This window comes from Parendozoicomonas sp. 209JJ7-1 (assembly GCF_058147085.1).
On the sequence record NZ_JBYVJU010000020.1, the window covers coordinates 1 to 57,671 of the forward strand.

Below are 57,671 nucleotides of genomic sequence, written 5' to 3' on the forward strand. Positions count from 1 at the left end.
AGGATGTTGTTAGTTGCACTAACAGTGGCAGGTGTTTCCACCAAAACCACCGCCAGCTGTGAGCAGCGTGTTGATAATATAGAATCTCATTACATCAACGGTATGTTTACTGACTTCAGTGAATATCAAGCCAATAAAATAGTCATCCAACAATTTCTGAATACCCATCTGGCCAGTGATGGTTTTTCAACAAGGGTGGATGGATCGTATAACGATGATGAATTCTTTTTGTTTCAGGTTTTCGAAGTCGCCCGCCAAAAAGCGGAAGATGGCGCAAGCGAGGCGATCATCCAGTTCCTGAACAACGACCCGGGATATCTGGGGTCCGTCACCACCGAAGCCCAGGTGAAGGATTTTTTAAACGCTGTCAATACAGTTTATACAGTTACCCTGGCCGAACAGGATACAAAGAAGGCCATCGCCAATGTGAAAGACCTTCTGGACACCTGCAGCCGGGCTATTTTGATCACCCATTCCCAGGGAAACTTTTATGGTAATACTGTGATCAACGCCATCTACGCGAGTTACACCTTCCCTAACGGCTACAGTATCGCAAGTTACCCTATACTGGGGATGATGCAGATTGCCTCCCCTGTCTATACCCCGGGAGGTGCCATTGGCCATCTGCACCCCGGTATCATAGGCCATCTGACCAATAATAATGACCTTATTATGTCGATGGTACGTGGGGTATTGGGATCCGTGCCCGCAAACTATTCCGGCCCCGGTAATCCAGAAGATTCCACCGGTCATGGACTGGAAGCGTCCTACTTGGCACCAGGCGGTCAGGGCGCGGAAATAGCGTCACAGATGCGGAGTATCGCACAAAACCTGACCCCCTATCTCATGCATGCACAACATCAAGCCTCATCATCTGCTCTCAATGGTTTTGGTTACTCCGCCATCAACCAGCTCCTGGATATTGAGTTTTCCAGCGGCAGCGTGTATCGCTACAGCAACGTCAGCCTGCCAACCCGAAACGGGCTGGAAAGCGCAGAATCTTAAGGCCGTTATTTTAATACTTACATCAGGAACAATTATGCTTTTGAACGCATTCAGTAGTCGAACATGGGCAGCTCTGCTCTGCCTGTTAACCCTGCTGGCCATACCTTTACCCGCCTTAGCGCTTCTAAACCCCTCTATGGCGAAGATCAAAGAGTGCCATAAACCCTTCACCCTGCGGGTTTCAGAGCTGCGAACCATCTCCCCTGAGGAGCTGGGCAGGAAGTTTTTTATCATTATCTTTGACCCAAGCTCCGACTCCGTGGACGCCTGGATGCTCAAAAAGAACGAACTGACGGGCTTTATTTCCATAGGCCCGCTCGACAGAACATCACCTCAGCTGTCAGACAATGGGGTTTTGAGGTTTACCGGGGATATGTACAAACGGCACTCCAGTGTGCCTGAACGTTTTTTCGCCGGTTCCCGGGATAAACTCTTTTATGACGTGATCTTCGAGGGACAGCATTACCTGATTTACCAGGGATATCTGAAAGCTCCTGTAGACAACCGTTGCCATTGAGCCCTCTAACGGCCATTAAACCCACAGGAATCACTCTGATAAAGAAGAGTTCCGCCCTGCCGAACAGCTTTCACCTGAATGGCGATGATATTCCCCGTGATGGACACTCTTGACGTTCGGCTAATTGTTCCCCTTGTTTTATTTTGCTCTTGGTGACGGAGCAGTTTTTGTTTTCTCAGTAAATGAGGGTGTTTTGGATGGGACCAATCAATGGGTGTCCTTTATTTTTTCACAACCGTTGCCATTGAGTTCTTTAGCGGCCATCAAACCCACAGGAATCACTTCGGCAAAGAAGAGCTCCGCCCTACCGAACAGCTTTCACCTGAATGGCGATGATATTCCCCGTGATGGACACTCTGACTAATCAATGGGTGTCCTTTATTTTTTTGAGCCCTCTAACGGCCATCAAACCCACAGGAATCACTTCGGCAAAAAAGAGCTCCGCCCTGCCGAACAGCTTTCACCTGAATGGCGATGATATTCCCCGTTGTGGACACTCTTGACGTTCGGCTAATTGTTCCCCTTGTTTTATTTTGCTCTTGGTGACGGAGCAGTTTTTGTTTTCTCAGTAAATGAGGGTGTTTTGGATGGGACTAATCAATGGGTGTCCTTTATTTTTTAATCTGAAAGCTCCTGTAGACAACCGTTGCCATTGAGCCCTCTAACGGCCATCAAACCCACAGGAATCACTTCGGCAAAAAAGAACTCCGCCCTGCCGAACAGCTTTCACCTGAATGGCGATGATATTCTCCGTGATGGACACTCTGACTAATCAATGGGTGTCCTTTATTTCCTCGGCAAAGAAGAGCTCCGCCCTGCCGAACAGCTTTCACCTGAATGGCGATGATATTCCTCGTGATGGACACTCTGACTAATCAATGGGTGTCCTTTATTTTCATTATCCCATGCATGCACAACAGAGCGTCTCATCATCCGCTCTTAATGGTTTTGGTTACTCTGCGATCAACCATCTTCTTGATATTGAGTTTGCCAGCGGCAGTGTATATCGCTATAGCAACGTCAGCCTGTCAACCCGAAACGGGTTGGAAAGCGCCGAATCACAGGGCCGTTATTTTAATACTTACATCAGGAACAATTATGCTTTTGAACGCATTCAGTAGTCGAACATGGGCAGCTCTGCTCTGCCTGTTAACCCTGCTGGCCATACCTTTACCCGCCTTAGCGCTTCTAAACCCCTCTATGGCGAAGATCAAAGAGTGCCATAAACCCTTCACCCTGCGGGTTTCAGAGCTGCGAACCATCTCCCCTGAGGAGCTGGGCAGGAAGTTTTTTATCATTATCTTTGACCCAGGCTCCGACTCCGTGGACGCCTGGATGCTCAAAAAGAACGAACTGACGGGCTTTATTTCCATAGGCCCGCTCGACAGAACATCACCTCAGCTGTCAGACAATGGGGTTCTGAGGTTTACCGGGGATATGTACAAACGGCACTCCAGTGTGCCTGAACGTTTTTTCGCCGGTTCCCGGGATAAACTCTTTTATGACGTGATCTTCGAGGGACAGCATTACCTGATTTACCAGGGATATCTGAAAGCTCCTGTAGACAACCGTTGCCATTGAGCCCTCTAACGGCCATCAAACCCACAGGAATCACTTCGGCAAAAAAGAGCTCCGCCCTGCCGAACAGCTTTCACCTGAATGGCGATGATATTCCCCGTTGTGGACACTCTTGCCGTTCGGCTAATTGTTCCCCTTGTTTTATTTTGCTCTTGGTGACGGAGCAGTTCTTGTTTTCTCAGTAAATGAGGGTGTTTTGGATGGGACTAATCAATGGGTGTCCTTTATTTTTTATTATGGACACTCTGACTAATCAATGGGTGTCCTTTATTTTCACCCACAGATATCCCTGAAGAGCCTTATTTTTTTATTCTTTTAGCGGCAATATCTTCTTACATAGGCATCGGTTACTGATGTTGTGCAGCTCCATCCTAATAGGTTCCAGGTCAGGGTAATTGTTCCACGAGCCTTATAAGGGGCAGATAGAATGGAACATATCATACTATTGCTGTTTGCGCTGAAAGCGCAGTGTGATGTTGGATTTCTATTCATTGCTCTGGTAATGGCTAGGGTGGTGGTTTCTCCATGGGCTATATCCGTATCAACACGGAGGCTATGCTGGGATAGGTCAGTCAATGCAGCATTAAATTTGGTGTAGGCCATATAGTTTTGGTAGCTGGGGATTGCAATCGCAGCCAGCAAACCAACAATAGCAATTGTTATTATTAACTCTATCAGGGTAAATCCCGCGCCTTGAGGCTTTGTCATTATTATTCGATCCTTTTAAAGCCAAGTGCATCGTCAAGCGAATGAAACCACTTTTCTTCAGGTGATAAAAAAGCCGGCAAGCCGGCTTTTTTATCACCTGAACTTTTACCCTTAATAAGAGCTTACAGGCGAGCAACCTTGGCCGACAAAATCAGAGTCAATATTGGTTTGGCAAGTCCAGTTACCATTCTCGGCACGAATGAGACGAACACTGTTATTGATGACAGCCGCGTTGCCTGTGGTGAAGGTAAACTCAACATAGCCTGCACCATTATTACTATCTGTGAAGGCAATAGTGCCATTTGAAGGCTGAACTACTCCCAAATCCTGGGGACGTTCGCCACGAAGGAAAAGGACAGGCGGAGTGGCAGAGGGGTCCGCGGCTCGCTCGGCGGTACTTCCATCAGGAAACTCTCCGAAGTTAAGCACATAATCTTCTAAAGACGTTCTGTTAGCAGTCAGACTGGCAACAGCAGATGCTACATTGGAGCGCCCTACATAATTCTGATACTGCGGAATAGCCACTGCCGCCAAAATACCAATAATCGCCACTACGATCATCAATTCAATAAGGGTAAAACCACCCTGGTTACGCTTTTCCATATTCATACCTTTCTGTCTGTTATTAATTTATTAATGGAATCTGTCCGCCTTATACCAATCAAGTACCATGCCAGTTTCGTGAAGTTCACTACAAATACCTGAATATGGGAACCACAGGGGCGGGGATACCCGTTCAACGACAATGAGCGTGTAATTTAGTAACACTTTTTTCGCAGAACATGCCCTGCTGCGTCACACCACACGTTCAAATAAACCCGTCCCACTTAACTTGCCATATAAAAAACAACCCCAACACGCTCTATATGCTCTGTTAGGTTGGAGTTATCAATCTCGGAAAGAATGGCCAGGTCGAAAGAGTAAGGCAGCAGCAAATCATCAAGAGCCTCATCGATCTGACGCAAAATCTCAAGATCCAGTTGTTCACCTTCTGCATGCAAAAGGGCAAGATCAATATCCGACCCTTTACGATAATTCCCCCTGGCACGGGAGCCATAAAGAATCGCTTGCCCCACCTCAGGAAATGCCCTGAAAACACCACGAATCTTCTGAATGGTTTCATGCTTCAGCCCCCACTGCTGAGGCATTTGGGAATCAGTCACCGGACTGTTCCGCCCAGTTCTGCAACACGCCCCTTAAGGCAACAAAAGCCGGGTAATATCTTTCCAGAATATGACCAGCGATCTCTCGTACAACCTCTTCGCGATAGGTATGGGATGTCAGATTCCGGCTTTTTATCATCTCCATCCACACTTCACCATCGTCCAGTATATCGGCCTTAAACGCTGCACGAGTCGCGTCCCTGGAACCTATAATTTGGCCAACCCCACGATAAACAAGAAAATCTTTTAAGGTATTCCAGGCCAGTTCATGGGTAAATTCAAACCCCTGAATTAACCCCTGCATTTCCAGATCAGACAAAGGCCGGGTCTGAGCCAAATCAACAGCTTCTGTCAGCCTGCTTAATGCACGCTTATAGTTATCAAACCTCTGCAACCAGCGGATATCATCCTGATAGGACATAGAATTGGGAACCTGATCTTTCAATGGCAATGCATTCATTATAAATACGGAAAGGGCTGAAGCCATCAAACAATAGCCACAGCCCTTTCTCAACAACCTTGAGCTGAGAATACGTCAGCTCAAGCATTCACACCACATTCAACGCCCTGCCCGGCGCAATGCCCCCGGCGTAAAGTCACGGCTTCTGGAGCTCACAGAGAAGTCCAGAGGCTTGGTTTCTTCGTTCAGCAGGCCATCTACCAGGTAACGACGGGAGGTCAGGTCATACAGCGTGGTAATGGCGTAGAAAGTCATCTGCGGGTTGCTGTAATACACAGTATGGCCTTCACCCACACGCCACAGGTTACCACGGTTATCGTAGTGATCCGCGTGTACGATCTGCCAGGTGTCCTCATCTATATAGAGAGTGCGCTTGCCATATACATGGCGGCTGCCTTCTTTTACAGTGGCTTCCACAACCCAGACCCGGTGCAGTTCGTAGCGGGTCTGATCCTGATCAATATGGTTCTTCTTGATAAAGTCCTTGTACTTCAGGTTACGGTCGGCCAGTTGATAGCTGTTGTAAGGCACCAGCATCTCTCTCTTGCCAATCAGCTTCCAGTCGTAGCGGTCGGGAGCGCCGTTGAAGATATCCACGTTATCGGAAGTCCGCATACCTTCCGCCGCAAACGCCGGGCCGTCGTAGGCAATGGTGGGGGCACGGCGCACACGACGCTGACCAGCGTTATAACTCCATGCACGACGGGGTTCTTTTACCTGATCGAGAGGTTCGTGAACCAGCAGTACGTTACCGGTCATACGGGCCGGAGCCAGTACTTTGCGGGTAAAATAGAACAGGATGTTATCAGTATCGGCCTTATCGGAATCCACCATATAGTCAGAGAATACCAACTGATCCTGGAAGCGCACCAGGGTGAAATCACCATTAGTCTGAACAGGAGCAGCAGCGGTTATCGCCTGCAGGGAACCGCCCTTGTAGCGGTTCACATGGTTCCAGTACACCTCAACACCACTCTTGGGAATGGGGAAAGGCACACTGCCCACCATACCGGAAAGGCCGTTGCCGTTATTGATCAGGGTTACACCAGTGGCATCCTGTTTAGCACGGTCATAGATAAACTCCGGGTAAGCTGTCGCACGACGGGTTTTGTAAACCGGCATTTTGTAGGTATCCGGAAAGTCCTTCAGCATGCGCTTCTGGCCTTCCGTCAGCAGATCAGCATACTGATCCATGTTTGCTGCTGTTACTGTGAACAGGGGCTTATCATCTTTAAAAGGATTAATTAAAAAGCCATCTTCGCCCTGGGTTACCACAGCCTCGCCATCCCAGGCGGGTATGGTGCCGGCAGCATTACCGGCTTTTTCCGCGCCTACTGGCGTTAAGCTTTTGCCCAGTTCGGCAGCCTCTTCCGGGCTAACCTTGGCCATTGCAAGGCCGGCGCTCAATGTAAGAGCAACAGCGGCGGCCAGTTGTGTTTTTATTTTCATTATTAACAACTCCCTTAGAAGCTCATACCGAAACTGACGGAAGCAAAGTCACGGTCTTTGGCTGTGTTGTATTTACCACCCCAGAACTTGGTGGCGGAAATACTGGCGGTGTATTTGTTCAGATATTCCGCGTTCAGGCCAATATTCAGCGCCTGACGGCCTTCCAGGAAAGTGCCTGTGGCCGATGTACCGTTTACATCATGGGAATAAACGACTTTGGGTGACAGGTTTATACCCGCGATGACATTGGGATAATCCAGCTTGCCGAGGATTTTGTAGCCCCAGGAATCTGTGGTTACAAAACCCTCTTTGGTGCAAACATTCGCAGCAGCCGGATTACAGCCTCCGGGTCTGTCTGAGCCAGCACCATAGGCAAAGGCTCTTCCATAGCGGTTTTTACTCAGGGAAGGCAGTGAGCCGACATGGGAGTAACCAATCTCACCCACAAGCGTCAGACGACTGGCACCAAGCACCTGCTCAATAAAGCGTGTCGCTGTAACCTGTGCCTGAGTCACCTCCAGGCGATCATAACCATTCAGTTCACCCCCTATACCGGCCGCATTGGCTCTTGCCTGCTCAATACCTCCAAACCCAAGGCCTGCCAGCAGATTCTCCACGGAGTTCACCTGTACCGGCTGGTTGGGCCGATAGCTTATCTCCCCTGAAACAGAATAATCCCCAACCTGAGTCGCAAAACTCAAGCCATAGAGACGGATATTCTCAGGATATTCAAAAAAGTAGGTTCCACGAAAACCACTGGGACCTGGAATCTGCGGGTTAATCGGGTTGTAAAAACCACTCAGTATTGGTGTGCGGCTATGGTAGTTAATAAAATAGAAACCAAATTCTGTATCATTCAGTTCGGACGCATAGTAACGGGCTGAAATACCAAACTGGCCGCTGTCTTTTGCATCTTTATCCCTGAGTCGCTGAAGCCTGAACAACCCGGAGCCTATAGGAGAACTTGAGGCAAACTCATCTGAGGGAGTGAAAGCGCCGAATCTCGGCAAACCACCGAATATAGTTGCATAATTACAACCTTTATCCAGAAGGTCTCCACTCGAGAAAAAGGTTCCACAACCATCAACAACGGTTTTTTTCCACTCAAGCTGATAAAAAGCTTCCAGGCTGAGGTTATCGGTAAGTGCCAGATTGGCAAATACCATATTCACCGGCAGCAAACCTTCTTTAATCTCCGCACCAGGGCGACGGAATGCACTCACATCAACAGGGTTAACAACATTAATACCATTGCGGATAAAGGTGCTTTCACCCCAGCTGACGACCTGGCGCCCCAAACGCAGATCAAGCAGTTTGTCACCCAGTTCAAAAGAGCCATAAACATAAGCATCAAGAATTTCCGCGCCAGAGAACTTGGCGGAATCATCAAAATCAGAATCATCCAGACGCTTTGACGTGCGGGAATCACCATAGCCCGTCGGACCATGGCCGTGTTTTACATTCTTTTTCTTCAGGCGGTAGTCATACCAGTATTTACCACGCACAAATGCGCCATAATTCCGGTAATTCAGGTTCAGCTCGTGAACACCTTTGAAAATCTCGGAGAAGGTTTCCCCTTTTTTGAAGTTCAGCTTGCCATCATCGGATGCGCTGCTGTAGCCCTTACCACCGTTAGAAACGGCAATAGTCTTGGAACTGGCATCTTCCAGTGCCCAGCTGGCACCGACAGAGAGTTGGGAATTGAAGGTTCCTTCGAGTTCACCATGGCTGAACTCAATCGCCCCCGCATGTTGAGAAACGGCAAGAGCCACCGTGCCGGCCAGCAATAATGGCCGGACCCCCTTGTGTGTGTTAGGCATGGGTTACCCCTTGTCTTTATTATTTTTATTATTCCGGCGGGTTCCCGGTTATGGTCTGGTACTGCAACCAGCCAGAATTGTTTTGTGAATTTCCCGTACAGTCTGGGAAATTCTGTCAATATCATCCATAAGCAAACGGCACAGGTCAAACATTTACTGACATAAATGCCCTATTAGTTACACAATTCTGGCCAATAGCCCTTTTTTTCTGTTTATGCCTGTTAAATTCCACCGGAAAAGCCCACCTGCCGCCAGGCTTCATAGCTGACAATTGCCACCGCATTGGAAAGGTTCAGGCTGCGGGATGTTTTCACCATGGGAATACGCAGCCGATGCTCTTCCGGGAAACTATTGCGCAGATCATCGGGCAGGCCACTGGTTTCTGAGCCAAACAGCAGAACATCTCCTTCACGGTATTCCAGCTGGTCATGGGGGCGGCTGCCTTTTGTGGTACAGGCAAAAATGCGACGACCTGCCATGGCCTTTTCAAAGGCCAGATAATCCGGATGAACTGTGACATTGGCCAGATCATGATAATCAAGCCCCGCCCTGCGCACCTTTTTTTCATCCAGGTCAAACCCCAATGGCTCTATCAAATGCAGGGCACAGCCGTTATTGGCCACAAGCCTGATGATATTGCCTGTATTTTGAGCGATCCGGGGTTCATAGAGGGCGATATGAAACATAAAGCATCCAGTAGTCATGGCCGTAGCAGTGGAGTTCAACACCAGAGTACGCGATGAGAAGCTGTCTGAAAAATAACGGAAGGATTTTTCTTAATTACAGAAACCACAGGTCGATAGCCCTGCTATCAATGGTTTGCCCTGGATATAACCATGCGTATCACCAGACTTCTTTTCTTTCTGCTTATTTCAGCCCCACTGGGGGCACAGGCGGCGGTTCAGGGCAGCCTTGGCAAAACGTCTACCGGCTCATTCACTATTCGGCTGGTTATTCCACCAAAACTTTCCCTGCAAACCACTGCAACCCCAGACAGCAGAAACGATGGTACAGTCTGCATCTCCAGCCTGGGGGTAAATCATTTCTCCACCTCAGAGCTTCCCCCCCGCAACTCCACGGCCAAACCAGGCAACCGACAGATTCTTACCCTCAACAGTGCAAATAAGAGCAGTCACTGCTTTAAAGACACTGCACCAGTTCTTCCCGCAGGCTCCACCGGCAATTCTTCCCGTTATCCACAAACCATTCTGATTGCTCCTGAGTAATCAACTCTCCTTGAGTCAACGACTGAATCCGGTTATAACCACTGGAGAATTCAGCAGAACAAAAACCAGCATTATGACTGCATCACTTATCAAAAGGCTTTGCCAATTTATTATTTTTACAACCTCACTCATAATTGCACCCTTTGCGACTGCCGGTGTTGCTCTGGACAGGGTGATCGTCTATTTCGATGCGGATAAACTGCCACGGCAGGATATTCTGGTTACCAACCCCGATAAAGAGCCGCTCTATCTGGAAACAGAAATCTTCAAGGTAGAAAAACCCGGAGCCCCCAACGAAGAACGGATAAGAATTACCGATCCGGACAAAATGCAGCTACTGGCTACGCCGGGTAAAAGTATCATCGCCCCCGGCGGTCGGAAAGCCGTTCGCCTGGTAAGCCTTAACCCTGCACCCAGGGTGGAAGAGGTTTATCGCGTTACTTTCCGCCCCGTGGTTGGCGAGCTGGAAGCAACCCAGACGGCGGTCAAAATCCTTGTCGCCTATCAGGTTCTAGCATTTATCCGCCCGGACAACCCATTTTTTGATGTTTCCTCCAAAGTGGAAGGCAAAGAAATCACCTTTACCAACAGCGGCAATATAAATGTGGTTCTTCGCAATGGCCGCTACTGCCTGAATAAAGAAGAAGAAAGCTGCACCAAGCTTAACGACGGCAACCGGATTTACGCAGGCCAGAGCTGGACGCTTAACCTGCCGGAGCAGGCTCTACAGAATAAAGGAAAAGGATTTATCCGCTACGGGCTGTTTAATGGCCGGGATGAAGTTGCCCAGGATTTTGCCCTGAACTGAGATCCAAAAAGCGTGAAAGCGGGGTAAAAGGGGTCCGGGGTAAAAGGGGTCGGAGCCGAATGGCACTTACTTAAGCTTTTTCGGGTGCCCATGCACTCTGATTTTCATCTGCGCCACAAACCTGGGTGTCATGAGTAGCGGGTAAGGTTTTTGCCTTCGCTTTAGCGCCCTGGGCTCAAATCGCCCAGGGCGCTGCCCCACACGACATTGGCCCATAAGCCTAAACACAACTTCGTCTTCTACTCTGCGCTCACTGAGCATCTGGCACACATTCCAAAGCTGCCAGAGTTGGAGTGTGTGTTTAAAGCTGATCTGACGAGGCAGGATATCAGCCATTAATGCAGACTGCTGCATCAATAGACGTATCAGGTTATAAGCCAGAAAGTAAACCTGAATTTCCTTTCTTATCATGTCTGGAGACTTGCAGCTCAAGGGCTCCATGTCCATGGTCGTTTTCATATCCCTGAAATCGACCTCAATCGGCACCACAACCATCAGCGCCACCATGGCGATCATACCAGCGGGTTAGACCCGCCATCTCCAGATTGTGGCAGCGCAACAAAACAGACGGCGCCGTTAATGGGAGTTGCCCCATACTCCGCCCGCATCAGCTGCCTGCCCCGGTACACACAGACAGTCGGCCTGACGTTCAGACGCTCGATACCGCCGTTTTCATCCAGCCACTGCTGGATAGTCTGGCCCTGTCTGGGCTTTGACCGTTCGCAGTCTGAAATGTCATAGGGATTGTTCAGCCACAGCACTCCGCGACGCTGGCTATCCATAGAATGTGATTGCATTTTTTGGGTTATCTTTGAGGAGTTATGCTTGGAAACGAACACCATGAAAACAAGATGGCTGCTGATCTGTGCCATAGCGTTTGCGCCCGCGTCAAAGGCAACTCTTCAAGACACAATCGCTTATATAGAGCAGCTTTTGGCCCAGAAGCGCAAGGTCGCCATATTAGTAATTGATATGCAAAAGGAATTTAAAGGAGATTTTCTTTTGTTTGGAAACAATAAAACTGTAAGAATGCAACGCAGGTTACTGGCACACTTCTGCGACAACCCGTCGATCACATTTGTTGATGTACGATACTCAAGTTCGACAGGAAACCCAGAAGAAGAGGAAGGTATCCAGGAGCTATCTTATATTCTTCAAAGAAACAAAAACTATACATTTTTTTTGAAACGAACAGATGGTGCGTTCAATGCAGACGCTGCCGTATCAGCTCAAAAAGGTCTTCAGGATAATATAGAAGGCCGTCTTGGTGCTTACTTGAGAAAACAAAACATAAAAGATGTCGCAATGATTGGTTGCTATGATCAATATTGTATAAAAGAATCGGCCGAAGGTGCGTCAGCAGAAGGGTTCGAAGTACACGTAGACGAAGACCTCAATATATATTACAGCCTCGAAGATAAAGAAGCAGGTTTGACACCATATGATGTTAAAACGAAATTTGCAGATTCATGGACGGAACTGAACAGAAAATACCCAAACCTTCACCTTGTAAAAAAGGATTCATCGTTTCTTCCTCCTGAATGCACTCAGTAACCTACTGCTTTTGTGATTTTAAAAGGTACCGATAATATTTCGACTTCGTCCAGCCATTGCGCTCAGCATCCACCAGCAATTCACACACGCAGCCAGCCTTCTTTATCGTGAATATGTCGTGAAGCAATCTGCTCCGGCAATGCCGCTGTTTCCGGGTGCTCAGTTTTTCTGACCCAGTTTTTCAAAAACACACAGGCCTCCTCCGGAGAAGAAAACATTCTGCTCTTCAGATAAAAAACGCCGTGCTGTGACCCTATATTCATGGCCATAAAACAGCTCTGATCCTCATTCTCCCATAACTCTTCAGCGGCTTCTGCAAACAGATATCCCTGCTTACACAGGTTCTTGATCAACCTGTGACAATCAAAGGACGTTTCCTGAATGGATCTGCCGTCAAGATACGACTTTGAAATCCTTGCCACATCAAGCCTGATGCCACCTCTTTTTATAAAGGTTTTTAAGCTCATGCTTGGGCGTGGTCTTGGGACATAATACTCGACCCCTTTTACGCGCTTTTACGTTTTTACTCCTTCTGCCCCACGGCCAGCTGCCCTTCAAAAACAGGCTGACAGTCGGCATCAGAAAGATTCACCGTTCCCAACCGCAGAATATTATCCACCCGCTCTTCCGGCAGTGGTACTTCACATAGCCAGCCATTATCCAGTTCTACCCGGATAGATTCCGTATTCACCGGCATTTCCACCTGGAACAGGCCATATTCATCTGTTGAAACCGGAGTAATACCACCGGTTATACGTGCTTTGTCGCCGGTCGCACCGTTAAAAATTATGCGTCCAAAGGCCAGCTGCAGGGCCACAGCTTCAACATCAAAGCGCACAACATTCCCGGGATAAAGCGTCACTGTCTGATTTTTCTCATCAAACCGGTAAATCGCTGTACCCGCCGGACGCAGGCCAATGCGGTACTGACGATAAGGGGAAAGGGGAACAAGCGTCGGCTGCCCGACAACGGCATAAGCTACCCGCTGGCCATCCACCAGCACATCAAACCTGTCGCCTTTTCTGCCATCAATGGAAATAACCACCGCACTGTCTGCCCTGTCTTTACCTCCTACAGAGACATAACTGCCATCTGTTATAAGGCTGGTGCTTAGGTTGAGGCTGTAGCTGGTAACCTGGGAACTGTCCGTACGGGTATGACCCAGATAGATATTGGCCGAGCCCCGGTGATCACTGTAACGTAACTGCCCGTCAATACGCTCCTCGCCGGAACCCAGGCTTAACCCGCCGCTCAAGCGCATATCACCATCCAGCAGGTCACCATCGGTCCAGTCAGTAAAAAATCTGGCTTTCTGTTTACGCTGTGTACGCTGTTGTGTCGTCTGGTTTTTCCGCCATTCTACCGTGGGTGAAGCCCGGAAATTCCAACGCTCCTGCCTGTAACGCAGATTCAATGAAAACAATGCCACCTGATTATCACCCGACTGACTCCAGGAAATCTCCGTATCCAGATCATAATCATTGGTACGCCATAGCTGTCTGCGCCAGCTAACAGTGTGGTTCTCAGTATTATTTTCTTGTCGTTTATTAGAGCTGTATCGGTAGCTGGCACTGCCGCCAATAAACGGGAAATTCAGGGAGCTGCTGAACTGCTCAAAATCCTCTCCCAGCAGCGCCAGGTTATTACTGTTGTCTGGCTGGGATTCTGACGGAAGTGGCTGTGAACTCTTCTTCCATAACCTTCGGTAATTTCCATTAAGGGAAATACCCCAAAACCGGCTGCCAATATCAAAACCAGCGCCATGGGCTCCATTCTTATCAATCATGGCATAGGGTGATATATCCCAATTTTCCCCCAGATAGAATAAATCAGCCTCCAGCAAGGCTTCATCATTATCCGCCGCCATCGCTAAAGTACCAGACAGAGTATCCGCTAACCTGCGGCCCACACCCGCACGGACAAGATTATGGTCAGTTGTCCGTGGCAATGGTCTGCCGGCGGTACGTTCAAGAATATTGCCGGCCTCGGCAAACCACTCCCACTCACCGGGAGCAGGCAGATTATTCTGTTTGGCGAAAAAACGGGTCTCATTGCTGATCTGGTTGCCCAGGTCATCGATTACACGGATTTCCAGATCATATGCGCCATCAGGCAGGCCTGATGTGTTCAGCTGATGATTACCAGCCTCAAAAAACTCCGAACCCAGCAGTTTTCCATCCCGCCGCAGTTCAACACGACCACGGACCGGCAAAAACACATCCAGGGGAGTACCACCGGTAAACGCAGTGTCCAGACGGGTGCTATCGGATGTTGCTACACGAGCACCCAGCAGGGTACGGTCAGGGCTGAAATTAAAACCAAACCCTCTGCTGGAAACAATACCTCCCTGCCAGGCCAAGCCTTCAAATTCCCGCTGAGCGTAGAGCCTGTCGATGGTAAACTTCTTTTTCTTTGTGTAATCCCAGCGAGCATAGAGGTTGTTTTCTTTCCACGACAGAAGACTTGTGCCGTTAATTGTATAATCGGAGTTTGAGTTCCGATTACTGCCGCCACCGCTGCGGGTTGTTCCGGTATTGCCGCTGGCAGCAACTGAGAAATTCTGCAGAAATGCGATATCGCCATCTGAAGGCGGCAAATAACGTTGAATACTTACCTGCTGTGTTTTCAGATAATTGCGATTAATAAAAATATCCAACCGGAAACGGCTTTCATCAAAGATAACTCCGATAACTTCCGGGTTTAATCGACCACAGTTCCGGGTTTGCCTGGGCGGACATATATCCTGGGGATGACTATCCAGCTCTCCGGTCATTAAACGGGTAAGCAATTCCGGGTCGGTAATATCGGAGACACGGCGGATGATCTGCCCGGGGTTACTGAGTTTTACAGAGGCAGGGGTATAGATCACCATCTGGGAGGTAATATAGCGATCCCCGTAGTATATATCTGCCAGGGATCGCTGAGGACGGGATATTGACTCAAAGCCTGACGGCACTTTGTTGTTTGCAATAAACACCTGTGCAAAAACAACAGGCACTTTTAGCAACAGCAATACCGGGATAATCCTTAGCCAAAGTACCGCAGCCATAAAAACGTTTGAAAACTGCTTCAGTTTGGTGTGACAGTCAAGGTAACTACATCTTTATATGTACCCTGAATCACATTAGTTGCATTAACCCCCGCAGTATTCACAACAATTTCAAGGTTCTCACCTGAACTACAGGCAGCCGTAGGAGCCTTCATCGTACCCAGCTCAGCCCTTGTAGCCGTAACAGCTCCCGTTACACTCACAGACTTGGTTACCGGAGAGCCAGTACCAAGCTTTAGTTTCAGGTCGTATGGAATGACATTAGTTCCGGATTTGAGGTTGAAACTACCACCCGCGTCATTAGAGCCTGCGACATTAATACTTACACCTGTGGAACCGCTCGTATAAAGGCAGCCTTCCACAACTTCAGTAGCATCCGCACCCAGAGTGGTTATTGTTACATTCTCTAAACCCCATACCCGTGCTTCCAGGGGCTTAATATACTGAATGTCAAATTTACCTTTAGACGGATTGCCAAGGCTCCCCTGCTCCAGTGCAGCTGAAGCTGCATAAGAAACACCCATCATGGCTACAAACGCTACTGTTTTACAGGACAGTTTTCTCATTTTCTTATCTCTTCCATTTATGGTCTTTGTTATTTAATAATCCACACACCTTATTCAGGTGTAACAGTCAGATACAGCGCCCCCGTATACACCCCGGTCATTTTGTCAGCTACACTCGCCCCGCTGATTCCAACCCTTGCGTACGCATTCTTTCTACCTCCGCACGCCAGATCACTACTGCCTGACAGGTTACTGATCCTCCCCCCCGGAGACACTGGAGACGGAGATCCATTGATAGTACCCGACAGCTTTACTGTGTACGGTATAGTGGTACCAGCGTTACTCAGGAGAAATGGATCAGCGCCACCCGTTCCCCCACTGACAGAAATACTGTATTTCCCTCCGCCACTGACAAAAATGCAAAAGGTGCTGTTCTGTTCAACATCGGGAACAAGAGGGTCCAACTGGCTTATCTGACTTATCCGTGCCAGTTTTGGAATATTCATCGTTACATCAATACTCTTTCTATCCCGGGGCAGCCTAGGAGACTCAAAAGTCAGCGTGGTTCGGTAGTCCCCAGGAGGCACAGCTAAAATATCACTGCTCTGAGCCCTGACTCTTATAGCCGACTCAGCCCCTGGCTCATTGCACTCGACAGCACCGGAAAATCTTCTTGTTTCATTAGGCCTGAATGCTGAAAAGCCGCTGTTTCTTGCAACTTTCCATTCAAACGTAACATCAAGATAATCATTGCTCCCTTGTCGTTTAAGTCTGTACTGATTGGGATTACTGTCAGCACTGATCATTTCTGCCCGGTAAGCTGACGCAGACCGTCTAAGCAGGAAACCCAAAAAATACCGTTCTTGATAGGAGATATTGCAAAAATCTTCTGGGCGACTAATAAACTCCGGTGTCATCAGATCACTGGCAGTTAAAGACAGAGCAAGGTCATCAAAATTCAAGAGATCATAACAAAACCTGTCTCCAAAAAAAGCATCTCCAGAAAAACGGCACTGGGTATCAGGAAGCAATGCTGATACATCAAACGACACCAACAGTAAGAAAGATATTGTCAGTCTCGCCCACATTCCCGGATATCTCCTATACCTTACATCTACAGTCAACAACTACTACCTGAATTAAAGGCAGATACTGTGCCATTAATCAAAAAAAGCAGCCAATCCATGAAAAAAGGCGACTGCGTCACATTATATACATTAAATTTTACACAAGGCCATTGATATTCCATGCTAATAAAGATGACGAATATAGTCACCCTGGTTACCTTTCACGTCACACATAGTCACACATAAGAGAGTCAGTATTTTTTGTACAGGGCTCCTTTTTGTACTTTTTGTATAAAGCTCAGCCCACAAAGTCTGCCTGCGATCATATTTGCACATCCCTGTAAAGCAGACTTCAACTTATAAGAGTCTGTTCACAATCTGATCCCAGGCTACAAACCCAGGCTGTAAATGCCGGATAAAAACTACATTTTCGCTTTCCACGAAAGATCATGAACAGGCTCTAAAAGAATCTTCTATTCTCTAGTAAATACTCACAACAACACATGCCGGATAACTCTCATGCGCTATATCACTTTATTAGCGGCCTGCTTAATAGCTATGTGGATTCCTGTATCTCAGGCCAATATCACCATTGACCGGGCCATAGTCGAATTCCGCCCGGACAGCGAATACTTCACTGATATCACCATCTACAACAGTGACAGGCACAAAGCCTTTATCGCGGTATCCGTAAAGGAAGTCATTAACCCCGGCCTGTCCAGCGAAACACTCCTGCCTTTAACTGATCCGGACAAAGCCTCCCTGGTGGCTACCCCTACCCGTATGGTTCTGGCGGGGGAACAGTCGGGCAAGGTGCGGATTCTTAACCTGGATGAGGAGCAGAAACGGGAACGTATTTACCGGGTTCTGGTGGAACCGGTGCCTGGCCGATTGAAAGAGGGTCAGAAAGGGGTCAGGCTGCTAATTTCCTACGAAATACTGGTAGTGGTCCGGCCGGACAGCCCAAAGTTCAACCTGGCTGACCAGCGCAAGGGTAAACTCCTTACTGTCCATAACGCTGGTAACAGTAATGTCTATCTGGAGAATGGCCGTCAGTGCAATCCCGACAAGAAAGATGAATGCCGGGACATTACCGGAACCAGAGTCTATGCCGGAGCCAGTGTCAGGTTTGAATTACCCTGGGCTGCTGATGTGTCATTTCAAGTGAATAACGGCCAGCAATCTGTACCAACGGTCTTTACCGGTAAAGGCAGGCTGCCGGATGATGCTCCGCCCCCACCGGCATCTGCACCTTGAGCATGACCAGAAAGAATCTTTTAACGCACGCACACCCGGTCGGCAGCTCTGCACTTTAACCCGGCTGGCAAACCAGTTTCCCAATCAGAACCACCCCCCGCCGCTTTCGCCTTGTCTCCGGCAGTGGCACTATACAGGTATGACCCTCACGGGTTTTCACTGTCAGGCTTTTAAGATCAGGGCGTATACGGGCCTGGAACAGCCCGCCTGTATCTGTCTGGGCCTGATCTTCGCTGTTTTCCAGCAGAGCCCCTTCCAGCCCATGACCGTTTTCATCCACAATCCGCCCGATAACCGGGTCAACCTGAATAATCGGGAAATTTACTTCAGCCACACTGCCGGGATAGAGAGTGACGGTTTTAACCTGGTCTTCATAATCCGAGAAATTATCCGCTGCCGGGGTTATGGAAATGTCATACTCCCGAAACGGCTCAAGCACTACAGGAACAGTGTCTCCCACCCTTCCCAGGGCAAAGCTCCGGCCATCCACCTGAATCTCGAACAGGCTGTTGCCTTCACCAGTTAATTCAACCATCACTGCGCTGTCATTCAGTCGGCCGCCCCCCACGCTCACAGTATTTTTCCGGGCAAGAAAACTGGTATTGAGGCTGGCAATATAATTTGTGGTGCCCGGGCCTTTATCTGGTACAGATCGACTGACAGACACCATACCTTCAAGCCAGCGGCCAGATAACTGAGCATTGGCACCAACAGTGCGCTTCTGTCGTTTTTTTTCAGCGAAACCACCCACAGAAATATTCTGGTCATAAACCTCTATATTCTGCCTGTTTGCACTGACGCGGCTGATCAGGGCAATATCCCGCTGCTTTTTATTAAAGCTGCGACTACGACTCTCCTGTCGGGACTGGCTCAGGGTAAAGTCACTGTTTTCCATCACCCGGGTTAACGACAGTGTTGCCATAACCTGCTTCTGCTCCTTTCCACCGCCACCGCCACCGGAAACCTTTGAAGCATCCACAGAAAAGCGCAGGTCATAATCGCTGCCATTGAACAACGCCCAGCTCAGGCGGGCATAGTCTGTTATGCGGGTGACTTCGTCTTTATCACTGCGCTGCCAGTCCCGGCCAATACCAACTGTAGCCGTGCCGATCGGGCGGGACAGGCTGAACTGCCCTGTACGACTGCCATCCCCCAGCAGAGAACCGGTTTTGTCTGCTTTATTGGATGCCTTGCGGGGAGAAAGCTTTCTGTAGCCAGCCTGCAGCTGAAAGTCATTCCAGAACAGGGAAACATCACCATACATGCCCCAGCGTTTATATCTTGAGGCCATAACACCAGCAGAGACATCTATATTATTTCCCAGGTAGAGCAGGCTGCCTTCTATCAGGCCATCGCTGTTATCCATAACCCCTGACAGAGTGAGAGCTGTACTTTCCAGCAGGAGGTGGCTGTAACCTCCCCGCAGGAGCCAGCCATTTCCGGTTTCCGGCCACCACTTATCCTTAACATTCTCCATTGGCCGGCCCACTTCCAGAAAGTAAATGGGATCATTCTTTCCCGGCAGCCGGTTACTCTTCACGTACAGAATACGCTTCTCCTCCAGCAAACGTGTACCGTCGTAAATCTTCAGGGTCAGATTATAGGCTCCGTGGGGAAACCCCCGGGTATCCAACTGCTGTCGGCCAGCATCAAGAAAACGGGCTTCCAGAAGTTTGCCGTCCCGGTATATATCCACCCGGCCACGAATCGGCAAAAACACGACAACTGGCGTACTATTTACAGAAGCATCATCATGTAACGTATCGGAAGAATGAGCCAGCCTGGCTCCCAGCAGAAAAGGATCAGCAGAAAAGGTCAATCCAAAACTCCGGCCGGCAAACAGGCCGCCCATTATCTCCTGCCCCTGCCAGTCCCTCTCTATAAAAAGAGAGGAGATATTGAAATGCCCGGTTTTGTCATAACTCCAGTCAGAAAAAACGTGTTTCTCCTTTATGGCCATCACCGACCGGCCATACCAGGAGTAGTGATCTGCTGAATCTTTTGAACGCGCGCCAGACATACTCAGGCTTAACCCCTGAACAGCGGAAAAGCCGCTGCTGGGCTCACTGAGATACTTGTCCGTACGGAATGTTTTAAGCTTCAGCTCTGCGGGGCTTACAAAGATCTCCGCCCGGAAACGGCTTTCATCAAAAATCACCCCGGCCACATCCGGTCGCAGTAACGTACACTCCTGGCTTAGCCGAGCGTTACATACAAGGTTCCGGTGGGTGTCCAGATGTCCGGTCAGGGCTTTCTCAACCCGGGCCGTGTTCAGTAGCCCCGGCAATAGCCGCACAACAGATGCAGGTTGTTGTAACTCTATCCAGTCCCAGGTAAACCGGGCCATAACAGCCCCCTGCCTGCGACCGGCAAACCAGATTTCCACCAGGGTTTCCCTGGGCACGTCCAGGTGTTCAAAACCTTCGGGAATATCCTCAGGATCTGCTTCCATATCAACAGCTGCCCCAGCCACAGCACTAGCCGTCAGCAGCGAAGCACTGACGAGAACAGGTAAAACAAACTGATAAATAATAGATAGACAGAGCTGTATCATAGGCCGAAGAACAGGACTGGGTTCTTCAGGTTTATCGGGCTTCGACAGTAATTCTCAAGTTGCCCGAATAGTGCCCGCTGGCTACCCTGCGTGCGGTCGCCAGGGGAATAACCAGCCTGACACTGGCATTATGACTGCCCCGGCAATCCGGCGAGGACGCCCCCTCATACACCCGGCTGCTTACCCCTGACTCCATCCCTTCCGGCGGCAGGTCATTACCCTTCCAGGACACTGTATAAGGCAGCAGATTCTGCTTATGGTCACCTCCCCGCAAGGCAAAACCTCCATTTTTCCCGTCTCCCCGGAGCTTCACCACATAGCCTCCCCGGCCATTGCGAAACAGACAGAAGCGGACTTCCCCCTGAGGAGCGCTGTAACCATCAAACCGGGGGAGGGAAAGATTACCGAGAACCCGGACACCCATTTGCTCCTGCACATTCAAAAACAGCCTGACGGGAACAACCCGGGATGGCAGACCAGCGACTGTGAGTTTCAGCTCAAGGCGTTGCTGGTAAACACCTCCCGGGATTTCTCCGGAATCCATCTGAGGACGGACCCGCAGCCAGAATACCGAATTATCCCTGGCGCAATGGCTGGTCAGGCTTTTGCCCTGCAACACAACTCCCGGCACCTGGATATCCACCGCTTTGGCACTGGCTCCGGTCACAGCCTCAAGGACAAACGGCACCTGAACCCTCTGCCCTCCCAGCGGGAGAAGGAACATGCCTCCATCCGGGCGGGAGATTTCCACTTTCCAGTCAATGTCACGCTGTCTGGATTGCTCCAGCCAGACACAATACTCCCCTGCTCCCCCCTCTTTAACAGAGAACAGAGGCAGAATGCTATCGCCGGCCAGGCGGACAGAAACAGGTTCTTCAGCCTGTCCGGATACAGCAATAAGGATCAAGATAATAAGAGAAAGATTGCGCATTCCATTGCACACAGTGGTTTTGAATACTTTCAGTGTAGATAGGAAAGAAAACAGAGCAGGCTGGCAGGTATGTTGTCAGTGAAACCCTGACAAGCCTTACCCAACACAAATCATTGCCACCCGCCTGTTCTTATGTTGCCTGAAAATGCAGCTTCAGAGTGGCCTGGTAATTACCTGAAGTCTGCATTTTGATACTGGATGTTTCTACATGCACTTCCGTTGTAGCCTTGGCGCAGGTATCACTTGCCAACCCGGTCGTGATTGGATAGGAGGCTCCTGGAACAACACTTCTCATATCCTTGCTGCCAATAGCATCAAGAATATTGACAGTAATGTTCAAATACTCCTGTTTTTTTCCTTTGTTATCCTTATTCACCATACGGAAGGAGTTGTTCAAGGCCTCCGAGCTCCTGATGCTCATGTTGGCACCACCATCGCTGAAGTTCGCCCTGACGCAGTAACCCTTGCTTCCCAGAGCCTTGCCACTCGCCTTGTCATGGATCAGTGGAAGGGCATTTGTGCCGTCCATGGAATCAACACTAATCATCCGTCCAAAATTCAGAGACACATCCAGGCTAATTTCCCAGCTCTGCTTCTCCTGGTCCTCAAAAGGCTGAACCTTTGCCAGAGTGAGGGCGGAAAACGTCAGCGCAGCCGAAGCGGCACAAAACCCAGCCCAGCGAAGAGGACGAAAAGCGGTAATTCCTGACACCATAACAGCAACTCCCAAACCAGAAGATCCCAACACACGGCCGGAATCCGGTCATCAACGACCAAAAGTATGAATATAGGATGTAAAAAGGGGATAAAAGATTCCCCAACCAGTCAGTTAAACTGACCGGGCTGTCAGGATAGGTGAAAACAAAAAAACCGCCACACGGCGGCTTTTCAGATGCAGAAAAAGTTCACTCTACGAAAGGCTATTGGACAAGCCCGCCAAAGGCTATCTGCAACAGACTATCTGCAACAGGCTCTCGCTAAAGGCTTCTCTGCAGCAGCGATTACTGCCGGGTCTGTTCAGCAGCCTGCTGCAGGGCCTGGGCATACAGGGCATCGAAGTTAACAGGTGCCAGCATCAGGGCCGGGAAACTGCCACGGGTTACCAGGTTGTCGATGGCTTCACGGGCATAGGGAAACAGCAGGTTTGGGCAGAAAGCACCCAGGGTACGGTGCAGATCGGCTTCCGGCAGATTCTTCGCCATGAAGATGCCGGCCTGGTGAATTTCAGCCACAAAAGCCACTTCTTCGCCATGGTTGACGGTAGCGGTCAGGGCCAGAACCACTTCATACATACCGTCTTCGTCCAGGGCAATATTGGTGGTATTCAGGTCCAGTTTCACCTCAGGCTGCCACTGTCCCTTGAAGATGGCCGGAGCCTTGGGGGATTCAAAGGACAGGTCCTTGATGTAAATGCGCTGCAGGGCGAACTGGGGCTGTTGATCCTGGCTTTCAGTCTCAGACATCTTTATTTCCTTTAACGAAATTCATTAACCCCCGACCTGTTAAGGTTTCAGGGGCCGTTAAGTAAATTGAGCTATTCCTGCTCTGCGGACAGCAACGAATCAAGCTGGCCCTGGGATTCCAGCGCATAGAGATCATCACAGCCGCCCACATGGGTCGAACCAATCCATATCTGCGGAACAGATGTCTGGCCGGCCTTTTCAGCCATGGCCTGACGCACTTCAGGCTTTCCGTCCACAGAAATCACCTTCACCGGCACGCCTTTTTTTCCCAGCAGAACCAGAGCTCTCTGGCAGAAAGGGCACCACGCCGAGCTGTAAACAATGACATCCTGCACTGCTGTTACCGCCTTGAAATTTTATTTCTTCACCAGAGGCAGGCTTTCGCTCTGCCAGGTGCTGATGCCACCACTGAGGCGCACGACCTTTTCAAAGCCGGCGTCTTTCAGCTGTTTGCCGACCATACCGCTGTGCTGCCCCATGGCATCTACCAGAATAATTGGGACGGCTTTATATTTTTCAAGCTCGCCAATACGATTTTTCACGCTGGCATGGGGAATATTAAGAGAGCCAGTGATTGAGCCATTGGCAAAATCGTTTTTATCCCGGATATCCACAACCACAGCGTCTTCGTGATTGCTCAGGCGGGTTAATTCCTGGGTGGAAACCGTCTGTCCGCCTTTGCGGAGTTCGGTGAAGGCCAGCAGCCCCAGCAGTACAGCGAAGGTTCCTGTGAGTGCAGGGTTATTGATTATAAATTCTATGAATTGTTCCATTAGAGAATTCAGGCAACCAGAAAATACGACAAGTCGGCAAGTATACAGACTGCCCGATGTATTTCACCAGTCTGTAAAAGCACACCACCCTCCGGTAAGCGCGACCGACGGGGAGTGAGCCACGTTTCCGGTTTATGGCTGGACTCATTTAAGGAAATTTCCATGCTTATGGCAGAAGGCATCACTTATGGAAGGAGGCACCACTTTTCGCCTTTGCCAATATCAAGATCAAGATCAACCGGGGGAACATCCTTATCCCGACACATGCTTCCATGTGCGTTTAATCTGTTCAGGCAGTCTTCGGTGCTATCTGACTGAAGGGACTATCTGACTGAATAGATATTGTTGACTGGATAGATATTGCTGACTGAACAGATATTGATAGATATTGTTGACCAGTTTCCGTGGTTTTACCTTAAACAAGCCGCTAAAATCCCTCAGCAATTCACCAGCAGATACGATGCCAGGACAGCATGACCAAGCGCACGACTACCGCACTGCTTATCCTTGATGGCTGGGGCTATCGGGAAGAAGCCGACCACAACGCCATTCTCGCCGCGAATACTCCGGTTATGGATCGACTCTGGAAAAACAATCCCCACGCCCTTGTCTCCGGCTCCGGCGTTGATGTCGGCCTGCCGGAAGGCCAGATGGGCAACAGTGAAGTCGGCCATATGAACCTGGGTTCCGGTCGGGTGGTTTACCAGGAACTGACCCGTATCAGCAAAGCCATTGATGAAGGTGAGTTCCAGAAAAACCCGCAACTGGTCAAGGCCGTTGACGCTGCTGTCAGCGCCGGCAAAGCCGTACATTTGATGGGTCTGATGTCTCCGGGGGGCGTACACTCCCACGAAAACCACATTCTCGCCATGATTGAGATGGCCGCGGCCCGTGGTGCCAAAGAAGTGTATGTGCATGCATTCCTGGATGGTCGGGACACCCCTCCCCGCAGTGCCCAGCCCACCCTTGAGAAAACCGATGCCCTGCTGCACAAGCTTGGGGTTGGCCGTATTGCCAGTCTGATTGGCCGTTACTACGCCATGGACCGTGACCAGCGCTGGGACCGTGTGGAACTGGCCTGGAACCTGATGACCGCCGGCATCGCTGAGTTTACTGCAGCCACGGCTATAGAAGGCCTCACCGCTGCCTACGCCCGTAACGAAAACGACGAGTTTGTTCAGGCCACTGCTATCGTACCGGAAGGTGGCAAACCTGCCGTTATTCACGATGGTGACGCTGTTATCTTTATGAACTTCCGCGCCGACCGTGCCCGCCAGCTGTCCCGGGTATTTGCGGAAGACCACTTCCACGGTTTTGAGCGTAAGCAGCGTCCCGAGCTTGCTGCTTTTGTCATGCTGACCCGTTACGCCGAAGATATTCCCGCTCCCTGCGCTTTCCCGCCTGCGATTCTGGAAAACACTCTCGGGGAATATATCTCCGCCCAGGGCAAAACCCAGCTGCGTATCGCGGAAACAGAAAAGTATGCCCACGTCACCTTCTTCTTCAGTGGCGGACGGGAACAGCCCTATAGCGGCGAAACCCGTATTCTGGTGGAGTCCCCCAAGGTGGCCACCTACGACCTGCAGCCGGAGATGAGCGCCCCGGAAGTGACCGACAAGCTGGTGCAGGCCATTGAGAGCGGGGAATATGACCTGGTGATCTGCAACTATGCCAACGGTGATATGGTGGGTCATACGGGCATATTCAGCGCGGCGGTAAAAGCAGTGGAATGTATCGACACCTGCGTTGGTCGGGTCACCGAAGCCCTGAACAAGCACGGCGGTCAGTGCCTGATCACCGCTGACCACGGCAACGCTGAACAGATGCAGGATCATCATACAGGCCAGCCCCATACCGCCCACACCTGTGAGCTGGTACCGCTGATCTACTCCGGCCCCCGGGACATTACCCTTAAGCCCGGTGTCCTGTCCGATATTGCCCCGACGCTGCTGGCTCTGATGGGAATTGCTCAGCCTGAAGAGATGACGGGCAAAAGCCTGATCTGACCTGGGTTTTGCGTAACGCCGGCCTGTTCTTTCTGGCTGGCGTTTTCACTCCTGCTATTTTTCACTGAAAGTCCTTCGTCGTATAGTCACCGATAGACCCGACCATTAATCTTAAGCTCTCCACTCCTGGCAGAAAGCGTCCATAATCATTGAATAGAATAAAAATATTGCCGAAGTAACCGGGAAGAGTCGATTAATGATTGTCGGCACAAATAAGCCTTGGGCATAATTGACACACTGATGTGATGCAATACCCATGAAAACCATAAGCACTGATTATTTATTATTTTTACTCCGCCAGCCCATACGATATGCGCTGCTGGCGGTTGTAATTGCCTGCCCGCTGCCGTCCTTACCCGCTTTCGCCGAAGATGACGCTAAGCGCCTTGAGCAGGTCAACAGGGATATCAGCGAGCTGAAAAGCCTTCTTGAGCGTATCCGGAAAGAGCGCAGCTCCATTGAGACCCGGCTGGAAACCACAGAAAAAGAGATCAGCCGCATACAGTCCTCCCTCAGAAAAACAGAGCAGGAACTCAGGGAAACGAGGAAAACCGAAAAAAAGCAGCAAATCCTGCGAAAGGAACTGCAGCAGGAAAAAAAAAACCGGGAAGAGACAGCGGTCGAAGCGATTAAAGCCGCCTATATCTCTGGCAAAAGTCCACGCCTGAAGGTGCTTCTTAATCAGGAAGACCCGGCCAAAGCCAGCCGGATAATGGCTTATTATGATCACTTTGCCAAAGTCCAGACCGAAGCCCTTACCGAACTGAATGAGTCTTCCCGCAGGCTCGCCGCCGCAGAACAGAACCTGACCAGTACCCGCCTGCAGATTCAGAAACGCCAGAACACCCTGAAAACCCAGGAACAGAAGCTGAACGCCAGCAACAGCAAACGTCAGCAGATTCTTGCCGGACTGAACACCAAAGAATCCAAAAGCAGCTCCCAGCTCAGGAATCTGACCAGAGAGCAGAAGGAACTGCAGGAGCTGCTGGCATCCATTATCTCCATCTCCGACATTACCGATATCGACAAACCCTTCCGCCAGAACCGTGGAAGAATGCCCTGGCCGGTAAAAGGCAAGGTGACCCATAAGTACGGTGAAAGCCGTAAAGAGAGCAAGGTCAGCTGGAAAGGCGTGTTTATCAAAACCAAAGCCGGAACACTGGTGAAAGCCCCACACCATGGCCGGGTGGTATTCGCAGACTGGATGAAAAGCTTCGGGCAGCTGCTGATTATTGACCACGGCGGCGGCTATATGACTCTGTATGCCCATAACCAGGAACTGCTGAAAACAGTGGGTGACTGGGTTGTACCCGGAGAGAGCATTGCCCGCACAGGTAACAGCGGGGGCCAGACGGAGAATGGCCTGTACTTTGAAGTGCGCTATAAAGGGCGTCCGTCAAATCCTTTAGTCTGGCTTATGGCTTCCCGCTGAACCTTGCAATTTTATAGATATAACAGCGATCATTATTCAGATGAAAAAGCCATGTTGAAACATCGGAACCATTTCCAGCAGGAGCTATGCATGCCCACCCGATTATCGTTCTTTTCCTGGTCTCTCGCTCTGCTCCTGGGCCTTCCACCGGCAGCCCCTCTCTCCGCAGAGTCTGTCAAGCCAGCGGAACCTGCCAACCCCGCTGAAGCACAGAAACAAGAACAGAAAGGCCAGCTTCCTCTGGACGATCTGCGAGCATTCACCGAGGTGATGCAGCGCATTAAAAGCTCATACGTTGAGCCGGTTGATGACAAAACCCTTCTGGAAAATGCCATTCGTGGCATGCTGGATAATCTCGACCCCCACTCCGCTTATCTTCAGCCGGAAGACTTTCAGGATCTGGAAGAGAGTACATCCGGTGAGTTTGGCGGTCTGGGTATAGAAGTGGGCAGTGAAGATGGCCTGATCAAGGTGATTACCCCCATTGATGACACCCCTGCCAAGCGTGCCGGCGTAATGGCCGGCGACTTGATTATCCGCCTCGATGAAACGCCTATTCGTGGTCTCGGACTGAAAAAATCCGTTGAACTGATGCGCGGAAAAGCCGGTCAGCCCATTAAGCTGACCATTATCCGGGAAGGAGCCAGCAAGCCTCTGAACATTACCGTAGTGCGGGACATTATCCGGGTAGACAGCGTACGTCAGCGCACCCTGGAACCCGGCTTTGGTTATATCCGCATCAGCCAGTTCCAGGTGGACAGCGGCAAGGAAGTGGTTGCGGCTATGGATAAACTACGTAAACAGCAGAAGAAAGGCCAGGAGCTGAATGGCCTGGTTCTTGACCTGCGCAACAATCCCGGCGGCGTTCTGCAGGCAGCGGTTGATGTTTCCGACGCATTCCTGACCGATGGCCTGATTGTGTATACCAAAGGTCGCATTCCCAATTCCGACATGAGCTACAGCGCTAACAGGGAAGACCCGTCCAAAGGTATTCCCGTGGTGGTACTGATTAATGGCGGCTCGGCATCCGCTTCTGAAATCGTCGCCGGCGCACTCCAGGATCACCGCCGGGGTATTGTTGTAGGTACCAAAAGTTTCGGTAAAGGCTCAGTGCAGACTGTTCTGCCCCTGACCACCGATGCAGAACGGGGCCTGAAGCTGACCACCGCCCTGTATTACACCCCCAGGGGCAGGTCCATTCAGGCGGAAGGCATTATGCCGGATATAGAAGTGGATAACGCCAGCGTCACCCGGGTGAAAGACGACCAGAGCTACCGTGAAGCAGACCTGCAGGGCCACCTGGATAACACCAGCAAGAAGCAGAAAACCGCTGCAGACAGCAAAACCGAAAAAGCCCAGCCCCTGGATGTTACCGACTACCAGCTGAACCAGGCTCTGAATATTCTGAAAAGCCTGCATCTGTCCCGTCAGGGTGGCGCAGATAAGCCCCCATCATGACAACATTCACATACCCGGGCAGCGGTCATTTACACTGTCTGCCCGGTTATGGCTTTCTCAAAACACCTTACCTACCCTGCTTCACTTTCCTGTGCAAACCGGGTCAGGGACTATGCTTGCCAGCTTTATCAACTGCCTTTTTCCCCGTCCAGCCCGGGTAACTGAACCCGAAGGCTGGAGCTTGGTCCCACCTCAAGGTAACAACGATAAAAATACTGTATCGGTACAGACAGTTTCTGTTTCTCCCTCGACAACAGCAGCTTCTGTACAGGCAACCCCGGAACAGCTCCCCGGAACACAGACTTTTTTTCCTGGACGTAAACGCCCGGTGGCTGTATCAGCCCAGACCCAAACCATTCGGCCATCACCACCAGCCAAACGCCGAAGAGCCACTTCGACCCAGACACCAAAGACAATACCAAAGGGAATGCCAAAGGGAACTTTTACAGTGCCAGCCGCAGCCGGTATTAACATGGTAAATACCGGGCGTCTGGCGGTTATGCTGCACAGGCTGATCTGCCAGGACACCAATAATTTTGCCCAAAGGCTGGTTGTTCTTCCCTGTGGGCACGGGCTGGACAAAGCCACCGCTGATAAATGGTTACAAAACCATGAAGAGTGTTCTGTATCAGGATGCTCCGGCAAAGCCAGCACAGCAGAAACTCAGCAGAAAGATCACATCATCAGGGTTCGAGAGCTTGTTATCGACCTCTTTCGGGAAGAACGGCTTACCCGGATTTTTACAGGGCCTTTAAAAACACATTTTGATAACTTCTGCTCCGCTATAGCCCAGAATACCCCTCCCCTGCACACCGCCGGCCGGGAGCAGTGCAATAACCAGATTAAAGCGGCTATAAACAAAGCGATACCTGCACTTTCCGAAACACAGATTCTTGTTCCGCGGCTGCGGGTGACTGCGACTCCAGACCTTCCAGCCCCTCCATCTTCAACAGGAACAATGTCATCAAAACCCACATTATCGCCAGCACCGGCGGGACTTCATGGGACAGCTTTCCGTCCAGGGAGAACACCCCTCCTGCCAACCATATGGGTTACGACAAAGGTTATCCATCACTGGATACCCGCCGGCCCGTCCTTTGGCCGAACCGGAGTTATCCACAACAGTTATCTGGTACACGGGGATAGCCGGCACGGTGCGGAAATACCCGCAAGACGACTTGTTGAAACAATGCCCGATACTCCTGAAGGCCAGAAGCTCTCCAACTCCCTGTGCAATGCAGCCAGCAAAGGAAAGCGCTTTGCTCTTACCGGAAACACAGAAGCCAACCGAACCTGGGACTGGAGCCCCCAGATTCCCCGGGTTCAGGTGAATGCGCCGGACGGGACAACCCATCACTGGAAAAATGTTGCCAGAATCCTCAATGCACGGGGTTTATAACTGGACAAACTGGCATCCGGCAGCGTATCAGTAACACTCCTATCACGGCGCTCCCTGAAACTTCGGGTTCAAGACGTTCTATGCTGAAGACGTTCTATGCTGAATAAGTCAGAACCTCTCAGGGATAAGTCCTGCCTGTGCAGTGCCACCATTGCAAAAAAAACATTACCGGGGATTTTGTCCGGGCCTTTCAAAAGGTCTGGCACCGGGAATGTTTTCTTTGCACCGGGTGCCAGAAACCCATTCAAGGGCGATACCTGAAAAAACATGGCAGGGCCTGGCACGTCCACTGTTTCCAGAAAGCGTTTATTCCCGACTGTACAGTCTGCGGTAAAGCCCTGGCCAGCCGCCACCTGCAGGATTACTGGGGCAACCGTTTCTGCCTTTCCCATAGAAAATACGCCACCTGCACAAGTTGCGGTCGAATCGTCTGCGGCCCCATCACCAATGGCGGCATACGCTTCCCCGATGGCCTGATGATCTGCCACCTGTGTACAGGAACAGGCGTAACCACAGATGCCAGAGCAGAAACACTGATGATGGAAATGCGCGGAGCACTCAAGTCACTTGGCCTGAATCTCTACCAGGCCAGCACCCCCATTCGCCTGGCCGACCGTGATGAACTGCACAGCAACAGTCGCCACAATTACCACGACGACCACCCTCTGCTTGGGCTGGCAATCTGGAGTACCAGCTATGTTGGCAAACGCATAGTGGGAAGGGAGTTCAAGGAAATACTGGTGCAAAATAATCTGCCGGAGAACCACTTTCGAACGGTAGTCATTCATGAACTTGGACACGCCTGGTTTTTCTACAACAACCCAACGGGCAGAAAACTCCCCCTTAAAGTTGAAGAAGGCTTGTGTGTACTGATTGAATATCTCTGGCTCAAAACCCAGAAAAACGACGATGCCCATTATCGAATGAAGCTGATTACAGAATCACCCGACCCTGTTTATGGAGACGGATTCCGTCAGGCTCGCAAAGCCATGAAGTATTTACCATTCTCCTCGGTTGTGAGATATGCATTGGAGAAAAGGAAGTTTCCTTCTGCCCTGGCTGCGTTTTTTTACAGTTAGCAGTTCCCGCATGCCAGAAACCATCCTCTATCCGGTTCAGGAACAGAACTTTCGCTGCTACCATGGTGCTTTTATTTCCGACAGATCACCATGACCGATTTCACCAGTTCAAAGCCCATGCTGCTTTATATACATGGCTTTAACAGTTCACCAATGTCGTTTAAAGCCCGTGAACTGGGCAACTATATAAAGGGACATGGAATTGATTGTAACTATCTGGTACCCGAACTTTCTGAATGGCCCGGACAAAATGCCCGTAACCTTTTAACCCTGGCCAGTGAAGCTCTGGAACAACACCCGGTCTATATTATCGGCAGTTCCCTTGGTGGATATTACGGAACATGGTTGATGGAAAAACTGCTGAAACTGGACGTTTCATTCCCGGTAAAACTGGTGCTTGTCAACCCGGCTGTGAACCCCGGGGAAAAGTTTGAAGAATACCTTGGCTCCCAGAGAAATTATTATAACGGCCAGGAATATGAACTGACCCGGGAACATATCGAGCAGCTCAAGCATCTTGAAGTATCCGCCCTGCACCGGCCCGACAACATCCTTCTCCTGGCCCAAAAGGGTGATGAAACCCTCGACTACCGCCTGGCTGAAAATTTTTATCAGGACTGCCCCCAGCGTATTGATGAAGACGGACACCACGGCTTTGAGAACTTTGCCCAGTCCATTCCACTGATTCTGGGCTTTTTCAGCCCGGCGCTGATTCCTGCTGCCTCCTGACCCTTCCGGTCAGTACACATCCATGCGCCCCTCTGCATGACTAAGACTTTTGTCTTATATAGCTTAAAGAGGCGGAACAAACGCCTTTCCTGACACTCAATTATCTACAAACGGACTATCGGGAAAGTTGAGCTATGGATCGTACCTCCCCCCTTTTATTAATGGTTTTTCTGGTTATTTTTCAGCCATGCATATGGGCAGAAGAATCACTACCGGTTTATATCAACCCACTGAAAGGAATCGAGATATTCAACAGTATTTCAGAAGATGACTATTTTTCCGTGTTCTGTCATACGGATATAGATCACTATATTCCCCCTTCAGACGACAAGAAACAAAGCTGCCATAAAGCAGTCTCGGTTATACAGAGCCACCTTGAACAACTGGCCAGCACCGGTAACAGTGCAATAGCGAGTCCAGACCTCCTCAAAGATATAAATGCATCCTTTTTCAATGGCCAGGACAAATTCCGAAGCAATCCTTCGAGCCTGCTGCCAGAGTACAGCCTGATTATCAACAGTGCCCACGCAGCCAGAGAGTTAATTTCTATAACACGCGACCTGCACCAGCACTCAAATATCACCCTGCTTGGCTTTCAGGAATGCCCGAAGCCAAAGTCCGCTCAGGCAATTCTGGAGTTGGCTGAAGACCCAGAGTATCTCGGGAATACATTTCTAAAGTTCAGGCTAGATCGCATTGCAGAATGCAAAACAGAACAAGCCAAACACATAGCCAGGCACAGTCAACGCATACCATTTCCCCTTTTCACTTATAGTGAACAGAAGCTCAACCAGATGAAAATGGTGACCGCATATGGAATACCTTCCGTCCTGGTTCCCGGCGCTACAGAAGCCGTGACCTCCAGACTAAATACAACCCTTCTGAACTCCACATGGCTCAGCGAGGATCAACTGCTGCATTATTTGATTCAGGAGACGAAACTCTTGTCCCTTTTACATCCTTTTCTGGACGGCAACACCCGCACCATGCGCCTGCTGCTCAATTACACCTTACTGGCTCTTGGCCAGGAACCTCTTGTCACACAGTTTCTGTCTGATTTCAGAGTCGGAGCTTCGGCAGACGTATTAATCAGTTATAACAATGAAGAACCGGAAGGCCCTGTACAGTGGGGAAAAGACATGATGGAAAAGGGACAAATCCATTCCTCTACGGAACTGGGTTTCTGAGATTTCACAGATACATTTTGAACAAACCCGCCAAGACGTTTTACACTTGGTCGTTTGCGGATATTCAGGACGCTGTAACCTGGAGTCCGATCTCATACTCTTCGGCGACTTCTCGAGGAGGCTTTTGATGAAAAGCCGAGATGAACTGGGCGGCATTACAATGGTGCTAAGGATATTCTTGATGAGATGGCGCTCGAAGGTAACGATGCTCAGCAGCATGAAGTCCGCACCCTGCTGGATCAAATCAGTACCTGATGCTGCCCGACGGTTGCGGCTGACAACTGCCTGCTTTGCAGGCAGTGATTGTTTGAACTAATCGCAATGTATAGTGTGTTGCCAGTCACCCAATTTCCATGAGCACTTATGTTGTGTTTCATATCCCCCATCCGGTGACCATGAACTACAGATGGCATGGCATATTCCGTGTGAATTGGTTGCGCCACCTATAGCTTTGATGCCCGGGCAAGCCTCGTATACGTGAGTGAAACCGGGTTTTGTAATTTGTTCATAAATGGCGTTTGAGTCATCAATACAGTTGCTACCAAAAGCGCAACTCACCAGACCTAGACAGGACAGACAGCTAAGATTCAGAATTCTGGATTGTCGCATAGGGTTTTTCTCCGGGTGACCTGATAGCCCATTGCTTGACCAGCCGTTCGCCTAGCCAAGTCAATATGGAATGCCTTGGTAGTGTAGATCCAGAGTCGGGGCTTCGACAGACGTATTAATCAAGTTATAACAATGAAGAACCGGAAGGCCCTGTACAGTGGGGAACAGACATGATGGAAAAGGGGCAAATCCACTCCTCTACGGAACTGGGTTTCTGAGATTTCACAGATACATTTTGAACAAAACCGCCAAGACGTTTTACACTTGACCATTTACGGATATTCAGGACGCTGTAACCTGAAGCCCGATCTGTCGATAAAAGGGAACTGTTCACGCGTACCATGCAGAACGAATATAACGCTGAAGCCATTGAAGTCCTGTCCGGTCTTGACCCGGTGCGCAAGCGCCCGGGCATGTACACCGACACCACACGTCCCAACCACCTGGCCCAGGAGGTGATCGATAACAGTGTCGATGAGGCTCTGGCAGGCCATGCCTCAGAACTGAAAGTGGTGCTGCACCCGGATAACTCCCTGGAAGTGACCGATAACGGCCGGGGCATGCCGGTGGATATTCATCCCAAGCATAAAGTCTCCGGTGTCGAACTGATCCTGACCCGTCTGCATGCGGGTGGTAAATTCTCCAATAAAAACTACCAGTTCTCCGGTGGTCTCCATGGTGTGGGCGTCTCCGTTGTGAATGCCCTGTCCACCAAGCTGGATATCACCATTCGCCGGGGCGGGCAGGTGTATAACATCGGTTTTGCCAATGGCTACAAAGCCTCGGAGCTGGAGGTGGTTGATACCTGCGGTAAACGCAATACCGGCACCACTGTACGCTTCTGGCCCGATACCAGTTATTTTGATTCTGCCAAGTTCTCTGTTATCCGTCTTAAGCACGTACTGCGCGCTAAAGCTGTACTCTGCCCGGGACTGAAGGTCATCTTCCACGAACTGTCCAGCAATGAAACCGAAACATGGCACTATAAGGATGGTCTGAGGGATTATCTGTACAGTGCCGTAGAAGGCTTTGAACTTCTGCCTAAAGAACCTTTTACCGGCAGTCTGGCTGGGGAGAAGGAAGCCGTAGACTGGGCTGTTATCTGGCTGCCGGAAGGTGGCGAGCTGATTACGGAATCCTACGTAAACCTGATCCCCACCGCCCAGGGCGGAACCCATGTAAACGGCCTGCGTACCGGCCTGCTGGAAGCCATGCGGGAGTTCTGTGAATTCCGTAACCTGCTGCCCCGGGGCATCAAGCTGGCTCCCGATGATATCTGGGAACGCTGCTCCTATGTGCTGTCTGCCAAGCTGGCGGACCCACAGTTCTCTGGGCAGACCAAAGAACGCCTTTCTTCCCGTGAATGTGCGGCCTTTGTCTCCGGTGTGGTAAAAGACGCTTTCAGCCTGTGGCTGAACCAGCATACGGACCTTGCCGAACTGCTGGCGGAACTCTGCATCAGTACAGCCCAGCGCCGTATGCGCAAGGCGAAAAAGGTTGTCCGCAAGAAAATCTCTCAAGGCCCGGCACTGCCCGGCAAACTGGCGGATTGTTCCAGCCAGGATATGAACCGCACGGAAATCTTCTTTGTGGAAGGGGACTCCGCCGGCGGCTCCGCCAAACAGGCACGGGACCGGGAGAATCAGGCCATCATGCCCCTGCGGGGTAAGATCCTGAATACCTGGGAGGTGGACTCATCCGAAGTCCTGGCTTCCCAGGAGATTCACGATATCTCTGTAGCCCTGGGGGTAGATCCTGGTTCCGACAAAATCAGCGAGCTGCGCTACGGCAAAGTCTGTATTCTCGCCGATGCCGACTCCGATGGTCTGCATATCGCCACCCTGCTCTGCGCCCTGTTTATCCAGCACTTCCGCCCCCTGGTGGAAGGCGGGCATATCTATGTTGCCATGCCGCCCCTGTACCGTATCGATATCGGTAAAGAGGTGTATTACGCCCTGGATGAAGCCGAGAAAGACGGCATTCTTGATCGACTACATGCAGAAAAGAAGAGAGGAAAGATTAACGTCCAGCGCTTTAAGGGGCTGGGCGAGATGAACCCGCTGCAGCTCAGGGAAACCACTATGGCTGTGGATACCCGTCGCCTGGTTCAGCTGACGGTTGATGATGCACCCGCTACACGTCAGGTGATGGATATGATGCTGGCAAAGAAAAGAGCGGCGGACAGAAAGAGCTGGCTGGAGACCAAGGGAAATCTTGTAGAAATCAGCTAAAGCTAATTCTTCTAACTTCTAATAATTGCGGGCACAATGTCCGCAGTTCTCCCCTCAAACATAGCCGGCTTATCCAGATTTCGACCAATATTCCCAGTGCAACTCGTCTGCCATCGTTTCTTCCATCGGCCCGATTACCTCAACACTCTCATGACATGATGCAAAGATGCTCCCACCATGCAAGCCAATGCCCTGCCCGGCAATTTTGTCCAAAGTCTCTGCACTGGTACCGAATACGACATGCCTGACACCTGCCCAGTAAATGGCCCCTGCACACATTGCACATGGCTCGGTACTTGTATACAGCGTAGCGTTTTGAAGTGTCTCATCCGGCAATTTTCGACAAGCTTTACTGATCAGATTTAATTCAGCGTGTCGGGTCATATCATGCTCCGAGTGAATGGTATTTTCCGCCTCCAGAATAATATCGCCGTTGTGAACAAGAAGAGCGCCAAAAGGCTGATTCCCATGCTCTACGGCCTGCTTCGCCAGCTCTATGGCACGGGTTATAAAGAAAATGTGATCTTTCACCACAATATTCCATTCCAACCTGACTACTTATAAAATAGCGGATCAGGTTCGTCTGTGTCAGGAATTGAGCATGAAGCATGGAATCAAGAACTATCGAATCAAGAACTGAACGCTTCACACTCAAAGTGGATGGCATTCAATCCATTTTCAACCCGGAAATAAATTAAACCCTTTTCTCCCTGTTATGCCAACTAACCTCCTGGTTAGTGAGCGGCCCCTTCCTTTTTGGTGTAGTGGCTGCTGTGCAACAAGGGCAGGCCTTCATGAATAATATACAGGGTTCTTCACAACAACCGACAACCTCTACCGTCGATCAACAACCAGCCGCCCCAGCTACCTCTGCGACGCGGCCTGTAATTCTGTTACTTATTAATGCCCCTATATTCTTTCCGCCTGCACCGGGAATGGCCCCTGCCCGCGATCAACACCTGCAAAACCGGCTGATAAATATTCAATTTAACCCGGCAATATACCATCACCCGAAAGAACAGCCTGTTCCACCCCCCGGAAAAGCGGTGAAGAAAAGACATCGCAGGCATAATCTCCCCCCCCGTTTCGCCCCCTTTGGGCTTAAGCGGGCAGTGAATTCTGAATTAAAGAAGACGCCTCAATTTCCAGGCAAAACAGAAAGTCGACTGCCCCCTGCAGCTCAACAAACAGCGGAAAAGATGGAAGTTGACCCTCCGCCCCCCAGTGAACTGTCAGAACTGGGCCAACAGCTTTTCAGTGATCCCAAAGCGCTTCACCCACACATATATATCGCCCGTAAATTCAGTACGGGAGGCTGTGCTGTGAGCTACAGCTACGATATAAAGCCTGAAATAAGACGACAGTTAGTTCCACAAACATTGAGGGAACAACTGGTTGTTCCACGACTCCGATATCACTGGTATTTTTCCCTGTCCCATACATCTCCGCCTGTTTCCCGCCTGCAACCGGCAATGGAGGAAGCTTTTACAAGTGGTACAGGGAAGCACGTACCCGCCATACACTGGGAGAGTACAACCACAGCACCAGATACATACTCTTTATTCTATGTGCAGGAAAAGAAAACCCGCTCATTCATACAATCAAAAAGACCAGCCAGTCTTTCTCAGGATACGCATTACTATATCCTTGAGTCTCCGACACCGGACAAGCAGGATGGGGTTCTTGCCATTTTCAATTCTGAGAAAGGCCATCCTCTTTGTCTGTCGAGCAGCTTTTCAGCACAGTCGCCATATTACGAACTGGAGAAGAATGAAGGCGTACTTTTTGTACCGGCCAGTATGGATACCAACCCATCATGGAGACTTGCAGGAAAATACCAGTTCACACGGGCAGTCATTCATACCAATCCCCTTTTCTATGGAGGCAACCCCATAGTTAAAAGTTCTTCTTCAAAATCACCCACCGTCTCTGTGTCCACCCTTCCGGAAGGGGAATACTTCCTTACTGAAAAGATGATGGCAGAACTGATGCTAAGTCAGAAGAAAAAAGCCGGTGACTGCTTTCAGACTATTTTTACAAATCAGGGCAATATCAGGTGCCAGATGAAGTATTTAAAAAACAAGACAACCTTCTCCCGCAGTTTTATGGTTGGCTCTGTCCATAACAATCACTATGTGATGGCAAGGATTCTGAGAAAAGACCAGGATATTATTATTTATATTCACGAAACTCTGGGGGCTTCCCACGCCATAGCTGAAGGTATACGGGATACTGTAATTTCTCCGGTGCTTGACGTTTATCCGAATCATAATATCAGCTTCTTCACACCGGGCTTTGCCATACAGAGAGATACCAGCTGTTGTGGCGTGCTGGCCCTGAAAAGCATTCGGGGATTTGGCAAGCGCCCTCACCTGGACAGCTGGTTGTGGAGTCTTCATGAATCCCGACCAGACAGTTTCCTGAATCGGGTTGATCAGGGATCTGCCGGGTACAATCCAGAGGCAGAACCTCCGGAGAGCTGCAAAATCCCGATTCAGGACATGCCCGCTGTATTATTGAAGAACTACCAGGGTAAGCGGGACACACTGTCTTCTGAACAAATGGAAACCATTGTCAGCCAGAAAAGCAATCTTACCCTGGCGGAATATATCAGCCTGTATGAGTATGAGCTGCCCTCCCTGACAGTCCCGGAAGGCAGATCAAAACCCAACTTTTCCGCACTGCACAAGAAGTATAAATACTTTCAGAAAATACTGCTCAACGCTGAAAGGCGCTCCTGACTTATATTGATTGCGCCGTTTGCTTCCTGCTTTCATCCGCACTCTCCCCGCTGTTCGTTTTCCATAGCCGCCATAGGCCCATGGGTGGAGCGTTTAACATGAGTGGAGCGTTTAAAATACGTCAGCAGGCGTACAGTAGTGATTTCCTGAAAAGCACCTGCCCCGTTTTGGTATCTATACTACTTACCAGCCTGAACCTTTAATTTATAGGTGTCGTGTATGCGCGTATATCTTATAGCTGTCTGCGGGCTTACTGCCTTCAGCGCCTGGTCCGGCGAGGTTTCCGTCACCGTCGATCTGCCACTGAAAACCAGCTAGGGGACTGTGCAGAATCTCCACCAGCTCCGGATTGTCGAGGCCCCTTCTTCTCCCCCGCTTTCCCATTCTCTCTCCAGCGACTCGGAAGCTAAGGACGTTACGGAAGCGACCGGAGAGACAGTCTTCCTGGCGACCAACTCCACAATCAGCAACGTCATAGATGCCCGACCGGTCACACACAGGGTACAGCTGCAGGAGGGCAAGCAGTACCAGATGTATCTCAGCACAACAGGGGAAAACAAAACCTGGTGGCATACAAAACCCTTTACCTACACCCCTGATCACAATCAGAACCAGAACACCCTCTCGGTTTCTGGGGACAGTACGCCTGTTTTTCTGTCCATAGACGGTCAGCCCGCAGGTGGTTTTTATGATTCTAATGGCTGGGTTAGTGCCAATATCTCGTGTGGCGGGGTTGCTATTGGTGGTGGAGGCTATGGCTGCTCTATCTGGCCAGGGAGCGGGGGGGGGTTTACAATTTGCAAGTGGTACTGCCGGCCTTGGTATTGGTGGTGGTCATGGCGCAGGGAGCTTTGATCTACAGGCTATATGCAGCAGAATCAAAGATGAAATGGCCATGGGGTTTGTCGAAATTGTTGTTTACTTCATGATGAAGTTGTATACCTCGGATTTAAAGGTCAATTTAGGTGGTGGAGATATGGTGGGGTTAGGTGTAGGCGGAGGGTATACGTGGGGTTATATGAAGCCTGCGATAAACTGCATGCGAACTGAAAACCAGAAGAAACCGGACTCATCAGGAAACAGGTATATTTTCCATTTCAGAAAATCTGAAAAACTGCCTGAAAAAGCACCTGTCCCCGTTTTGATATCTATAATTACGCGCCTGGAACTATAAATCACAGGTGTCGTATTATGCGTGTATGTCTTATGGCTGCCTGTGGGCTTGTTGCCTTCGGAGCCTGGGCCCGCGAGGTTTCTGTCACCGTCGATCTGCCCATGAAAACCAGCCTGGGGACGGTGCAGAATCTCCACCAGATCCGGATTGTAGAGACACCCTCTTTCCCCTCCCTTTCTCATTCTCCCTCCAGCAACAGTGAAAGTATTGAAGAGACAGTATTCCTGGCGACCAATACCACCATGGACCCCCGACCGGTCACACACAGGGTACAGCTTCAGGAAGGGAAGCAGTACCAGATGTATCTCAGCACAACAGGGGAAAACAAAACCTGGTGGCATACAAAACCCTTTACATACATGCCTGGCCACAATCAATACCAGCAGGAGCAGCAAGACCAGCAGGAGCAGCACACCATCTCGGTTTCCGGCGGCAGTACGCCCGTTTTTCTGTCTGTAGGAGGTCAGCACGTGGGGGGTTTTTATGATACCAATGACTTGGTTGGTGCCACGGCCTCCTGTGGCGGGGTTGCTATTTTTGGTGGAGGCTATGGCTGCTCTATCTGGCCAGGGAGCGGGGGGGTTTTACAATTTGCAAGTGGTACTGCCGGCCTTGCTATTGGTGGTGGTCATGGCGAAGGGAGCTTTGATCTAAAGGCTATATGCAGCAGAATCAGAGATGAAATGGTCATGAAGTTTGACGACGTTATAATTTACCTGGATCTGGCGTTGTTTACCTCAGACTTTAAGGTCAGTTTAGGTAAAGCAAGTATGTTTGGGGTAGGTTTAGGCGGGGGGTTTACGTGGGGTTATATGACTACACACACGGCCTGCGATAAACTGCATGAGAAAGCACCTGCCCCCATTTTGATGTCTATACTTGCCAGCCCGAACCTGTAAATTGTAGGTGTCGTGTATGCGTGCATGTCTTATGGCTGCCTGCGGGCTTGTTGCCTTCGGAGCCTGGGCCGGCGAGGTTTCTGTCACCGTCGATCTGCCACTGGAAACCAGCCAGGGGACTGTGCAGAATCTCCACCAGCTCCGGATTGTCGAGGCCCATTCTCCGTCCAGCGACTCTGAAGCGAAGGACGTTACGGAAGCGACCGGAGAGACAGTCTTCCTGGCGACCCACAACATCATAGATGCCCGACCGGTGACACACAGGGTACAACTGCAGGAAGGGAAGCAGTACCAGATGTATCTCAGCACAACAGGGGAAAACAAAGCCTGGTGGCATACAAAACCCTTTACATACATGCCTGGCCACAATCAATACCAGCAAGAGCAGCAAGACCAGCAGAACCAGCAGGTCCAGCACACTATCTCGGTTTCTGGCGGCAGCACCCCTGTTTTTCTGTTTGTAGACAGTCAACACGTGGGTGGTTTTTATGATGCCAATGGCTGGGTGGGTGCCGCATTCTCCTGTGGCGGCTTTGCTGTTGGGGGTGGAGTCTTTGGATGCTCTATCTGGCCAGGAAGCGGGGGGTTTTTAAAATATTCAAGTACAGCCGCCGGCATTTCTATTGGTGGAGGTCATGGCTCCGGATCCCTTGATCTGCAAACTGTATGCGGGAGCATCTCAAAACAATTTTCCATAACATTTATTCAGGTACTTTTTTATTCACATCTAGACTTGTCCTTCGGTGGTCTGGACGCTCTGATTATTGGTAACGCGGATATGGGAGGGTTGTTTATTGGCGTGGGGGGGACGTGGGGTTATATGAAAATACACACAGCCTGCGATAAGCGGAATACCAACTGAAAACCAGAAGAAACCGGACTCATCAGGGGCAGGTATATTTTACCTTTCAGCAAATCTGAGAAACTGCATGAGAAAGCACCTGCCCCCATTTTGATGTCTATACTTGCCAGCCCGAACCTGTAAATTGTAGGTGTCGTGTATGCGTGCATGTCTTATGGCTGCCTGCGGGCTTGCTGCCTTCAGCGCCTGGTCCGGCGAGGTTTCTGTCACTGTCGATCTGCCACTGAAAACCAGCCTGGGGACTGTGCAGAATCTCCACCAGCTCCGGATTGTCGAGACCCCTTCTTCTCCCCTGCTTTCTCATTCTCCCTCCAGCAACAGTGGAGATATTGAAGAGACAGTCTTCATGGCGACCCACAACGTCATAGATGCCCGACCGGTCACACACAGGGTACAGCTGCAGGAAGGGAAGCAGTACCAGATGTATCTCAGCACAACAGGGGAAAATAAAACCTGGTGGCATACAAAACCTTTTACATACATGCCTGGCCACAATCAAGACCAGCAGGACCAGCAAGACCAGCAAGACCAGCAGAACCAGTACACCCTCTCGGTTTCTGGCGGCAGCACGCCCGTTTTTCTGTCTGTAGGGAGTCAGCACGTGGGTGGTTTTTATGATGCCAATGGCTGGGTTAGTGCCACGGTCTCCTGTGGTGGTCTGGATATTGTTGGTGGAGGATGGGGGTGCTTTATCTGGCCCGGAAGCGGGGGGATTTTACAATATGCAAGTGGATCCCTCGGCATGGGTGGTGGTGGAGGCCATGGCTCCGGGGCCATTGATTTGCATAAGATATGCCACAAAATCTCAGATCAATATGACATGGTATTTCTCGAGTTCCTGTTTTACGAACATGTGTGGATGCAGGGAGGGAAAAAACGGGACAACGTTGGTTACGCGAATCTGGGAGGGCTATTTGCCCCTGGTTTGGGGACGACGTGGGGTTATATGAAAGCACACACGGCCTGCGATAAGCGGAATACCAACTGAAAACCAAAAGAAACCGAACGACCAGAGGCCGGTATATTTTACATTTTAACTCAACAAATCTGAGAAACTGCCTGAAAAAGCACCTGCTCCCGTTTTGATATCTATACTTGCCAGCCTGAACCTTTAATTTATAGGTGTCGTGTATGCGCGTATATCTTATGGCTGTCTGCGGGCTTGCTGCTTTCAGCGCCTGGTCCGGCGAGGTTTCTGTCACTGTCGATCTGCCACTGAAAACCAGCCTGGGGACTGTGCAGAATCTCCACCAGTTCCGGATTGTCGAGGTCCCTTCTTCTCCCCCACTTTCCCCTTCTCCGTCCAGCAACAGTGGAGATATTGAAGAGACAGTATTCCTGGCGACCCACAACGTCATAGATGCCCGACCGGTCACACACAGGGTACAGCTGCAGGAAGGGAAGCAGTACCAGATGTATCTCAGCACAACAGGGGAAAACAAAACCTGGTGGCATACAAAACCCTTTACATATATGCCTGGCCACAATCAAGACCAGCAAGAGCAGCAAGACCAGCAGAACCAGCACACCCTCTCGGTTTCTGGCGGCAGCACACCTGTTTTTCTGTCTATAGACGGTCAACCTGCGGGTGGCTTTTACGATGCCAATGGCTGGGTTGGTGCCAGTTTTTCCTGTGGCAGCATTACTTTTCCGATTGGAGGGAATGATTGCTCTATCTGGCCCGGGAGCGGGGGGGTTTTACAATATGCGGGTTTCTCTTCCGGGGTTTCCGCTGGTGCTGGTCATGGCTCCGGGGGCATTGATCTGGAGACTATATGCCAGATAGTAAAAGATAAAAATAATTTTGCCCTCAATTTTGCCGAGTTCCTCTTTTACGAGCATGTGTGGTTGATGGAATTAAAGTCAAAGCGCGGTGTGGGTTACGCGAATCTGGGAGGGCTATATGGACCTGGGATGGGGGCTACAGTCGGCCGTATGAACAAATACACGGCCTGTGACGTGAAAATCTAAATGCGGGCAAAATCCAGCCCTGCAAACCACGGTTTTCTCGGCAGCTTGTGGGCGCAGGCTCTATTCAGCTATCCAGTATTCACCACCCACATTCAGTGCTGTAAGTCTTTCTTCCATAACCTCCAGCGCTTGTCTGGCATGCCTGTTATCAGGGGCCAGACCTTCAAACAGATGATGATAGAAAGACAGACTTCTTTTTATGAAGGACACACTTTTCGCCATGGCCGTATGCATAAATAAGATGCCATCACGAATTTCTGACTCCATGTCTTGAATCTTTTGCTCATGGGAACTTTTCCATAACAAAAAATCCAACACTGGGATTATCAAACCAGCACTCTCCTTCTTCAGAATTTCCTCTCCCCGTGATTTCCGTAATGATTCAACTTCATTAACCTTTACAAAAAGGCTTGTTAATTCCGAAAGCGCATCATGGGCGCTACCAGGATCACCAGAGCATTCATTTTTAAGGAACTTTAAACAGTCAGACGCTTTTTGGGATAGACCAGCGTAGTCCGGCAACTTTTCGTCTTCTGGTAAAGAGCAGGACACTTCTGCTCCACAGGTACGAAACTCCATCACATCTGAAGAATAAAATATGCTTTCTTCGTCAGTGGTGGCAGGCATAGCAATGAAACAGGGAAACATATCTGCCGTATCACCAAACACCCCTGTCTGGCACAACCTTCTCAATTCAAACTGGATATGGCGGGCTGACTGTCTGTTTTTACATTGAAGAGGCGTATCCCCCAACATCACTTTTTCATAAAGAGAGGCAAGCTGAAGGTGATAATTCAGGAGTGCATGTCTGTCATGGATACCACCGGAATACTCACCGTTAATATCGACATGTCTTACACAATGGGAAAAATATCGGTAGTGCGTATCCAGGGCACTATTCAGGCTTGCTAAACAGGTTATTCCCTGCTCAACAATTTCTACGACTCTGTCAGTAATAAGGTTTTCCGGAGATTTCTTGCATGTGTGATCACGATTAGGGCCAGAATTGATCTTTTTCGTTGCCGTAACAGGGGAAGCAGCAGGCAACCCGGCATCACGAATACTTCTTTTCCTTTGAGGAAGCCTCTGCCCTGCACGCATAAACCCCTGCCATCGGTCACGGGAAATTGTCTGTTGCATACTTCTTTCTCCCTGAACCCTGTATATGCCCCTGCCCCGACAGATCGGTGAATATAATTTTGAGTACCAGGCAGGGCATAAATTCCCTATATGTCAGGCGGACTGATGCCCCTGTTAGACTTTGAAAGTTACTCTACCTCAATGGGTTTAATTATCAATTTGGCCTAAACGAACCAGAGCCTGCTTTTCTTCCTTACCCCCCAGGTCAAACCACTGTACAACAGCCTGACCACGATGGCCGTAACCAGAATAACAGTTGCCATGGCTGCGGCGGGAGCCGTATCCCCGGCTTCATCCATATTCAGAATGGCCACTGCCGCCAAGGTTGTATCCGTGGAATAAAGAAAGACAACCGCAGACACCGTCGTGATAGCCGCCAGGAACAGGTAGACAGAGATATCCAGCAGCGCCGGAATACACAGAGGCATAGTCACCCGTCGCAGCAATTGCAATGACGAAACCTTTAAGGAATGTGCAACCGCCGTATATTCATCAGGAATCTGCTTAAGGGCCGTAACCGCCGTCAGATGAGGCACGGTGTAATAGTGGGCGATTGTTGAAAGCACCAGTATAAAAATAGTGCCGTATATCAGGTTTAACGGATTATCCGGATGGTTAAAGAAGAAGATATAACCAAGGCCAAGCACCATACCAGGCACCGCAAGGGGAATAAACGTCAGTAGGTGAAGTGTATTCCGGGATGATTTGAACCCTTCGCTTTTTTCCACCAGCCAGGCCACCAGAAACACCACGACAGTACCCCAGAAGGCCGTTAGCAGAGCCATCTCCAAAGAGTTATACCAGGCACCCCAGCCTCCGCCATCCATAGTATCAAAATCATAGTTGGCGAGGGTGAATTCCAGATTATAGGGCCAGAAGCTGACAAAGGACGCATACACCGCCATACCAATCACAACCAGCAGGCTGCCAGCCACAAGCAGGCAGAAGACAAAATAAGCTGTATCCCGAACAGGCTTCGCTTCCGGCTGATAAGGCACCGCACTGCTGCTGAACAGTTGTTGCTGCCTGCACTGGAAGAAACGATCCATGCCAAACGCCAAAAAAGACGGTAGCAACAGCAGTACCCCAACCACGGCCCCCATCTGAAAATTCTGCTGACCGGCAACCTGTTTATAAATATCCGTCGCCAGCACATTAAACTGCCCGCCAATCACCTTGGGCACACCAAAATCAGCCAGAACCAGGGTAAACACCACCAGTGCGGCACTGACCAGCCCATAACGGGCAGAAGGAAGAGTGACCACAAGAAAACGACGCCAGGCCGGGGTTCCCATTACCTTTGCAGTTTCATGGAGGCGCTGGTCGGACATACCCAGAGCAGTATTTAAAATTATCAACCCATGGGGAAAGCACCACAGGCTCAGGCCAATAATCACACCTGTGCCACCATAAAGGGATTCCCCAGGAAACCACTGTTTAATTATGCCCTGATTGCCAAACAGATAGATAAGCCCAATGGCAGGCATCATTGACGGAGCCAGTTGAGGAAGTTGGGCCAGCAACCGAAAGATGGATTTCCCCGGCATACAGGTGCGATTCAGCCCATAGGCATAAAGAAAAGCGGTGACAGTCACCAGCACAGAGCAGACAACCGCCAAGTAAAGAGAGTTTAACGCAGATTCAAGCAATGCCGGTGTTTCAAAGTAATAAAGAAAATTAGCGGCACCAACAAATTCCCCGTCACTGTTTTCCACACTGCGGGATAATAAAGACCAGACCGGCAACACCAGAAACAACACAAAGCCCAAAATAGCCGTACCAATACCCAGCGCCTGTCCAGAAAAAAACCGCGAAGGAAGAGCAGACCGCAGAAAACCTTTTTCAACCACACTGCTCATGCCGCAACTCCCTTTGGCAGAAGACAACAGTTCACTACATTAATCGTTACCCATGCTGGTTGATTGGGAGCAAGCTGTAAGCCATGGGCCGCAGAGAGTGGCACCGCAGCCTTTAACGGCTGTTCCATTCTATTTTCAAGGAACAGTTCAACAAGCAGCTGTGATCCCAGGAATTCAATATCGCCAATATATCCGGCAGCGCTGGGCTGTTCCGGTGCAGTCGTGTGAATCTGCAGATGTTCAGGTCGTACCAGCAACGATGAATGACCGTTACCAGACCGGGATAACTCCGAGCACGACAGTGGCCGGTTCCATCCGGGAAGATGGAGCATATGCTCAACAAAGCGAGCATCCAGTGTATTGGACGTACCAACAAAATCCGCAACAAATGCGCTGGCAGGCTGCAGGTAAATCTGTTCAGGGGTGCCCACCTGTTCTATACGACCTTTGTTCATAACCACTATTCGGTCAGCCATGGCCATGGCTTCCGCCTGATCGTGGGTCACCATAATTGTGGTCAGGCCAAGTTTGTTATGAATCCGGCGAATCTCACGTCGCAGGTGCTCGCGGATTTTCGCGTCCAGGGCAGACAAAGGTTCATCCAGCAGCAGAAGCCCCGGCTCCATGACCAGAGCACGGGCCAGGGCTACACGCTGTTGCTGGCCACCGGATATTTGTGAAGGATATTTATGGCTGTGCTCAGCAAGGCCGGTCAGGGTCAGCAGTTCATGAACACGACCCTGAATCTCTTTTATCGGTCGGCGCTGGTTTACCAGACCAAAGGCAATATTGTCGAAAACAGTCAAATTGGGAAATAACGCGTAGGACTGGAAAACAATACCAAAGTCACGGTCACTGGCAGGTAGCCGCGAAATATCCTGCCCACCCTGAACAAGGCTTCCACTGTCTTGTGTTTCCAGCCCGCAGGTTGTTCGTAACAGTGTCGTTTTTCCGCAGCCGGACGGGCCAAGAAAACAGATAAACTCTCCAGCCTCTACCGACAGAGAAATATTATCCAGTGCTTTGGTGCTTTCTGCCTTTGAAGTAGGAAAAAATTTAGTTAAGTTCTCAATCTGCAGATAGCCCATCACTCTTCCTCCTGACCAACCTGATCCATCCGAACAAAAACCCTTAAAATCTGGCTAGGATCTGTTGTTATTTTTTAGTTATTATTTCTTCGGATCAGACTTCGCGTCGTAACGGCTCTGCCATTCCTTCAGAATACTCTGACGGTTGCCAGCGGCCCACTCAAAGTCATTATCGATCATCTTCTCACCGATACTTTCCGGGTAAAAAGGCACAGACTTGGTCACTTCAGGAATACCGATTACTGCGTAGTACTTGTTGTACATACGATTAGCTTCTTCGGTGACAGACCAGTCCAGCAGTTTCTGAGCAGCGGCCAGTTTCTTGGTGCCTTTAATAATGGCAGTAGCTTCCAGGTCCCAGCCAAGACCTTCCCTGGGAGTAATAATCTCCAGGGGAGCGCCTTTCTTTTTGGACTTGGCACCACGGTAGGCGAAGGAAATACCGATGGTGGTTTCACCGGCGGCGGCCAGCTTACAGGGCTTGGAACCGGAGTGGGTATAACGGGAGATATTCTTGTGCAGGTCATCCATGTAAGCCCAGGCTTTTTCCTTGCCAAACATCTGCAGCCAGCTGGATACATCCAGGAATCCGGTACCGGAAGAGTTGGGGTTAGGCATAATGATGTGGCCTTTATAAACAGGCTTGGTCAGATCCTGCCAGGAAGCAGGAGCGGGGACATTGTTCTTCTTACCTTCCACTGTGTTGTAGCAGAGACTGGCCACCCAGGCTTCCGCGCCCACCCAGGAAGGCACTTCCGCATTATCAACAAAGCTCTTGCGCAGACGCTCAACACCCTTGGGCTTATAAGGTTGCAGCATACCTTCGTTCTTGAGCAACATCAGACTTGTGGCAGCCAGCCCCCAGACGACATCTGCCTTGGTGTTGTTCTTTTCAGCCAGCAGTTTGGCGGTAACAATACCGGTGGAATCACGAACCCAGCGAATATCAATATCCGGATTGGCACTTTCAAAAGCCTTCTCGTATTCCTTCAACTGGTCTGCTTCAAAGGCTGTGTAAACAGTCAACTCAGTTTTAGCAGCAACGCCAGCGCTGAAACTCACTGCAGCAGCCAGAGCCAGACCGGCTTTTATCCATTTTCCTGTTTTGCTTTTTGTCATCTCCATCGCTCCTGCTTCCGGTAACAATTTTTAAAATTGGTCTATACCAGAAGAGATATTAGGAGCGATTTGTGACGAAACTGTGACATCCATGCAGAGATTTTATGATCTTGCGTGTAGCTCTATAGCGTCATGGAGCCAGTAATCAATATCAAACTCCACCGCCCGGTTGTTTCGGTCAAAACGAATGCGTTCAATATTAATAGCAGGGGTTCCCGGGGCAACCTGCAACTGTTCGGCCTGAATATCATCAAGGGCAGTTGAGCGAATGCGAGCCTCTTCGCCAGCAATCCAGATATTGTATTTATCCCGCAGCAGTTCTGTCAGGGAAGCATCCAGCACCTGATCTTCCAGCTGGGGAAAACACTGTTCAATCAGGTAGAGGTTTTCCAGCAGAACCGGGCGTCCATCCAGCATTCTTAAACGACACAAAATGTATGCGGTTTCACAGCCAAGAATATCCTGAACCTGTGCAGGGGCTTGCGCTTTGCTGCATGAGATAAACTGTGTTGACGGTATAAACCCCTGTGATTTCGCATCATGGAGAAAGTGCATACGCCGGGCCGGATTACAGATAAACCGTGACGGCGCAACAAACCAGCCCCGACGGGGCTGTCGATAAATAAGCCCTTTCCCAGCCAGACGCATCAATGCCTCTCTGGCAGTAACCCGGGTACAGCCAAAGTGTTCCTGTAACTCCCGTTCTGATGGCAACCGTTCTCCTGTTGTCAGCTTTCTTGTACGAATGCTATGTTCCAGATCACTCAAAATAGCCTGAAATGGACGGGTAACCGGCACCGCTGTTTCTGTCACTGATAATTCCTGATAGGGAGCTGTAATAAAAATTTCACTTCTAAAAAAGACGGTACGACATTGACGCAAGAATACCGGAACATTAACCTTTTCTGCAAACTGGTATAGACCAGAAAAACCAGACGACCTGCTTACAGTGCAGGTCAAGGTAAAAACATGTTCATATCCGCCCCAAAAGCAAGCGATAACTACCTGCTTTTAACGCCAGGTCCCCTGACAACATCTCCCGGCGTACGCGCTGCCATGAACCGGGACCTGAGCACCTGGGATGTTGATTACAACCACCGGGTACAAAGCATCCGTCGTCAGTTAACCCGACTGGCAACCTCCGCCCACGGATACACCTCGGTCCTGATGCAGGGCTGCGGCACCGGCAGTGTAGAAGCCACCGCAGGCAGTGTAATTCCCCCGAACGGAAAACTTCTGGTGCTGGCTAACGGAGCTTACGGCCTGCGGATTGCGGAAATATGTCACTATCTTCATATCAATCACACCCTGCTGGACTTTGGTGAGCTTGGGGCTATTAACCCGGAGCAGGTGCGCAGGACGCTTGTCGATGATAAAGACATTACCCATGTAATTCTCGTGCACTGTGAAACCACCACCGGACGCCTTAATCCTCTGGAAGAACTGGCCGCTGTCGTTAAAGAGCAAAAGCGCTGCCTGATTCTTGATGCCATGAGCAGCTTTGGTGGCATCCCCATGGATATTGATAAACTGGGTATAGATTTTGTTATCAGTTCTGCCAACAAATGTATTCAGGGGATTCCCGGTTTCGGGTTTGTTGTCGCCCGTCAGCAGGCGCTGGAAGAATCCGCAGATCATGCCCGCTCGCTGACCTTTGACCTCTACCAACAGTGGCGCTGTATGGAAGATAACAGCGGCAAATGGCGGTTCACTTCCCCCACCCACACTGTACTGGCCTTTGAACAGGCCCTGCTGGAGCTGGAGGAAGAAGGAGGCATTCACGCCCGTTACCAGCGTTACTGCGAAAACCACAGGATTCTGGTTAGAGGTATGGAATCCCTGGGCTTCCGTTGTCTGCTGGAGCCACTGGATCAGTCGCCGATCATCACTTCTTTCTATACCCCCGAGCATCCCGCCTTTGAGTTTCAACGTTTTTATGACGCACTTAAGCAGCAAGGGTTTGTGATTTATCCGGGCAAGGTGTCCAAAGCTCCCTGTTTCCGTATCGGCAATATCGGTCATGTTTTCCCTGAAGACTTTCACGCACTGATTGATGCAGTTGAAAGCGTTATCGACTGGTCCCGCTCGCCTCAGACCACAGCCCAGGCAACAGAACAAAATAGCGGGAGCATTACACCATGAGTTTCCACTATCAGCGTCGCTACACCGGCCCTTTGCAGGCCGTGATTATGGATATGGCCGGAACAGTTATAGACTTTGGTTCCATGGCACCGGTGAAAGCCCTCTGTCGTCTGTTTGCTGATGCAGGTGTACCCATAACTGCCAGCCAGGCCCGGATTCCCATGGGTACCCACAAAAAAGAGCATATCCACCAGATTCTGCTGATGCCGGATGTCTCTTCCCGCTGGCAGGAGAAATATGGCAAAACCCCGAACCTGCAAACCCTGAATGACCTGTACGCTACCTTTGTACCCCTGCAGGTTGAAATAATTGAGCAGAACTCCACCCTGATTCCTGGCGCAGCTGATGTGCTGCACACCATGAAAGAACAGGGTCTGAAACTGGGCAGCAATACCGGTTATAACCGGGAGATGCTCGAAGCCATTCTTCCTATGGCCAGAGAGCAGGGCTACAGCCCCGAAAGCGCTGTATGCGTGGATGATGTTTCCCATGGCCGCCCGCTACCGGAAATGTGCCTGAAAAATATGCTCGACCTGAAGGTAAGGTGCGTACAGTCCTGCGTTAAAATTGACGACAGTGGAGTAGGTATAGAAGAGGGCCTGAACGCTGGCATGTGGACAATCGGCCTGGCTATCAGCGGCAATGAAGTGGGACTGGAGTTTGAAGAGTGGCTGGCTCTTTCACAGGAAGAACAGAACCGCCTGAGAGCCAGAGCCTGTGACAGGCTGTACCAGTCCGGTACCCACTATGTGGTGGATTCCATTGCCGATATCCTGCCCTGCCTGAAGGATATTAATAATCGTCTCGCCCGTGGTGAGAAGCCCTGATTCTGATTGCCCAAAAACAGGCTGACAGCCTTGTCAGTTCTGCTGACAGCACACTGGAATTATCACCCCAGACATAATGTCTAACGGGAGGTAATTTGGGCTTCTGTCAGGGATTGACTATGGCAACAAGAAAAACGGAACAAAGCCGAACGGCTCTGACGCTTTCGCTCTCAACCTTATCTGATATTCACCAGCCCGCCACCGGCCCGACCGTCTGGTGTCGGCAGGTTCGCACTCTTAGAGACCAGCCCCACAGGGCCACCAGACGCTCACAGAAACACTCACAGTCCAACCGGCGCAGCCAGGCCTTCTCAATTCATGACGGTTCCTCTGAAAAAAAGACCTCCCCTTGCACCCCCTATCCATTTACCATTGGGAAACCCCTGTCCGGACCCAGAGACCGTTTAAGTCTTGTCCTTGAAGATGTAAAAGTCCTTCACGGTGAAACAGACAGCAGAGTTGAGGCCGCCCTGAGCTTTTTCAAACGGGGACTCAGTCGTGAAGAAAATCTGCTCCAGCTTTTCTCCAGTTTTGACCGGAAACTTTCATACATTCAGCAAACGCAACCCACTCCAGAAGCAGCGAAGCAAGTCTCCCTGTACCGAGAATTTATCAGGGATAACCTGAAATTCTGCACCAATTACCCGGAGTTACTGGTACCCAAAAAACCTCTTCGTGTTGAAAAAAACTTTGGCTCTGGTTCCATGTCCACAGTTTCACGGATACATTTGGCCGATGGCAGGATAATGATTTTCAAGCCGGATCTTCCCTGCATCGAAGCCAATGATGTGACTGTACAGGCGGGCATTCCCAGCAACAGACCAGAACTTGGCACACGCAGTATTGCCTCCTGCCATATCGCCCGTCATCTCGGCTTTTCCTGTATCCCCGATACAATCGGTGCAGTTCAAATCGGTGCAGTTCAAACAGGGCTGACAGGTACATTACAGACTTTTCAGGCAGGAACGCTGCAAACATTTATCGACGGTATTTCCATACGCTCTCATACCAGAGAAATGCCGACGATTGACCGTGAAATTCTTTGCATGTGTATAAGAGGTAAAATGATGTTCCTTGATGAACACTTCCTGTTACCTGACCACATTCGGATACAGGTGAAGATACTGACTGAATATACCAGCACAATGATTCCCGGACGCTCGCCGAATGATAAGCTCGCCGATGCCATACTGAGCGGTGTGTTATCTGAACCTGATTATTTTGAAATATCTCCCGATACCAGAATTGAGGCAGAAAGAGCTGTTGAAACAGTTAATCGCCCCCACCTTCTCCAATTAATTACCACGGGAAAGGTTCGCCTGCGAACACCCCAGGAATTTATGGCAATAAAAGCCATGCAGGGGCATGCCACTTATTTTAAGAAAGAATACTACCCTGACTTACTGATTGATTTCTCACACCCGGAGCTGCAAAAACAAATGGCTGTCTGCCAGGATATTGATCTACTGGAAGGGCAGGTTGACCGTAATCCCGGCAATATTCTGTTTGTTCCCTGCCACAACCGGGAGGCCGGAGATCACTACCAGCCCCGACTGATTGATAACGATCTGTCGTTCAGTAAGGCTTTCAAGGATTTTAACGAGACAACCTTTAAGAAAGTTGATCCCAAAGGGGTTTCATCTATGGCAAAACTGATCGACAGTGATATGGATACCGCCTTGAAAAAACTTACACCCGGGACACTGGAAAACCTGCTGACAACAGCTCATTTCATCAATCCGCAGGAGCAGGAAGCCTGCAAAATGCGTTTGGAATGCCTGCAAAAGAGAAGTGAAGACCCGGAAGTCGCCCTTGTAGATAATTGGAACGACGAAACTTATCGCCAGCAATTACTGACACCGTCAAACAACTACCTGGCCTATATGGTCATGGCCAGGGTTATGACAGCGGAGAACAGCCCTGACTTTTTCGAAACATTACAGGAAAGCATTGCAAAAAATGGTTACCTGGCGAGGGATTGTCTGTTCAGCACAGGTATCTACCGGCTCAGCCCTGCGCAGACATCAGCAATTCTGGAAGCGGACTTCCTCAGTGAACATCAACTGATTTTTAAGGAAGCACTGAACTACACGGATAAATCCAAAGTCCTCAAACTCTACGCCAAAAGCAGAAACAAACACTTAGCCGAACAGCTTCTGATGAGGGATGAGCAAGGAAAAAGAAAAATTCAGACACTGATTGATAATTTCGACGATACAGCCTGCAACTTGCAATTTATCAGCCGGGGCAGAAGCAGTTGAAAACAAGCTGAAAATAAAAGCCCGAACAGTTTTCTGTCCGGGGCGTCCCGTCAGATCATTAAACACGTGCCCCCACAGCACCTGTTAATAAACAGGTCGCATGACTTGCAGATTCACCGGAAGCCAGGCTGGATTAATACAATAAGTGCAATCGTCTGACTATCCCTTATAAGCCAACTCTGTTACAAAAGTTTCTTTTTTCTCCGGGGCGGTCTTTTCACCAATAGTTCAAGGGCTAACCCGACCCTGGCCAGAGCAAACAGCTTCCCTGCTCCTGCCGGGCGTAACACCGCTTTCATTAAATGGCTCATAAGGTTGAGCTTCTTCGCTGAATAAGGGTACCAGTTAGGCTCGGGCTTGCCGCTGGTATGGTCGATAAGAACGGCCTTGGAACGGATCATGCCCAGCAGCCCTTCCACGCCCTTCATCCGACCATAGCCCGAGTATTTCACACCGCCAAAGGGCAGGCCTGCATTGCCTTCTGTCAGCATCACATTATTAATATTCACACTGCCGACCACTACTGCCCGGGCCATTTTGTCCGCACGCTCGTCACTGGCTGTCCAGATACTGGTGCTCAGGCCAAAATCACAGGCATTGTGGAGCTTTACAGCATCTTCATCGGAGACAAACCGGAATACCGGCACAACCGGTCCAAAAGTCTCTTCTCTGGCCAGTTTCATATCCGAAGTCACATCCAGCACAATGGTTGGCTTATACATATGCTTGCTGGAAGGCTCACCTCCACAGAGGATATTTGCCCCTTTCTCCCGGGCATCCCTGACCTGCCCCTTAATAATATCCATCTGAAAAGGGGTGGTAATTGCGCCCATATCATCATCCGGGCCAGTGCCGAGGGTTATCCTGGAGAACGCCTTGTTCAACCTTTGGACGAAATCATCGTAAACGCCCGCCTGTACATACAAACGCTCAACAGACGTACAGCTCTGACCGCTGTTATGCATATTGCCCCAGGCTGCGGCTCCTACAGCCCGATCAAGGTCGGCATCATCACAGACGATCATGGCATCCTTGGAACCCAGCTCTGCCACTACCGGAATCACCAAAGGAGCGGCCTGCTCCAGAATCTTTTTCCCCGTGCGCACACTGCCAGTAAAGGCGATCAGATCCGGCCGACTGGAGATCAACTTGCGGGCGACTTCCCCACTGCCATGAACAACGGTTATAGCCTCTGCCAACAGGGGAGACAGGTTGCGTATTTCCTCAAAAATATCCTGTAACGGCGTCTGTTCAGAAGGCTTGAGAATCACCGCATTCCCCGCCGCGAAAGCGAACATGGCCGCTGTACCGGCTATGGCCAGGGGCAGGTTCCATGGGGAGATAACCAGCACCACCCCCCTTGGCTCATGGTAAATCCAGGACTTTTTCCCAAACAGAGTGAGTGGCGTCTGCACCTTTTTATCCGCCAGAATATCTTCCGCGTTCTGAGTCAGCCAATGGCAGTCCTCCATGATCTGCATCATATCTGACAGCATCGCATCCCCACGACAGCGCCCCGTCTCCTCAACAATACGATCCAGCAGCCGTTGCTCATTGGTCTGGAGATAATCAAGCAAGCGGCGGATTTCTGCCACCCGCTCAGCAACAGTGGTTTTTTGCAGGGTATGGCTGGTCGCCCGGGCATGACTGAAGGCCGCAGAAATCTCCTCATCACTGCTTTCCTGCAAGCTGTAGAGAATGTCACCGGTCACAGGATTAATAACATTGATCACTGGGATACACGCCTTACAGAGGCCAGAGAAGGTGGCGCCAGTGTAGACCCTCTGACCATATTTCAAGGAAAATCCCCTAATTCCGGTGCCTCTCTCATTATAAAGTCAGGAACAGCACAAACTTTTCGGAGACTTATTCTCCTCTGCATATTCCCCTCTATAGTTAGGGGTTAAGAGATAAATGCAAGGAAGCTGAATTTATGGCCGATCCATCCATCCGTCCCGACCGGACTCCCCGATCCCCGGCCCAGCCCGAAGGGTACCGCCTGAAGCCCTTCCTGTTCGATCCAAAGCAATGGGGCCCCAGGCTGGTATTCCTGGTGAAAAAGGCTCGTAGAAAAATCACTCATGTTTTTGATATCCCCCGGGCGATGTTCAAGTCTCTGAAAAAACGTGCGGTGAAGCTGGTAAACCCAGTACCGCGATTTCCCCGTTCATCTAAAAACCTGAAATCCAGTGATCTCCATACATTTAAGACACTGGGTGAGGGAGTATTTGGAAAAGTTGAAAGCGTATTCCCTGGAAAGGCTGGTCCCCTGCGTATTCATAAGGCTGCCAAAGACAAAAGCACTGATAATGAACTCACGAAAGAGCAGGAGACGCTGAAAAGGCTTGATCATCCCAATATTATAAAAGCCGCAGATGTTTCCGGTACCCAGAAAACGGATATGTATATGGAAAACGGGGGTGCTCCACTCAGTCTTCTTATTAAAGGGAAACAACCCGCGTTTGAAGATGGCGATGACTTCAGAATGGAAGGAATAAGACCCACCGGTACTCCCCCCCCAGAGGGTACACCAACTCAACCCCGTGGAGGTGCACTCCCCCCCAAACTGATCAAGAGCATCTTCAACCAAACTTTGAAGGGGCTGCGCTATCTGGAAAGTGAACAAATTATTCATCGGGACCTTAAGCCTGACAATATTCTTATTGATCAGGAAGGGCGGGTGCGTATCGCTGATTTCGGCATGGCCTGCGAATATGGACAGACGAGGACCGGTATTTTCTATGGAACGCCACTCTACTTGGCCCCGGAATCCATCTCGAGGGCAATAAATCAAGTCCCATTCGCCTACAGCCCAGCCTCCGATATGTTTTCAGCCGGGTGTGTATTTTATGAGCTGCTAACGGGAAGAAAATACCAGGAAGACCCAGGGGGCAATGATCTGCAATGGCAACTTCAGGAAGTGGCCCGGCAGGCTCAACTTAAACACAATTTCACTACAATTCATCAGGCCATTAAGGATAACAACCCAGAAATGGGTGACAATGACGTTCAACAAGCTGCCCAGCTGGTTTACGGCATGTTGAATCCAAATCCAGACGCCCGTCCCACAGCCCAGCAAACTCTGCAAACTCCTCTGTTTGCCTCCCAGTAAACACATCCAGGGCTGGTGACTCTACGGTAGCCAGCCCTTCCGCTGTATAAGCTGCCTTACAATCATCGTTTTCCAGTGAGCACGGGGTTATAATCCTCTGCTCAGGAATGATCCGGCTAACAGCGAACCAGTAATATGAAGCGAATTCAAAGGATTTTCTCTCCGGTCCTGGTGACCCTCTTTGCACTTATGATAACCGCCTGCGGTTTTCAGCTGCGGGGCACAGTAGATGTCGCGTCCGACCTCAAAAATCTTGCTGTTGACGCTCCGGAACGCAGCTTCCAGCAGCTGCTGACTAACAGGCTGACCCAGACCGGCATTGCCGTTACAGATTCAGCTCCCTATAAAGTCACTGTTCTGAGCCTGGAGCACAAAGAAGAAATTGCCAGCACCTCCGGCGGCAGCATTGTTACTGACTATGATGTAATCGGCACTCTAAAGTGGCAGCTGTCCGATGA

Annotated in this window: 56 protein-coding genes (1 of these 56 running past the window's edge); 29 read left to right on the forward strand and 27 right to left on the reverse strand. The window is 50.2% G+C overall.

The annotated features are described in order from the left end of the window. From ACY2RQ_RS17095 to ACY2RQ_RS17115, 5 genes are all read left to right on the forward strand, one after another. A partial coding sequence (locus ACY2RQ_RS17095; protein ID WP_490114208.1) for a KTSC domain-containing protein occupies positions 1 to 1,005 on the forward strand: 1,005 nt, incomplete at its 5' end. 34 nt (positions 1,006 to 1,039) lie between these two features. Further along, on the forward strand, positions 1,040 to 1,522 hold the full coding sequence (locus tag ACY2RQ_RS17100; protein ID WP_490114209.1) for a hypothetical protein: 483 nt from the start codon (positions 1,040 to 1,042) through the stop codon (positions 1,520 to 1,522). Positions 1,523 to 2,256: 734 nt separating this feature from the next. Then, positions 2,257 to 2,397, forward strand: coding sequence for a hypothetical protein (locus ACY2RQ_RS17105; protein ID WP_490114210.1), 141 nt, complete (start codon positions 2,257 to 2,259; stop codon positions 2,395 to 2,397). A 3-nt stretch (positions 2,398 to 2,400) separates the two neighbouring features. Continuing rightward, on the forward strand, positions 2,401 to 2,643 hold the full coding sequence (locus ACY2RQ_RS17110; RefSeq protein WP_490114211.1) for a KTSC domain-containing protein: 243 nt from the start codon (positions 2,401 to 2,403) through the stop codon (positions 2,641 to 2,643). Then, positions 2,621 to 3,103: a hypothetical protein gene (locus tag ACY2RQ_RS17115; RefSeq protein ID WP_490114212.1), complete on the forward strand. Its 483-nt coding sequence runs from the start codon at positions 2,621 to 2,623 to the stop codon at positions 3,101 to 3,103. Before ACY2RQ_RS17110 ends, ACY2RQ_RS17115 begins: the two co-directional genes overlap by 23 nt. A gap of 312 nt (positions 3,104 to 3,415) precedes the next feature. Here the strand turns inward: ACY2RQ_RS17115 and ACY2RQ_RS17120 are convergent, their stop codons facing one another. The 7 genes from ACY2RQ_RS17120 to ACY2RQ_RS17150 all read right to left on the reverse strand — a co-directional run bounded on the left by ACY2RQ_RS17120 (position 3,416) and on the right by ACY2RQ_RS17150 (position 9,386). Beyond that, on the reverse strand, positions 3,416 to 3,808 hold the full coding sequence (locus tag ACY2RQ_RS17120) for a pilin (protein ID WP_490114213.1): 393 nt from the start codon (positions 3,806 to 3,808) through the stop codon (positions 3,416 to 3,418). Positions 3,809 to 3,919: 111 nt separating this feature from the next. Continuing rightward, positions 3,920 to 4,411, reverse strand: a complete 492-nt coding sequence (locus ACY2RQ_RS17125) for a pilin (RefSeq protein ID WP_490114214.1) — start codon at positions 4,409 to 4,411, stop codon at positions 3,920 to 3,922. Between the two features lie 224 nt (positions 4,412 to 4,635). Beyond that, entirely contained in the window at positions 4,636 to 4,971 is a 336-nt protein-coding gene (locus ACY2RQ_RS17130) for a nucleotidyltransferase domain-containing protein (RefSeq protein ID WP_490114215.1), read from the reverse strand. Then, entirely contained in the window at positions 4,964 to 5,392 is a 429-nt protein-coding gene (locus ACY2RQ_RS17135; protein WP_490114216.1) for a nucleotidyltransferase substrate binding protein, read from the reverse strand. The genes ACY2RQ_RS17130 and ACY2RQ_RS17135 overlap by 8 nt, the downstream gene beginning before the upstream one ends. Before the next feature lie 138 nt (positions 5,393 to 5,530). Continuing rightward, entirely contained in the window at positions 5,531 to 6,880 is a 1,350-nt protein-coding gene (locus ACY2RQ_RS17140) for a DUF1329 domain-containing protein (protein WP_490114217.1), read from the reverse strand. A gap of 14 nt (positions 6,881 to 6,894) precedes the next feature. Then, complete coding sequence (locus ACY2RQ_RS17145) at positions 6,895 to 8,700, reverse strand: DUF1302 domain-containing protein (RefSeq protein WP_490114218.1); 1,806 nt, start codon at positions 8,698 to 8,700, stop codon at positions 6,895 to 6,897. Positions 8,701 to 8,921: 221 nt separating this feature from the next. Next, positions 8,922 to 9,386 (reverse strand): tRNA (cytidine(34)-2'-O)-methyltransferase, encoded by a 465-nt coding sequence (locus ACY2RQ_RS17150; RefSeq protein WP_490114219.1) that lies wholly within the window; start codon positions 9,384 to 9,386, stop codon positions 8,922 to 8,924. A gap of 150 nt (positions 9,387 to 9,536) precedes the next feature. Here ACY2RQ_RS17150 and ACY2RQ_RS17155 point away from each other — a divergent pair, with 150 nt between their 5' ends. Both ACY2RQ_RS17155 and ACY2RQ_RS17160 read left to right on the forward strand, forming a co-directional pair. Continuing rightward, positions 9,537 to 9,926 carry a hypothetical protein gene (locus tag ACY2RQ_RS17155; RefSeq protein WP_490114220.1) on the forward strand — a complete coding sequence of 130 codons (390 nt, stop codon included), beginning with the start codon at positions 9,537 to 9,539 and terminating at the stop codon, positions 9,924 to 9,926. Between the two features lie 73 nt (positions 9,927 to 9,999). Then, positions 10,000 to 10,734 (forward strand): fimbrial biogenesis chaperone, encoded by a 735-nt coding sequence (locus tag ACY2RQ_RS17160; protein WP_490114221.1) that lies wholly within the window; start codon positions 10,000 to 10,002, stop codon positions 10,732 to 10,734. Positions 10,735 to 10,800: 66 nt separating this feature from the next. Here ACY2RQ_RS17160 and ACY2RQ_RS17165 read toward each other — a convergent pair whose 3' ends face one another. Both ACY2RQ_RS17165 and ACY2RQ_RS17170 read right to left on the reverse strand, forming a co-directional pair. Further along, positions 10,801 to 11,241, reverse strand: coding sequence for a hypothetical protein (locus tag ACY2RQ_RS17165; protein WP_490114222.1), 441 nt, complete (start codon positions 11,239 to 11,241; stop codon positions 10,801 to 10,803). A 5-nt stretch (positions 11,242 to 11,246) separates the two neighbouring features. Beyond that, positions 11,247 to 11,531: a hypothetical protein gene (locus tag ACY2RQ_RS17170; protein WP_490114223.1), complete on the reverse strand. Its 285-nt coding sequence runs from the start codon at positions 11,529 to 11,531 to the stop codon at positions 11,247 to 11,249. Positions 11,532 to 11,559: 28 nt separating this feature from the next. On the opposite strand from ACY2RQ_RS17170, the gene ACY2RQ_RS17175 reads away from it, so the two are divergent. Beyond that, entirely contained in the window at positions 11,560 to 12,288 is a 729-nt protein-coding gene (locus ACY2RQ_RS17175) for an isochorismatase family protein (RefSeq protein WP_490114224.1), read from the forward strand. A gap of 80 nt (positions 12,289 to 12,368) precedes the next feature. Here ACY2RQ_RS17175 and ACY2RQ_RS17180 read toward each other — a convergent pair whose 3' ends face one another. The 4 genes from ACY2RQ_RS17180 to ACY2RQ_RS17195 form a co-directional block, all read right to left on the reverse strand. Then, positions 12,369 to 12,710 (reverse strand): hypothetical protein, encoded by a 342-nt coding sequence (locus ACY2RQ_RS17180; protein WP_490114225.1) that lies wholly within the window; start codon positions 12,708 to 12,710, stop codon positions 12,369 to 12,371. A 101-nt stretch (positions 12,711 to 12,811) separates the two neighbouring features. Then, positions 12,812 to 15,337 carry a TcfC E-set like domain-containing protein gene (locus ACY2RQ_RS17185; RefSeq protein WP_490114226.1) on the reverse strand — a complete coding sequence of 842 codons (2,526 nt, stop codon included), beginning with the start codon at positions 15,335 to 15,337 and terminating at the stop codon, positions 12,812 to 12,814. Between the two features lie 20 nt (positions 15,338 to 15,357). Continuing rightward, positions 15,358 to 15,903: a hypothetical protein gene (locus ACY2RQ_RS17190; RefSeq protein WP_490114227.1), complete on the reverse strand. Its 546-nt coding sequence runs from the start codon at positions 15,901 to 15,903 to the stop codon at positions 15,358 to 15,360. Positions 15,904 to 15,953: 50 nt separating this feature from the next. Beyond that, positions 15,954 to 16,649, reverse strand: coding sequence for a hypothetical protein (locus ACY2RQ_RS17195; RefSeq protein WP_490114228.1), 696 nt, complete (start codon positions 16,647 to 16,649; stop codon positions 15,954 to 15,956). 780 nt (positions 16,650 to 17,429) lie between these two features. Here ACY2RQ_RS17195 and ACY2RQ_RS17200 point away from each other — a divergent pair. Next, entirely contained in the window at positions 17,430 to 18,167 is a 738-nt protein-coding gene (locus ACY2RQ_RS17200) for a fimbrial biogenesis chaperone (RefSeq protein ID WP_490114229.1), read from the forward strand. A gap of 55 nt (positions 18,168 to 18,222) precedes the next feature. On the opposite strand, the gene ACY2RQ_RS17205 is transcribed toward ACY2RQ_RS17200, so the two are convergent. From ACY2RQ_RS17205 to ACY2RQ_RS17230, 6 genes are all read right to left on the reverse strand, one after another. After that, on the reverse strand, positions 18,223 to 20,619 hold the full coding sequence (locus tag ACY2RQ_RS17205; protein ID WP_490114230.1) for a TcfC E-set like domain-containing protein: 2,397 nt from the start codon (positions 20,617 to 20,619) through the stop codon (positions 18,223 to 18,225). Between the two features lie 133 nt (positions 20,620 to 20,752). Further along, positions 20,753 to 21,652: a hypothetical protein gene (locus ACY2RQ_RS17210; RefSeq protein ID WP_490114231.1), complete on the reverse strand. Its 900-nt coding sequence runs from the start codon at positions 21,650 to 21,652 to the stop codon at positions 20,753 to 20,755. 130 nt (positions 21,653 to 21,782) lie between these two features. Next, the gene (locus ACY2RQ_RS17215) at positions 21,783 to 22,400 is read right to left on the reverse strand and encodes a hypothetical protein (protein ID WP_490114232.1); all 618 of its coding nucleotides are present in this window, start codon (positions 22,398 to 22,400) and stop codon (positions 21,783 to 21,785) included. A 253-nt stretch (positions 22,401 to 22,653) separates the two neighbouring features. Then, on the reverse strand, positions 22,654 to 23,115 hold the full coding sequence (secB, locus tag ACY2RQ_RS17220; RefSeq protein WP_490114233.1) for a protein-export chaperone SecB: 462 nt from the start codon (positions 23,113 to 23,115) through the stop codon (positions 22,654 to 22,656). Positions 23,116 to 23,186: 71 nt separating this feature from the next. Beyond that, positions 23,187 to 23,450 carry a glutaredoxin 3 gene (gene grxC / locus ACY2RQ_RS17225; protein ID WP_490114234.1) on the reverse strand — a complete coding sequence of 88 codons (264 nt, stop codon included), beginning with the start codon at positions 23,448 to 23,450 and terminating at the stop codon, positions 23,187 to 23,189. A gap of 21 nt (positions 23,451 to 23,471) precedes the next feature. Next, positions 23,472 to 23,888 carry a rhodanese-like domain-containing protein gene (locus ACY2RQ_RS17230; protein WP_490114235.1) on the reverse strand — a complete coding sequence of 139 codons (417 nt, stop codon included), beginning with the start codon at positions 23,886 to 23,888 and terminating at the stop codon, positions 23,472 to 23,474. Positions 23,889 to 24,361: 473 nt separating this feature from the next. On the opposite strand from ACY2RQ_RS17230, the gene gpmI reads away from it, so the two are divergent. The 3 genes from gpmI (at position 24,362) to ACY2RQ_RS17245 (ending at position 28,784) form a co-directional block, all read left to right on the forward strand. Then, entirely contained in the window at positions 24,362 to 25,894 is a 1,533-nt protein-coding gene (gene gpmI / locus ACY2RQ_RS17235; RefSeq protein ID WP_490114236.1) for a 2,3-bisphosphoglycerate-independent phosphoglycerate mutase, read from the forward strand. Positions 25,895 to 26,150: 256 nt separating this feature from the next. Further along, complete coding sequence (locus tag ACY2RQ_RS17240) at positions 26,151 to 27,326, forward strand: murein hydrolase activator EnvC family protein (RefSeq protein WP_490114237.1); 1,176 nt, start codon at positions 26,151 to 26,153, stop codon at positions 27,324 to 27,326. Between the two features lie 90 nt (positions 27,327 to 27,416). Next, positions 27,417 to 28,784: a S41 family peptidase gene (locus ACY2RQ_RS17245; RefSeq protein WP_490114238.1), complete on the forward strand. Its 1,368-nt coding sequence runs from the start codon at positions 27,417 to 27,419 to the stop codon at positions 28,782 to 28,784. Between the two features lie 192 nt (positions 28,785 to 28,976). On the opposite strand, the gene ACY2RQ_RS17250 is transcribed toward ACY2RQ_RS17245, so the two are convergent. Beyond that, positions 28,977 to 29,258, reverse strand: coding sequence for a hypothetical protein (locus tag ACY2RQ_RS17250; protein WP_490114239.1), 282 nt, complete (start codon positions 29,256 to 29,258; stop codon positions 28,977 to 28,979). On the opposite strand from ACY2RQ_RS17250, the gene ACY2RQ_RS17255 reads away from it, so the two are divergent. The 5 genes from ACY2RQ_RS17255 to parE all read left to right on the forward strand — a co-directional run bounded on the left by ACY2RQ_RS17255 (position 29,257) and on the right by parE (position 36,018). Then, positions 29,257 to 30,183, forward strand: a complete 927-nt coding sequence (locus ACY2RQ_RS17255; protein ID WP_490114240.1) for an RING finger protein — start codon at positions 29,257 to 29,259, stop codon at positions 30,181 to 30,183. The two genes, ACY2RQ_RS17250 and ACY2RQ_RS17255, sit on opposite strands and share 2 nt — an antisense overlap. A gap of 137 nt (positions 30,184 to 30,320) precedes the next feature. Continuing rightward, positions 30,321 to 31,262 (forward strand): protein DA1, encoded by a 942-nt coding sequence (locus ACY2RQ_RS17260; protein WP_490114241.1) that lies wholly within the window; start codon positions 30,321 to 30,323, stop codon positions 31,260 to 31,262. A gap of 90 nt (positions 31,263 to 31,352) precedes the next feature. Next, the gene (locus ACY2RQ_RS17265) at positions 31,353 to 31,991 is read left to right on the forward strand and encodes a YqiA/YcfP family alpha/beta fold hydrolase (protein ID WP_490114242.1); all 639 of its coding nucleotides are present in this window, start codon (positions 31,353 to 31,355) and stop codon (positions 31,989 to 31,991) included. A gap of 134 nt (positions 31,992 to 32,125) precedes the next feature. After that, positions 32,126 to 33,178 carry a hypothetical protein gene (locus tag ACY2RQ_RS17270; RefSeq protein WP_490114243.1) on the forward strand — a complete coding sequence of 351 codons (1,053 nt, stop codon included), beginning with the start codon at positions 32,126 to 32,128 and terminating at the stop codon, positions 33,176 to 33,178. Between the two features lie 950 nt (positions 33,179 to 34,128). Beyond that, positions 34,129 to 36,018: a DNA topoisomerase IV subunit B gene (parE, locus tag ACY2RQ_RS17275; RefSeq protein WP_490114244.1), complete on the forward strand. Its 1,890-nt coding sequence runs from the start codon at positions 34,129 to 34,131 to the stop codon at positions 36,016 to 36,018. Between the two features lie 69 nt (positions 36,019 to 36,087). On the opposite strand, the gene ACY2RQ_RS17280 is transcribed toward parE, so the two are convergent. Next, positions 36,088 to 36,549 (reverse strand): nucleoside deaminase, encoded by a 462-nt coding sequence (locus tag ACY2RQ_RS17280; RefSeq protein WP_490114245.1) that lies wholly within the window; start codon positions 36,547 to 36,549, stop codon positions 36,088 to 36,090. A gap of 515 nt (positions 36,550 to 37,064) precedes the next feature. Between ACY2RQ_RS17280 and ACY2RQ_RS17285 the strand changes: the two genes are divergently transcribed. The 7 genes from ACY2RQ_RS17285 (at position 37,065) to ACY2RQ_RS17315 (ending at position 43,665) form a co-directional block, all read left to right on the forward strand. Then, positions 37,065 to 38,759 (forward strand): hypothetical protein, encoded by a 1,695-nt coding sequence (locus ACY2RQ_RS17285; protein WP_490114246.1) that lies wholly within the window; start codon positions 37,065 to 37,067, stop codon positions 38,757 to 38,759. Between the two features lie 324 nt (positions 38,760 to 39,083). Continuing rightward, the gene (locus ACY2RQ_RS17290; protein WP_490114247.1) at positions 39,084 to 39,614 is read left to right on the forward strand and encodes a hypothetical protein; all 531 of its coding nucleotides are present in this window, start codon (positions 39,084 to 39,086) and stop codon (positions 39,612 to 39,614) included. Between the two features lie 40 nt (positions 39,615 to 39,654). After that, positions 39,655 to 39,933 (forward strand): hypothetical protein, encoded by a 279-nt coding sequence (locus ACY2RQ_RS17295; protein ID WP_490114248.1) that lies wholly within the window; start codon positions 39,655 to 39,657, stop codon positions 39,931 to 39,933. Positions 39,934 to 39,950: 17 nt separating this feature from the next. Beyond that, the gene (locus ACY2RQ_RS17300) at positions 39,951 to 40,832 is read left to right on the forward strand and encodes a hypothetical protein (protein ID WP_490114249.1); all 882 of its coding nucleotides are present in this window, start codon (positions 39,951 to 39,953) and stop codon (positions 40,830 to 40,832) included. A gap of 16 nt (positions 40,833 to 40,848) precedes the next feature. Then, entirely contained in the window at positions 40,849 to 41,694 is an 846-nt protein-coding gene (locus ACY2RQ_RS17305) for a hypothetical protein (RefSeq protein WP_490114250.1), read from the forward strand. Positions 41,695 to 41,833: 139 nt separating this feature from the next. Beyond that, entirely contained in the window at positions 41,834 to 42,682 is an 849-nt protein-coding gene (locus ACY2RQ_RS17310) for a hypothetical protein (protein WP_490114251.1), read from the forward strand. A 143-nt stretch (positions 42,683 to 42,825) separates the two neighbouring features. Then, the gene (locus tag ACY2RQ_RS17315) at positions 42,826 to 43,665 is read left to right on the forward strand and encodes a hypothetical protein (RefSeq protein WP_490114252.1); all 840 of its coding nucleotides are present in this window, start codon (positions 42,826 to 42,828) and stop codon (positions 43,663 to 43,665) included. Positions 43,666 to 43,725: 60 nt separating this feature from the next. On the opposite strand, the gene ACY2RQ_RS17320 is transcribed toward ACY2RQ_RS17315, so the two are convergent. The 5 genes from ACY2RQ_RS17320 to ACY2RQ_RS17340 all read right to left on the reverse strand — a co-directional run bounded on the left by ACY2RQ_RS17320 (position 43,726) and on the right by ACY2RQ_RS17340 (position 49,684). After that, on the reverse strand, positions 43,726 to 44,712 hold the full coding sequence (locus ACY2RQ_RS17320) for a hypothetical protein (protein WP_490114253.1): 987 nt from the start codon (positions 44,710 to 44,712) through the stop codon (positions 43,726 to 43,728). 257 nt (positions 44,713 to 44,969) lie between these two features. After that, entirely contained in the window at positions 44,970 to 46,664 is a 1,695-nt protein-coding gene (locus ACY2RQ_RS17325) for a putative 2-aminoethylphosphonate ABC transporter permease subunit (protein ID WP_490114254.1), read from the reverse strand. Further along, entirely contained in the window at positions 46,661 to 47,752 is a 1,092-nt protein-coding gene (locus tag ACY2RQ_RS17330; RefSeq protein WP_490114255.1) for an ABC transporter ATP-binding protein, read from the reverse strand. The genes ACY2RQ_RS17325 and ACY2RQ_RS17330 overlap by 4 nt, the downstream gene beginning before the upstream one ends. Before the next feature lie 81 nt (positions 47,753 to 47,833). After that, on the reverse strand, positions 47,834 to 48,871 hold the full coding sequence (locus ACY2RQ_RS17335; RefSeq protein WP_490114256.1) for a putative 2-aminoethylphosphonate ABC transporter substrate-binding protein: 1,038 nt from the start codon (positions 48,869 to 48,871) through the stop codon (positions 47,834 to 47,836). Between the two features lie 102 nt (positions 48,872 to 48,973). Continuing rightward, positions 48,974 to 49,684, reverse strand: coding sequence for a UTRA domain-containing protein (locus ACY2RQ_RS17340; protein WP_490114257.1), 711 nt, complete (start codon positions 49,682 to 49,684; stop codon positions 48,974 to 48,976). Positions 49,685 to 49,840: 156 nt separating this feature from the next. Here ACY2RQ_RS17340 and phnW point away from each other — a divergent pair, with 156 nt between their 5' ends. The 3 genes from phnW (at position 49,841) to ACY2RQ_RS17355 (ending at position 54,101) form a co-directional block, all read left to right on the forward strand. Further along, a complete protein-coding gene (gene phnW / locus ACY2RQ_RS17345) occupies positions 49,841 to 51,013 on the forward strand; it encodes a 2-aminoethylphosphonate--pyruvate transaminase (protein WP_490114258.1) in 1,173 nt (390 codons plus the stop codon). Next, positions 51,010 to 51,840, forward strand: coding sequence for a phosphonoacetaldehyde hydrolase (gene phnX / locus ACY2RQ_RS17350; protein ID WP_490114259.1), 831 nt, complete (start codon positions 51,010 to 51,012; stop codon positions 51,838 to 51,840). Before phnW ends, phnX begins: the two co-directional genes overlap by 4 nt. Before the next feature lie 119 nt (positions 51,841 to 51,959). After that, on the forward strand, positions 51,960 to 54,101 hold the full coding sequence (locus ACY2RQ_RS17355) for a hypothetical protein (protein WP_490114260.1): 2,142 nt from the start codon (positions 51,960 to 51,962) through the stop codon (positions 54,099 to 54,101). Between the two features lie 182 nt (positions 54,102 to 54,283). On the opposite strand, the gene ACY2RQ_RS17360 is transcribed toward ACY2RQ_RS17355, so the two are convergent. Next, positions 54,284 to 55,834 carry an aldehyde dehydrogenase family protein gene (locus ACY2RQ_RS17360; protein WP_490114261.1) on the reverse strand — a complete coding sequence of 517 codons (1,551 nt, stop codon included), beginning with the start codon at positions 55,832 to 55,834 and terminating at the stop codon, positions 54,284 to 54,286. Between the two features lie 200 nt (positions 55,835 to 56,034). On the opposite strand from ACY2RQ_RS17360, the gene ACY2RQ_RS17365 reads away from it, so the two are divergent. Next, complete coding sequence (locus tag ACY2RQ_RS17365; RefSeq protein WP_490114262.1) at positions 56,035 to 57,213, forward strand: serine/threonine-protein kinase; 1,179 nt, start codon at positions 56,035 to 56,037, stop codon at positions 57,211 to 57,213. 135 nt (positions 57,214 to 57,348) lie between these two features. Next, positions 57,349 to 57,671, forward strand: the 5' portion of a protein-coding gene (locus ACY2RQ_RS17370) for an LPS-assembly lipoprotein LptE (RefSeq protein WP_490114263.1). It continues 238 nt past the right edge of the window; 323 of the gene's 561 nt are visible here — the first part of the coding sequence; the start codon lies at positions 57,349 to 57,351; the stop codon falls past the right edge of the window.

Bases quoted from the DNA above. Each gene is read 5' to 3' on its own strand.
- ACY2RQ_RS17100 (WP_490114209.1), top strand. From the start codon at position 1,040: ATGCTTTTGAACGCATTCAGTAGTCGAACATGGGCAGCTCTGCTCTGC.
- ACY2RQ_RS17105 (WP_490114210.1), top strand. From the start codon at position 2,257: ATGGCGATGATATTCTCCGTGATGGACACTCTGACTAATCAATGGGTG.
- ACY2RQ_RS17110 (WP_490114211.1), top strand. From the start codon at position 2,401: ATGGGTGTCCTTTATTTTCATTATCCCATGCATGCACAACAGAGCGTC.
- ACY2RQ_RS17115 (WP_490114212.1), top strand. From the start codon at position 2,621: ATGCTTTTGAACGCATTCAGTAGTCGAACATGGGCAGCTCTGCTCTGC.
- ACY2RQ_RS17120 (WP_490114213.1), bottom strand. From the start codon at position 3,808: ATGACAAAGCCTCAAGGCGCGGGATTTACCCTGATAGAGTTAATAATA.
- ACY2RQ_RS17125 (WP_490114214.1), bottom strand. From the start codon at position 4,411: ATGGAAAAGCGTAACCAGGGTGGTTTTACCCTTATTGAATTGATGATC.
- ACY2RQ_RS17135 (WP_490114216.1), bottom strand. From the start codon at position 5,392: ATGTCCTATCAGGATGATATCCGCTGGTTGCAGAGGTTTGATAACTAT.
- ACY2RQ_RS17140 (WP_490114217.1), bottom strand. From the start codon at position 6,880: ATGAAAATAAAAACACAACTGGCCGCCGCTGTTGCTCTTACATTGAGC.
- ACY2RQ_RS17145 (WP_490114218.1), bottom strand. From the start codon at position 8,700: ATGCCTAACACACACAAGGGGGTCCGGCCATTATTGCTGGCCGGCACG.
- ACY2RQ_RS17150 (WP_490114219.1), bottom strand. From the start codon at position 9,386: ATGTTTCATATCGCCCTCTATGAACCCCGGATCGCTCAAAATACAGGC.
- ACY2RQ_RS17155 (WP_490114220.1), top strand. From the start codon at position 9,537: ATGCGTATCACCAGACTTCTTTTCTTTCTGCTTATTTCAGCCCCACTG.
- ACY2RQ_RS17160 (WP_490114221.1), top strand. From the start codon at position 10,000: ATGACTGCATCACTTATCAAAAGGCTTTGCCAATTTATTATTTTTACA.
- ACY2RQ_RS17165 (WP_490114222.1), bottom strand. From the start codon at position 11,241: ATGGTGGCGCTGATGGTTGTGGTGCCGATTGAGGTCGATTTCAGGGAT.
- ACY2RQ_RS17170 (WP_490114223.1), bottom strand. From the start codon at position 11,531: ATGCAATCACATTCTATGGATAGCCAGCGTCGCGGAGTGCTGTGGCTG.
- ACY2RQ_RS17185 (WP_490114226.1), bottom strand. From the start codon at position 15,337: ATGGCTGCGGTACTTTGGCTAAGGATTATCCCGGTATTGCTGTTGCTA.
- ACY2RQ_RS17190 (WP_490114227.1), bottom strand. From the start codon at position 15,903: ATGAGAAAACTGTCCTGTAAAACAGTAGCGTTTGTAGCCATGATGGGT.
- ACY2RQ_RS17195 (WP_490114228.1), bottom strand. From the start codon at position 16,649: ATGATCAGTGCTGACAGTAATCCCAATCAGTACAGACTTAAACGACAA.
- ACY2RQ_RS17200 (WP_490114229.1), top strand. From the start codon at position 17,430: ATGCGCTATATCACTTTATTAGCGGCCTGCTTAATAGCTATGTGGATT.
- ACY2RQ_RS17205 (WP_490114230.1), bottom strand. From the start codon at position 20,619: ATGGAAGCAGATCCTGAGGATATTCCCGAAGGTTTTGAACACCTGGAC.
- ACY2RQ_RS17210 (WP_490114231.1), bottom strand. From the start codon at position 21,652: ATGCGCAATCTTTCTCTTATTATCTTGATCCTTATTGCTGTATCCGGA.
- secB (WP_490114233.1), bottom strand. From the start codon at position 23,115: ATGTCTGAGACTGAAAGCCAGGATCAACAGCCCCAGTTCGCCCTGCAG.
- ACY2RQ_RS17230 (WP_490114235.1), bottom strand. From the start codon at position 23,888: ATGGAACAATTCATAGAATTTATAATCAATAACCCTGCACTCACAGGA.
- gpmI (WP_490114236.1), top strand. From the start codon at position 24,362: ATGACCAAGCGCACGACTACCGCACTGCTTATCCTTGATGGCTGGGGC.
- ACY2RQ_RS17240 (WP_490114237.1), top strand. From the start codon at position 26,151: ATGAAAACCATAAGCACTGATTATTTATTATTTTTACTCCGCCAGCCC.
- ACY2RQ_RS17245 (WP_490114238.1), top strand. From the start codon at position 27,417: ATGCCCACCCGATTATCGTTCTTTTCCTGGTCTCTCGCTCTGCTCCTG.
- ACY2RQ_RS17255 (WP_490114240.1), top strand. From the start codon at position 29,257: ATGGTAAATACCGGGCGTCTGGCGGTTATGCTGCACAGGCTGATCTGC.
- ACY2RQ_RS17250 (WP_490114239.1), bottom strand. From the start codon at position 29,258: ATGTTAATACCGGCTGCGGCTGGCACTGTAAAAGTTCCCTTTGGCATT.
- ACY2RQ_RS17265 (WP_490114242.1), top strand. From the start codon at position 31,353: ATGACCGATTTCACCAGTTCAAAGCCCATGCTGCTTTATATACATGGC.
- ACY2RQ_RS17270 (WP_490114243.1), top strand. From the start codon at position 32,126: ATGGATCGTACCTCCCCCCTTTTATTAATGGTTTTTCTGGTTATTTTT.
- parE (WP_490114244.1), top strand. From the start codon at position 34,129: ATGCAGAACGAATATAACGCTGAAGCCATTGAAGTCCTGTCCGGTCTT.
- ACY2RQ_RS17295 (WP_490114248.1), top strand. From the start codon at position 39,655: ATGGGGTTTGTCGAAATTGTTGTTTACTTCATGATGAAGTTGTATACC.
- ACY2RQ_RS17300 (WP_490114249.1), top strand. From the start codon at position 39,951: ATGCGTGTATGTCTTATGGCTGCCTGTGGGCTTGTTGCCTTCGGAGCC.
- ACY2RQ_RS17305 (WP_490114250.1), top strand. From the start codon at position 40,849: ATGCGTGCATGTCTTATGGCTGCCTGCGGGCTTGTTGCCTTCGGAGCC.
- ACY2RQ_RS17310 (WP_490114251.1), top strand. From the start codon at position 41,834: ATGCGTGCATGTCTTATGGCTGCCTGCGGGCTTGCTGCCTTCAGCGCC.
- ACY2RQ_RS17315 (WP_490114252.1), top strand. From the start codon at position 42,826: ATGCGCGTATATCTTATGGCTGTCTGCGGGCTTGCTGCTTTCAGCGCC.
- ACY2RQ_RS17325 (WP_490114254.1), bottom strand. From the start codon at position 46,664: ATGAGCAGTGTGGTTGAAAAAGGTTTTCTGCGGTCTGCTCTTCCTTCG.
- ACY2RQ_RS17330 (WP_490114255.1), bottom strand. From the start codon at position 47,752: ATGGGCTATCTGCAGATTGAGAACTTAACTAAATTTTTTCCTACTTCA.
- ACY2RQ_RS17335 (WP_490114256.1), bottom strand. From the start codon at position 48,871: ATGACAAAAAGCAAAACAGGAAAATGGATAAAAGCCGGTCTGGCTCTG.
- phnW (WP_490114258.1), top strand. From the start codon at position 49,841: ATGTTCATATCCGCCCCAAAAGCAAGCGATAACTACCTGCTTTTAACG.
- phnX (WP_490114259.1), top strand. From the start codon at position 51,010: ATGAGTTTCCACTATCAGCGTCGCTACACCGGCCCTTTGCAGGCCGTG.
- ACY2RQ_RS17355 (WP_490114260.1), top strand. From the start codon at position 51,960: ATGGCAACAAGAAAAACGGAACAAAGCCGAACGGCTCTGACGCTTTCG.
- ACY2RQ_RS17365 (WP_490114262.1), top strand. From the start codon at position 56,035: ATGGCCGATCCATCCATCCGTCCCGACCGGACTCCCCGATCCCCGGCC.